This is a genomic window from Micromonospora sp. NPDC049891 (assembly GCF_040660295.1).
GTDB lineage: Bacteria > Actinomycetota > Actinomycetes > Mycobacteriales > Micromonosporaceae > Micromonospora.
On record NZ_JBFAML010000003.1, the window covers coordinates 224,369 to 282,039 of the forward strand.

Annotated in this window: 47 protein-coding genes and 2 tRNA genes (2 of these 49 running past the window's edge); 19 read left to right on the forward strand and 30 right to left on the reverse strand. The window is 70.5% G+C overall.

Annotated features, from left to right (window positions below):
* On the forward strand, positions 1 to 590 hold the 3' portion of the coding sequence (locus tag AB0I71_RS06440; protein WP_357582205.1) for a DsbA family oxidoreductase. Its footprint begins 46 nt before the window's first position; the window shows 590 of its 636 coding nt (coding positions 47-636); the start codon falls outside the window, past its left edge; the stop codon is at positions 588 to 590.
* Between the two features lie 59 nt (positions 591 to 649).
* Here AB0I71_RS06440 and AB0I71_RS06445 read toward each other — a convergent pair whose 3' ends face one another.
* From AB0I71_RS06445 to AB0I71_RS06470, 6 genes are all read right to left on the reverse strand, one after another.
* Positions 650 to 1,198: a YbaK/EbsC family protein gene (locus AB0I71_RS06445; protein ID WP_357582357.1), complete on the reverse strand. Its 549-nt coding sequence runs from the start codon at positions 1,196 to 1,198 to the stop codon at positions 650 to 652.
* An 81-nt stretch (positions 1,199 to 1,279) separates the two neighbouring features.
* A complete protein-coding gene (locus AB0I71_RS06450; protein ID WP_357582206.1) occupies positions 1,280 to 1,477 on the reverse strand; it encodes a hypothetical protein in 198 nt (65 codons plus the stop codon).
* A 37-nt stretch (positions 1,478 to 1,514) separates the two neighbouring features.
* Complete coding sequence (locus AB0I71_RS06455; protein WP_357582207.1) at positions 1,515 to 2,294, reverse strand: NAD(P)H-binding protein; 780 nt, start codon at positions 2,292 to 2,294, stop codon at positions 1,515 to 1,517.
* A gap of 66 nt (positions 2,295 to 2,360) precedes the next feature.
* Positions 2,361 to 3,035, reverse strand: a complete 675-nt coding sequence (locus AB0I71_RS06460; RefSeq protein WP_357582208.1) for a GAP family protein — start codon at positions 3,033 to 3,035, stop codon at positions 2,361 to 2,363.
* A gap of 49 nt (positions 3,036 to 3,084) precedes the next feature.
* Positions 3,085 to 4,464 carry an MFS transporter gene (locus AB0I71_RS06465; protein ID WP_357582209.1) on the reverse strand — a complete coding sequence of 460 codons (1,380 nt, stop codon included), beginning with the start codon at positions 4,462 to 4,464 and terminating at the stop codon, positions 3,085 to 3,087.
* 55 nt (positions 4,465 to 4,519) lie between these two features.
* Positions 4,520 to 4,780 (reverse strand): hypothetical protein, encoded by a 261-nt coding sequence (locus tag AB0I71_RS06470; RefSeq protein WP_204023033.1) that lies wholly within the window; start codon positions 4,778 to 4,780, stop codon positions 4,520 to 4,522.
* 153 nt (positions 4,781 to 4,933) lie between these two features.
* On the opposite strand from AB0I71_RS06470, the gene AB0I71_RS06475 reads away from it, so the two are divergent.
* Positions 4,934 to 9,454 (forward strand): cation-translocating P-type ATPase, encoded by a 4,521-nt coding sequence (locus tag AB0I71_RS06475; protein WP_357582210.1) that lies wholly within the window; start codon positions 4,934 to 4,936, stop codon positions 9,452 to 9,454.
* Between the two features lie 154 nt (positions 9,455 to 9,608).
* Here AB0I71_RS06475 and AB0I71_RS06480 read toward each other — a convergent pair whose 3' ends face one another.
* The gene (locus tag AB0I71_RS06480) at positions 9,609 to 10,571 is read right to left on the reverse strand and encodes an L-threonylcarbamoyladenylate synthase (protein ID WP_357582358.1); all 963 of its coding nucleotides are present in this window, start codon (positions 10,569 to 10,571) and stop codon (positions 9,609 to 9,611) included.
* 251 nt (positions 10,572 to 10,822) lie between these two features.
* Between AB0I71_RS06480 and AB0I71_RS06485 the strand changes: the two genes are divergently transcribed.
* Positions 10,823 to 11,137, forward strand: coding sequence for a hypothetical protein (locus AB0I71_RS06485; protein WP_357582211.1), 315 nt, complete (start codon positions 10,823 to 10,825; stop codon positions 11,135 to 11,137).
* A 193-nt stretch (positions 11,138 to 11,330) separates the two neighbouring features.
* On the opposite strand, the gene AB0I71_RS06490 is transcribed toward AB0I71_RS06485, so the two are convergent.
* The 6 genes from AB0I71_RS06490 to gyrB all read right to left on the reverse strand — a co-directional run bounded on the left by AB0I71_RS06490 (position 11,331) and on the right by gyrB (position 18,797).
* Positions 11,331 to 11,406: transfer RNA gene (locus AB0I71_RS06490), tRNA-Ala, on the reverse strand.
* A 37-nt stretch (positions 11,407 to 11,443) separates the two neighbouring features.
* Positions 11,444 to 11,572 carry a DLW-39 family protein gene (locus AB0I71_RS06495; RefSeq protein ID WP_210936323.1) on the reverse strand — a complete coding sequence of 43 codons (129 nt, stop codon included), beginning with the start codon at positions 11,570 to 11,572 and terminating at the stop codon, positions 11,444 to 11,446.
* Positions 11,573 to 11,616: 44 nt separating this feature from the next.
* Positions 11,617 to 11,690, reverse strand: a tRNA-Ile gene (locus tag AB0I71_RS06500).
* Positions 11,691 to 12,022: 332 nt separating this feature from the next.
* Positions 12,023 to 12,934 (reverse strand): DUF3566 domain-containing protein, encoded by a 912-nt coding sequence (locus AB0I71_RS06505; protein WP_357582212.1) that lies wholly within the window; start codon positions 12,932 to 12,934, stop codon positions 12,023 to 12,025.
* Positions 12,935 to 12,938: 4 nt separating this feature from the next.
* Positions 12,939 to 16,718 carry an intein-containing DNA gyrase subunit A gene (gene gyrA, locus AB0I71_RS06510; RefSeq protein WP_357582213.1) on the reverse strand — a complete coding sequence of 1,260 codons (3,780 nt, stop codon included), beginning with the start codon at positions 16,716 to 16,718 and terminating at the stop codon, positions 12,939 to 12,941.
* Positions 16,719 to 16,850: 132 nt separating this feature from the next.
* Complete coding sequence (gene gyrB / locus AB0I71_RS06515; RefSeq protein ID WP_357582214.1) at positions 16,851 to 18,797, reverse strand: DNA topoisomerase (ATP-hydrolyzing) subunit B; 1,947 nt, start codon at positions 18,795 to 18,797, stop codon at positions 16,851 to 16,853.
* Positions 18,798 to 19,335: 538 nt separating this feature from the next.
* On the opposite strand from gyrB, the gene AB0I71_RS06520 reads away from it, so the two are divergent.
* The gene (locus AB0I71_RS06520; protein ID WP_357582215.1) at positions 19,336 to 19,917 is read left to right on the forward strand and encodes a hypothetical protein; all 582 of its coding nucleotides are present in this window, start codon (positions 19,336 to 19,338) and stop codon (positions 19,915 to 19,917) included.
* Between the two features lie 32 nt (positions 19,918 to 19,949).
* Here AB0I71_RS06520 and AB0I71_RS06525 read toward each other — a convergent pair whose 3' ends face one another.
* From AB0I71_RS06525 to dnaA, 5 genes are all read right to left on the reverse strand, one after another.
* Positions 19,950 to 20,471, reverse strand: a complete 522-nt coding sequence (locus tag AB0I71_RS06525) for a DciA family protein (protein ID WP_357582359.1) — start codon at positions 20,469 to 20,471, stop codon at positions 19,950 to 19,952.
* A gap of 190 nt (positions 20,472 to 20,661) precedes the next feature.
* The gene (recF, locus tag AB0I71_RS06530) at positions 20,662 to 21,795 is read right to left on the reverse strand and encodes a DNA replication/repair protein RecF (RefSeq protein ID WP_357582216.1); all 1,134 of its coding nucleotides are present in this window, start codon (positions 21,793 to 21,795) and stop codon (positions 20,662 to 20,664) included.
* Between the two features lie 16 nt (positions 21,796 to 21,811).
* The gene (gene gnd / locus AB0I71_RS06535; protein ID WP_357582217.1) at positions 21,812 to 22,684 is read right to left on the reverse strand and encodes a phosphogluconate dehydrogenase (NAD(+)-dependent, decarboxylating); all 873 of its coding nucleotides are present in this window, start codon (positions 22,682 to 22,684) and stop codon (positions 21,812 to 21,814) included.
* A gap of 41 nt (positions 22,685 to 22,725) precedes the next feature.
* Positions 22,726 to 23,859, reverse strand: a complete 1,134-nt coding sequence (gene dnaN, locus AB0I71_RS06540) for a DNA polymerase III subunit beta (RefSeq protein WP_357582218.1) — start codon at positions 23,857 to 23,859, stop codon at positions 22,726 to 22,728.
* A 776-nt stretch (positions 23,860 to 24,635) separates the two neighbouring features.
* The gene (gene dnaA, locus AB0I71_RS06545; protein ID WP_357582219.1) at positions 24,636 to 26,462 is read right to left on the reverse strand and encodes a chromosomal replication initiator protein DnaA; all 1,827 of its coding nucleotides are present in this window, start codon (positions 26,460 to 26,462) and stop codon (positions 24,636 to 24,638) included.
* Positions 26,463 to 27,079: 617 nt separating this feature from the next.
* On the opposite strand from dnaA, the gene rpmH reads away from it, so the two are divergent.
* From rpmH to AB0I71_RS06590, 9 genes are all read left to right on the forward strand, one after another.
* The gene (rpmH, locus tag AB0I71_RS06550) at positions 27,080 to 27,217 is read left to right on the forward strand and encodes a 50S ribosomal protein L34 (RefSeq protein WP_013736606.1); all 138 of its coding nucleotides are present in this window, start codon (positions 27,080 to 27,082) and stop codon (positions 27,215 to 27,217) included.
* A 33-nt stretch (positions 27,218 to 27,250) separates the two neighbouring features.
* Entirely contained in the window at positions 27,251 to 27,664 is a 414-nt protein-coding gene (gene rnpA, locus AB0I71_RS06555) for a ribonuclease P protein component (RefSeq protein ID WP_357582220.1), read from the forward strand.
* Positions 27,665 to 27,708: 44 nt separating this feature from the next.
* Positions 27,709 to 27,948, forward strand: coding sequence for a membrane protein insertion efficiency factor YidD (gene yidD, locus AB0I71_RS06560; RefSeq protein WP_357582360.1), 240 nt, complete (start codon positions 27,709 to 27,711; stop codon positions 27,946 to 27,948).
* A gap of 3 nt (positions 27,949 to 27,951) precedes the next feature.
* Positions 27,952 to 28,941 (forward strand): membrane protein insertase YidC, encoded by a 990-nt coding sequence (gene yidC / locus AB0I71_RS06565; protein ID WP_357582221.1) that lies wholly within the window; start codon positions 27,952 to 27,954, stop codon positions 28,939 to 28,941.
* A 212-nt stretch (positions 28,942 to 29,153) separates the two neighbouring features.
* Positions 29,154 to 29,741 (forward strand): R3H domain-containing nucleic acid-binding protein, encoded by a 588-nt coding sequence (locus AB0I71_RS06570; RefSeq protein ID WP_357582222.1) that lies wholly within the window; start codon positions 29,154 to 29,156, stop codon positions 29,739 to 29,741.
* Positions 29,742 to 29,831: 90 nt separating this feature from the next.
* Positions 29,832 to 30,533 carry a 16S rRNA (guanine(527)-N(7))-methyltransferase RsmG gene (gene rsmG, locus AB0I71_RS06575; RefSeq protein WP_357582361.1) on the forward strand — a complete coding sequence of 234 codons (702 nt, stop codon included), beginning with the start codon at positions 29,832 to 29,834 and terminating at the stop codon, positions 30,531 to 30,533.
* A 346-nt stretch (positions 30,534 to 30,879) separates the two neighbouring features.
* Positions 30,880 to 32,172, forward strand: a complete 1,293-nt coding sequence (locus tag AB0I71_RS06580; RefSeq protein WP_357582223.1) for an AAA family ATPase — start codon at positions 30,880 to 30,882, stop codon at positions 32,170 to 32,172.
* A gap of 27 nt (positions 32,173 to 32,199) precedes the next feature.
* On the forward strand, positions 32,200 to 33,210 hold the full coding sequence (locus AB0I71_RS06585; RefSeq protein WP_357582224.1) for a ParB/RepB/Spo0J family partition protein: 1,011 nt from the start codon (positions 32,200 to 32,202) through the stop codon (positions 33,208 to 33,210).
* A 1,877-nt stretch (positions 33,211 to 35,087) separates the two neighbouring features.
* Complete coding sequence (locus AB0I71_RS06590; protein ID WP_357582362.1) at positions 35,088 to 36,191, forward strand: hypothetical protein; 1,104 nt, start codon at positions 35,088 to 35,090, stop codon at positions 36,189 to 36,191.
* A gap of 353 nt (positions 36,192 to 36,544) precedes the next feature.
* Here AB0I71_RS06590 and AB0I71_RS06595 read toward each other — a convergent pair whose 3' ends face one another.
* Positions 36,545 to 37,534, reverse strand: coding sequence for a D-alanine--D-alanine ligase (locus tag AB0I71_RS06595; RefSeq protein ID WP_357582225.1), 990 nt, complete (start codon positions 37,532 to 37,534; stop codon positions 36,545 to 36,547).
* An 8-nt stretch (positions 37,535 to 37,542) separates the two neighbouring features.
* Positions 37,543 to 38,856 carry a PLP-dependent aminotransferase family protein gene (locus AB0I71_RS06600; protein ID WP_357582226.1) on the reverse strand — a complete coding sequence of 438 codons (1,314 nt, stop codon included), beginning with the start codon at positions 38,854 to 38,856 and terminating at the stop codon, positions 37,543 to 37,545.
* 318 nt (positions 38,857 to 39,174) lie between these two features.
* Here AB0I71_RS06600 and AB0I71_RS06605 point away from each other — a divergent pair, with 318 nt between their 5' ends.
* The gene (locus AB0I71_RS06605; RefSeq protein WP_099848413.1) at positions 39,175 to 39,840 is read left to right on the forward strand and encodes a GNAT family N-acetyltransferase; all 666 of its coding nucleotides are present in this window, start codon (positions 39,175 to 39,177) and stop codon (positions 39,838 to 39,840) included.
* A 47-nt stretch (positions 39,841 to 39,887) separates the two neighbouring features.
* Here the strand turns inward: AB0I71_RS06605 and AB0I71_RS06610 are convergent, their stop codons facing one another.
* From AB0I71_RS06610 to murJ, 7 genes are all read right to left on the reverse strand, one after another.
* Positions 39,888 to 41,054, reverse strand: coding sequence for an N-acetylmuramoyl-L-alanine amidase (locus tag AB0I71_RS06610; RefSeq protein ID WP_357582227.1), 1,167 nt, complete (start codon positions 41,052 to 41,054; stop codon positions 39,888 to 39,890).
* A 208-nt stretch (positions 41,055 to 41,262) separates the two neighbouring features.
* Positions 41,263 to 41,586, reverse strand: a complete 324-nt coding sequence (gene trxA / locus AB0I71_RS06615; RefSeq protein ID WP_164448776.1) for a thioredoxin — start codon at positions 41,584 to 41,586, stop codon at positions 41,263 to 41,265.
* A 40-nt stretch (positions 41,587 to 41,626) separates the two neighbouring features.
* Positions 41,627 to 42,580 carry a thioredoxin-disulfide reductase gene (gene trxB, locus AB0I71_RS06620; protein ID WP_357582228.1) on the reverse strand — a complete coding sequence of 318 codons (954 nt, stop codon included), beginning with the start codon at positions 42,578 to 42,580 and terminating at the stop codon, positions 41,627 to 41,629.
* Positions 42,581 to 42,754: 174 nt separating this feature from the next.
* A complete protein-coding gene (locus AB0I71_RS06625; RefSeq protein WP_357582229.1) occupies positions 42,755 to 43,876 on the reverse strand; it encodes a hypothetical protein in 1,122 nt (373 codons plus the stop codon).
* Positions 43,873 to 44,613: an RNA polymerase sigma factor SigM gene (sigM, locus tag AB0I71_RS06630; RefSeq protein WP_357582230.1), complete on the reverse strand. Its 741-nt coding sequence runs from the start codon at positions 44,611 to 44,613 to the stop codon at positions 43,873 to 43,875. The genes AB0I71_RS06625 and sigM overlap by 4 nt, the downstream gene beginning before the upstream one ends.
* Before the next feature lie 34 nt (positions 44,614 to 44,647).
* Complete coding sequence (locus tag AB0I71_RS06635; protein WP_357582231.1) at positions 44,648 to 46,246, reverse strand: protein kinase family protein; 1,599 nt, start codon at positions 46,244 to 46,246, stop codon at positions 44,648 to 44,650.
* 441 nt (positions 46,247 to 46,687) lie between these two features.
* Positions 46,688 to 48,439: a murein biosynthesis integral membrane protein MurJ gene (gene murJ / locus AB0I71_RS06640; RefSeq protein WP_357582232.1), complete on the reverse strand. Its 1,752-nt coding sequence runs from the start codon at positions 48,437 to 48,439 to the stop codon at positions 46,688 to 46,690.
* A 126-nt stretch (positions 48,440 to 48,565) separates the two neighbouring features.
* Between murJ and AB0I71_RS06645 the strand changes: the two genes are divergently transcribed.
* The 3 genes from AB0I71_RS06645 (at position 48,566) to AB0I71_RS06655 (ending at position 53,122) form a co-directional block, all read left to right on the forward strand.
* Complete coding sequence (locus AB0I71_RS06645) at positions 48,566 to 50,026, forward strand: CCA tRNA nucleotidyltransferase (protein ID WP_357582233.1); 1,461 nt, start codon at positions 48,566 to 48,568, stop codon at positions 50,024 to 50,026.
* Between the two features lie 225 nt (positions 50,027 to 50,251).
* A complete protein-coding gene (locus AB0I71_RS06650) occupies positions 50,252 to 52,516 on the forward strand; it encodes a S8 family serine peptidase (protein ID WP_357582234.1) in 2,265 nt (754 codons plus the stop codon).
* Between the two features lie 126 nt (positions 52,517 to 52,642).
* Positions 52,643 to 53,122 (forward strand): methylated-DNA--[protein]-cysteine S-methyltransferase, encoded by a 480-nt coding sequence (locus AB0I71_RS06655; protein WP_357582235.1) that lies wholly within the window; start codon positions 52,643 to 52,645, stop codon positions 53,120 to 53,122.
* On the opposite strand, the gene AB0I71_RS06660 is transcribed toward AB0I71_RS06655, so the two are convergent.
* The 3 genes from AB0I71_RS06660 to AB0I71_RS06670 all read right to left on the reverse strand — a co-directional run bounded on the left by AB0I71_RS06660 (position 53,123) and on the right by AB0I71_RS06670 (position 55,769).
* Positions 53,123 to 53,788, reverse strand: coding sequence for a hypothetical protein (locus AB0I71_RS06660; RefSeq protein ID WP_357582236.1), 666 nt, complete (start codon positions 53,786 to 53,788; stop codon positions 53,123 to 53,125).
* A 239-nt stretch (positions 53,789 to 54,027) separates the two neighbouring features.
* Positions 54,028 to 55,107, reverse strand: a complete 1,080-nt coding sequence (locus AB0I71_RS06665; protein ID WP_099848429.1) for an inositol-3-phosphate synthase — start codon at positions 55,105 to 55,107, stop codon at positions 54,028 to 54,030.
* A 23-nt stretch (positions 55,108 to 55,130) separates the two neighbouring features.
* Positions 55,131 to 55,769 (reverse strand): PadR family transcriptional regulator, encoded by a 639-nt coding sequence (locus AB0I71_RS06670; RefSeq protein WP_204004315.1) that lies wholly within the window; start codon positions 55,767 to 55,769, stop codon positions 55,131 to 55,133.
* Positions 55,770 to 55,943: 174 nt separating this feature from the next.
* On the opposite strand from AB0I71_RS06670, the gene AB0I71_RS06675 reads away from it, so the two are divergent.
* Together AB0I71_RS06675 and AB0I71_RS06680 are read left to right on the forward strand one after the other, a co-directional pair.
* Positions 55,944 to 56,405, forward strand: coding sequence for a DUF5318 domain-containing protein (locus AB0I71_RS06675; RefSeq protein WP_357582237.1), 462 nt, complete (start codon positions 55,944 to 55,946; stop codon positions 56,403 to 56,405).
* A 196-nt stretch (positions 56,406 to 56,601) separates the two neighbouring features.
* Positions 56,602 to 57,671, forward strand: partial view of a transglycosylase domain-containing protein gene (locus AB0I71_RS06680; protein WP_357582238.1) — the 5' end (the start) only. It continues 1,798 nt past the right edge of the window; 1,070 of the gene's 2,868 nt are visible here — the first part of the coding sequence; the start codon lies at positions 56,602 to 56,604; its stop codon lies beyond the right edge, outside the window.

The following is a 57,671-nucleotide window of genomic DNA, read 5'->3' on the forward strand; positions in this document are numbered from 1 at the left end:
TCGGCCGCAGGCGATTCGCGCAGGCGCTCGCGTCCTACGACGGCAAGGTGATCGTCCGGCACCGGCCCTTCCAGCTGGACCCGTCACCCGTTCCGTCGCCGCGCCCGACGCTCGACGTGCTGGCCGAGAAGTTCGGTGGCCAGGAGCAGGCCCGGCAGATGGTCGCCCGGGTCGTCGAGGTGGGCGCGAGCGTCGGTCTGGACCTGCGTTACGACCGGGCGATCGCCGCCAACACCTTCGACGCGCACCGGCTGACCAACTGGGCCGGCCGCCAGGACCGCGATGGTGAGCTGGTCGAGGCCCTGCACCGGGCGCACTTCACCGACGGCGTCGACATCGGCTCCCGGGAGGCGCTGGCCGGGGTGGCCGCCGCTGTCGGGCTGGACGGCGACGACGCCCGCCGCTTCCTCGACTCCGACGAAGGGGTGGCGGAGCTGACGGCCGAGCTGGCCGCCGCCCGACAGCTCGGGGTGACGAGCGTGCCCACCTTCGTACTCGCCGGCAGGTACGCGGTGACCGGGGCGCAGGAACCGGCCACCCTGCTCGCCGCCCTCACCGAGGTCGAGCAGCGCGAGGCCGCCGCACACTGACGCCCGGCCATCGACGTCGTTGATGTTTCACGTGCAACGACATCGATCACGGTCGACGGTCAGGCCGGCCGGGCCAGGTCTTCCACCACCCGCGCGCCGGGCAGTGCGGCAACCGCCGCGCCCGGCAGCGCGATCTTGCTGTGCCGTACGCCCGACCCGATCACCACGTACGGCATGGCCACCACCCGCGCGTCGACCAGGATCGGCCACTGCAACGGCAGCCCGATCGGTGTGATCCCGCCGTACTCCATGCCTGTCAACTCGACCGCGTCGGCCATCGGCGCGAAACTCGCCTTGCGTACGTCAAGCGCCCGGCGGGCCACCCCGTTCACGTCGGCCCGGGTGGTGGCCAGCACCAGGCAGGCCGCGTACCGGGTCACCCCCTCGCGCTTACCGGCCACGACCACACAGTTGGCCGACTCGTCCAACCCGACGTCGTACGCGGCGCAGAACGCCGCGGTGTCGGCGAGGTCGGCGTCGATCGGCGCGACAAGCACCGTGTCGACGTCCACCGGGGAGTCGGCCGGCCACTGGGCTAGCGCGGCGGCGACCGGCGGAGCCAACAGGTCGGTACGGGTGCGAGCGGGCTCGGTCTTCAGCGTTCCCATCACGCCTGTGATCGTCGCATCCGGCGTCGGCGACGCGGGCAGGGACCGGCATCAGGACCGGCTGACGCTCGTGACCGACCGTCAGCCTCCGTTTGTCAGGAAGCCGTGCCGCTCCAGCATCGCCCGGTCGCGGGAGGCGGCCATCTCCTCCGCCCGGGCGGCCTGGACGCGGCGCACCTCGATGTCCTCCAGGGCGTGCCGCACCGCGAGCCGGATCACCCCGTAGAGGAAGACGAACCCGCAGACGTACAGAAGGCTGGTGACGACGAACGTGAGCATGGCTCGACGGTAGGGCGAACGTGAACCCGAGCAGGTGTCATCGGACCGGCGTTCGCCCGTACGTGTCCGACAGGTAGTCGGCCCAGGTCCGCCGGCCCGCCGGTCGGGCGTCGGTGACCAGGCCACCGGATCGCAGTTCCCGGCCGAGTCGACCGGGGAACCGGATCGGGAGCAGTGGACGGCGGGAGCCGCGCGCCTGCCGCCAGGCCCGTACCGCCTCGTCGAAGCGCTGCGTCTCGGGGCCGCCGTACTCCACGATGCCGCCGCGTGCCCCGGCCTGGAGCAGCTCGATCAGCTTGTCGGCCACCTCGCCCGGGTCGACCGGCTGGGCCAGCACCGCCCGGTCACCGATCACCGGACCGAACCTGCTGGACATCTGCAGCAGATGGTCGATGAACGGGAAGAACTGGGTGGCCCGCAGCACCGTCCACGGCACTTCCCCGTTGGCGATGACCTGCTCGGCGGCGAGTTTGTGCCGGTAGTAGGAGTAGGGCACTCGGTCCACGCCGACGATCGAGACGTACACCAGGTGCTGCACCCCGGCGTCAGCCGCGGCGTTGACCAGGCGACGGGTGCCGAGCACGTCGATCTGGTGGGTTCGCCGGGTCGGCGAGGACGCCAGGTGCAGCACCGCGTCCACGCCGGCCACCGCCGAGGCGAGCCCTTCGCCGGTGGCCAGGTCCGCCACCACCCACCGGACCCCCGATCCGGTACGCGGCCGGCGGCTGGTGGCCCGCACCTCGAACCCCGCGTCGACCAGCCTGGGCAGCACTTCCCGGCCCAGCGTGCCGCCCGCTCCGGTGACAAGTACGCGCATGTCAACCTCCCTCGTCGCCCGCTCGACGGATCGGACCGTCCCCCGCGTGACCAGCTGTGAGCGGGCTCACTTGACCAGGTCGAGCACGGTGATCACCACGAAGAGCCCGATGACCGCCTCACTGACCAGCCAGGAGTTGCTGTTCGCCCAGTCCCGGATCCGCGGTAGCACCGCCGCCGCCCGGCGGCCGAGCAGCAGCAGGGCCAGCAACGGAAGGGCGAGCAGGGCCAGGGTGAGCAGCGTGAAGGGCAGCAGATGCCACCACGGCAGGTCGTGGCGTGCGGCGCTGGCCCCGACGGTGGCCATGGTCAGGTCGTCGGAGGGCATGGCCAGAAACAGCAGCAGGCCCACCTTCAGCGCGTACCCGGGGCTGGCGTGTTGGAGTTGGCCCATCCAACGCGGCGGTCCCGAGTGCCGGCGCAGGAACACGACCACCGCCAGCACCGCGAGCAGCGCCAGGACGAACCAGTCGAGCCACCGTTCGACGGTGCCCCGACCCGGACCCGTGAAATTGATCTTGAACAGGTGGACCGCCAGCCAGGCCAGGGTCGTACCACCGAACACGACAAGCGCCGCGCCCGCCAGGTAGCCCAGCGAGGCGGCCCGTGGCCGGTCGGACGAGGCGAAGAAGACCGCCGCCACCAGTTGGGTTCCGGCGACCATCACCACGGCCAGCGGCAACAGCGTCAGGAAGGTCATCGCCAGCTCATCCTGCCGGCTGCCCCGACCACGCACGGCCACTTCGGCAATCCCCCGCCACCCGACCCGGATCAGGAGGCGGCCGGCCCGGTCAGGCCGGCGCCGAACGCGGCACGGGCACGACCCGACCGGCGAGCAGGGCCCCGACCAGCGCCAGCCCAGCCGCCACGGCGAGGGTCACCCCGTAGTCGAACCGCCCGGGTGCCACCCCGGCGGCGAGTACCGCCCCGGTGAGTGCCAGCACCGTCGCCGCCGCGAGCGAGTCGCACAGTTGCAGGGACGAGCTGTTGCGCCCCTGTTCGCCTGGAGCCGACAGCTCCAGGGTGAGCGCCGACAGCGACGGATACAGCAGGCCCATGCCGAGGCCGGCGACCGCCCAGCCGAGAATCCCCACCCACACCGGCACCGCCGGGACCACCCAGCCACCCACCACAGCGGTACCGACCGTGATGCAGGTGAGGCCGGCCCTCGGCAGGGTGCCCCGGGACCGGGGTGCCCGGATCCGCCCCTGCAACCAGGAGCCGAGCGACCAGGAGAGCGCGCCGGTGGTCAACACCAGCCCCGCCGCCGTCGGCGAGAACCCCCGCTCACGGGACAGCATCAACGGGATCACCACCTCGGCACCCACGAACGCGGCCGAGGCCAACCCGCGCAGCCCGACCACGGTGGGCAGGCCGCGACCAGCCCGCAGGAACCCGGCCGGCAGCAGTCGCGGAACGCTGATCAGCAGGCCGACCAGGGCCAACCCGACCAGGGTCACGGCGGCGGCGCCGCGCTGCTGACCCCCGATGTGCAGCAGTGCGGCGCTCACCCCCGCCCCACCGGCCCAACCGATCCGCGCCAGCGCCCCGACGGAGCGGCGCGTCGGGTTGGTCGCGCCGATCGACCGCAAGCCCGGATGGATCAACAGGACCGCCGGCACCGCCACCACCGGCACCGCCAGGAAGACCCACCGCCAGCCGACGTGCTCCACGACCAACCCCGCCACCACCGGCCCGACCAGCGACGGGACCACCCACGCCGCAGCGAACGCGGCGAAGATCCGGCGATGCAGCCGCTCCGGGTACGCCTGGCCGACGATCACGTACAGCGCCACCGACAGCAGCCCCGAGCCGAAGCCCTGCACGATCCGACCGACCACGAGCGTCGACATGGCGGTGGCGGCACCGGCCAGCAGCAGCCCCGCGACGAACCCGACGAGACCGGACCACATCGGCGCACGTGGGCCCCGGGCGTCACACCAGATGCCGGAGAGCACCATCGCCACCACGCCGGCCGCGAACGGGCCACCGAAAGCGATCCCGTACAACGCCAGACCGTCAAGTGCCCGGGCGACCGTGGGCATGGCGGTACCCACCGCCAGCGCCTCGAAGGCCAGCAACGAGACGAGCGCCACGCTGCCCACCGTCATCGCCCGCAGCCGAGGGGAGAAGAGCGACTCGGCGCGTACCGGAGACGGGGCGATCAGCATGGGGCAAGCCTCGGACCTCAACCCATCTTCAAGTCAAGGGTGACGCCGCTTACCCTCAGGCGGATTCCAGTGCCTCACCTAGTCCTTTTGCCAGCCCGGACAGGTGCTGGTCGGCCAGCAGGTGCCCGGCCGTGATCACCAGCGCCAAGGGCCACTCGATCACCTGGAGCGCGGTCAGTACCCCGATGCCGGCGTAGTACGTGAGCTTGTCCGGCGGCGGCACGGCCACCTCCCCCAGCCAGGGCACATTCACCCGGCGGGTGAACATCTGCAACGACTCCCGGGTTCCACTGAGCTGTCGTGTCAGCGCACTCATCTCGCCTCCCCCCGTACCGATGACGCCCACCCCGGATTCCTCCACCGCCGCCGTCCATGCCCGCCCGAGCAGGAAACTTTCCCCAGCTCCGACGGGCATAAGGGACGTCCGGCCGGGAAGCCAGGCCGCCGGGCACGAACGGTAGGAGGCGAAATGCGGTTTGGCGCCGTCGGAGTACCTCCGGTTGTGGGCGCCGCCTCCCGCAGCGTCGGTGCCGCCGCCACCCGGCTCGCCCGCGCGGCCGGGCTGACCAGCCGGCGGGTGTGGTCCCGCCCCGGCCGGCACCACATCGAGGTCCACGGCGTCTGCCAGGACGGCGGCGACACCCTCGCCCGCCAGGTCGAGACGGCCTTGGAAAGGATGCCGGGAGTGAACTGGGCGCGGGTCAACGCGCCCTCCGGACGGGTGGTCGTCGCCGTCGACACACCGGGACCCAAGGTACGCGAACTGGTCGCCACCATCGCCCGGGTGGAACGCACCTGCCCGCACGAACCCGATCCGGAGATCCCGCCGCCGCACCCACCCGAGGAAGGACCACGCACCCCACGTACCCTCGGCGCCCTCGCCTCCGACGCGCTCGGCCTGACCATCTCCGCGGCCACCCGGATCCTGCCCGTCACGCCGGTCCCCGGTGAGGTCTCCGGACTGCTCAGCGCCATCGACCTGCACCCGAAGCTGCACGCCCTCGCCGGTCTCGGACTACGCCGCGACCCCCGCGCCGACCTGCTCTTCCCGCTCGCCGAGGCGGTGGTGCAGGGCCTCACCGGCGGATGGACGGGGATAGTGCTCGACGGCGCACAGCGGATCGTCCAGTGGGGAGAAGGGCTGGCCCAGTTGCGAGCCTGGGAGAAGGCCGAACCCCGGCTCACCGGCGAACCCGATCGCGCCGTCGCCCGGACACCCGCGAACGAACGACCCTGCCCGAAACCCGACGGCTCCGTCGAGCGGTACATCAACCGGATGCTCACCGGCGGCGCGGCCGCCTTCGCCGCCGCGACGCCAGTGGTCGGCCCGAAACGGGCCGCCGCCCTCGGCCTGTCCGCGCTACCCAAGGCACCGGGCAGCGGACGAGAGGGGTACGCGGCCCAGCTCGGCCGAATTCTCGCCCGACGCGGCGTCATCGCGATGGACCGCAGCGTGCTCCGCGAACTCGACCGCATCGACACGCTGGTGCTGGACGCCCGGGTCCTCGGCTCCGACCGGGGTGTCCTGGCCGACCTGGCCCCGCTGCCCGGCGTCGACACCTCCCAGGTGGCCGCCCAGGCGTTCACCCTCTTCGAACCGACCGCGCCGAACGACGTACGTCACCTCGACGGCTGGCGGCTCGGCCCGCTGGACCGCCTCGACGCGCGGGACCCCGGCGACACCGACGACAGCCGGCGGCTACGCGAACGCGGCGGCACCCTGCTCGGCCTGGCCCAGGCCGACGCCCTCTCCGCCGTGCTGCGGGTCGAACCGGAGCCGGCACCCGGCGTCGAAGCCCTGCCGACCGTCGCCCGGCAGGCCGGCCTACGACTCGTCGTGGCCGGCGGCGACCCGGAACGGCACGCCACCGCCGACGCGCTGGTACCCGGCGACGACCACCTCACCGAGTCGGTACGTACCCTGCAACGTGAGGGCGCGGTGGTGATGCTCGTCTCCGGCGACCGGTCCGCGCTCGCCGCGGCGGACTGCGGACTGGGCCTCGCCGACCCGGACGACCCCCCACCATGGGGGGCACACCTGCTGGTCGGCACCGACCTGCGGGTCGTCGCCCTGATCATCGAAGCGGCCGGGGTGGCCCGACGGATGACCGCGCAGAACCTGCGCATCGGACTCGCCGGCACCGGCCTCGGCGCACTCGGTGCCTTCACCGCCGACCCGGCCCTGCTGCCCGGCCGTACGCTCGCCTCGGTGAACGGTGCCGCCGCGCTGGCCTTCGCCCACGGCGTGTGGCGGGCCGGTCGGCTCACCGAAGGGACCACCGCACCCACACCCGCGATCACCGCCTGGCACCTGATGCCGGTGACCACTGTCATCGACCAGCTCGGCACGGACCACGACGGGTTGACCGAGGCCGAAGCCCAGCGACGACAGGCCAACCGCCCAGGTGAGACGGCTGGCCCGGGCGGCCTGCTCCGCGCCTTCGTCGACGAACTCGCCAACCCGCTCACCCCGGTGCTCGCCGCCGGGGCGGTGCTCTCCGCCAGCTTCGGCTCGCTCGTCGACGCCGCCCTGGTCGGCGGGGTCGTCGGAGCGTCCGCGCTGGTCGGAGCGGTACACCAGCGCAACACCGAGAAGTCGCTCGCAGAGTTGCTGTCCCGCTCGGCGGTGACCGCCCGGGTCCGCCGCGACGGGGTCGAACGGGTGGTACCCGCCGACGACCTCGTCCCCGGCGACGTGATCGTGCTCGAATCCGGCGACGCCGTACCGGCCGACTGCCGGGTGTTGAAATCCGTCGGACTGGAGGCCGACGAGTCCTCCCTCACCGGTGAGTCGCTGCCGGTCACCAAGACCGACCAGCCGGTGGTCGCCGCCGCCGTGGCCGAACGCTCCTCCATGGTCTACGAGGGGACAAGCATCGCCGCCGGCCGTGGCGACGCCGTGGTCGTGGCCACCGGCACCGACACCGAGGCCGGCCGCAGTCTCGCCCTGGCCGGGCAGGCACCACCGGTCAGCGGAGTCGAAGCCCGCCTGGGCAAACTGACCCGCACCGCGATCCCGCTGGCCGTCGGGTCGGCGGTCGCGGTGGCCGGCGCCGGGCTGCTGCGTGGCGTACCCCTGGCCCAGACGGCCGCGACCGCCGCGAACCTGGCCGTCGCCTCGGTGCCCGAGGGACTGCCGTTCCTGGTCAGTGCCGCCCAGCTGGCTGCCGCCCGGCGGCTCGCCGAACACGGCGCACTGGTCCGCAACCCGCGCACCATCGAGGCTCTGGGCCGCGTCGACGTGCTCTGCTTCGACAAGACCGGCACCCTCACCGAGGGCCATCTGATGCTGACCGGAGTGGGCGACGCCGACTCGTACGCCCCGCTTGAGCAACTCGACGGCCGGCTGCGACGCACCCTGGCGGCGGCGTTGCGCGCCACCCCGGCGGCCGACGACCCCGAGGAACTTTCCATGCAGACCGACCGGGCGGTGCTGCGGGGCGCCCGCGCCGCCGGTGTCACCGAACAGGACGGGGCGCCCGGTTGGCGGGCCGCCGGTGGTCTGCCGTTCGAACCGTCGCGCGGGTACCACGCCACCGTCGGCGAGACCGACGGTGGGTTGCTGCTGAGTGTCAAGGGCGCACCGGAGGCGGTACTGCCCCGCTGCGCCGCGAACCGCGTCGCCGGACGCGACGAGCCGCTCGACGACGCGGGGCGGGCCGAACTGCACCGGCTGCTCGGCGAACGGGCCGGCGCCGGCCACCGGATCCTCGCCGTCGCCGAATGCACAGTCGCCGACCCGGACATCACCGACGAGGGCGTACGCGGTCTGGTCTTCACCGGCTTCCTGGCGATCGCCGACGGGGTACGCGCCAGCGCCGCGCCAGCCGTCCGCCGGATCCGTCAGGCAGGCGTGCACACCATCATGATCACCGGGGACCACCCGGCAACCGCCGAAGCGATCGCCGCCACCATCAGCGACGGAGACGCACAACGGGTGGTCACCGCCACCGAACTCGACCAACTCGACGACACCGCCCTCGCCGAGCGGCTGGCCGGCACCGACGTGGTGGCCCGCTGCACTCCCGCGCACAAGGTCCGCATCATCCAGGCGCTGCAGAAGTGCGGGCGTACCGTGGCGATGACCGGCGACGGCGCCAACGACGCACCCGCCATCCGGCTGGCCGACGTCGGCATCGCCCTCGGCCAACGGGGCACCCCGGCGGCCCGCGCCGCAGCCGACCTGGTGGTCACCGACGACCGGCTGGAAACCATAATCGCCACCCTCGTCGAAGGCCGAGCGATGTGGTCCTCGGTACGCCACGCGCTCAGCATCCTCGTCGGCGGCAACCTCGGTGAGATCGCGTTCAGCGTGCTGACCGCCGCCGCCACCGGCCGGGCCGCGCTCAACGGACGCCAACTGCTGCTGGTCAACCTGCTCACCGACCTGGCACCCGCGCTGGCCATCGCCGTACGGCCACCCGGCGGCGACCACGCCGACGGACTGCTCCGCGAGGGCCCGGACAGCTCCCTCGGCCAGACCATGACCAAGGAGATCGGCCTGCGCGCCGCCGCCACCACCCTCGGTGCGACCACCGGCTGGACGCTGGCCCGCTACACCGGCACCCGGCGACGCGCCGGCACCGTCGCGCTCGTCTCCCTGGTCGGTACGCAACTCGGCCAGACCGTGCTGGCCGGCGGCACCAGCCCGACCGTGCTCGCCTCCACCGCCGCGTCCTTCGGCGTGCTCGCCGCGGTGGTGCAGACCCCCGGGCTGAGTCAGTTCTTCGGCTGCACCCCACTGGGACCTGTCGGCTGGACCGTCGCCACCGGATCCGCACTCGGGGCCACCCTCGCCAACGGCGCCCTCACCCGGATCGTCGCGCGGCTCCCGCAGGCCGCCGGCGAACCGGTCGAAGGCGAACACACCGGCGGGGAGCAGGCCGGCGGTGAGCAGGCCGGACGTGGCCGGGCCGACGACGAGCGGGCCGGCGCGGGCTCGGCCGGCCCAAGCCCAGACCGACCACGCGACCCTGCACACCATGGCTAACCGTTGCCCGGGCTGTTACTCGCGGCACCGGTATGTCACACCCCGCCCAGCCGGCCGCCGTACCTGACCCACGCCGGCGACCCGTTGCAGAGGCGTCCCCCGCACCTGATCGGCCGGCGCCGTCATCGGCACCGCCGCAGCGGCCCGTCCGGCATCAGGCGGCGGGATCCCAGGTGGCGGCGGCGCGGCGCAGCCGGTCGTTCACGGCCCGGCCCACACCCGTGTCCGGTACCGGCTCCGCGACGATCTCGGCCACCCCGACGGCGTCCAGTCGATGCAGCGCGTCGAAGAGGCGGGCCGCCGCCTCGGTCAGATCACCGGAAGCGGAGAGCACCTCCACCGCCGCCCAGCCTCCCGCCGGCCGGTCCCGGAACGCCAGATACCCACGATCCGCACCGCCGGCACCCGCCAGCTCCGCACCGGACACCAACCGCAGCGGCGTACGCGGCGCGTAGTGCGCGGCCAACGCGCCCGGCGCGACCGGCTGCCCCGAGCTACCCGGCCGCACCGTCGCCGGGCCGGTCACCTTCTCCAGTTCCTCGACCGGCAACGCACCGAGTCGCAACACCACCGGATGGTCGCCCCGGGCGTCCACGATCGTCGACTCGATCCCACACCGGCTCGGCCCACCGTCGAGCACCACGTCCACTGCCGCACCCAGCCCGCGCACCACGTGCTCGGCACGGGTGGGACTGAGCTGACCGAACCGGTTCGCGCTCGGCGCCGCCACCGGAACACCGGCAGCGGCGATCAACCGCCGAGCGTGCTCGTGGTCCGGCACCCGCACCGCCATGCTGTCCAGCCCGGAGGTGACAATCGGCGGGATCTCGTCGGGTCGGTCCACGATGAGGGTCAGCGGCCCCGGCCAGAACCGGGCCGCCAGCGCCGCCACGGCCGGCGACACCGGACCCACAAGCGGTTCCAGGTCCGCCGCGTCGGCGAGATGGGTGATCAGCGGATCGAAGCTGGGCCGTTGCTTGGCCTCGAAGATCCGGGCCGCCGCCCGCGCGTCCAACGCGTTCGCGCCAAGCCCGTAGACGGTCTCCGTCGGAAAGGCCACCAACCCACCCGTACGCAGCACGGCGGCCGCCTCGCCGAGGTCACCGTCGGCAGGCAGGACGCGGGGAGTTCCGATGCTCACGCTCCGACGCTAACCTGCCGCTGGTCGGCCGGACCACGCTCCCCCGGCGGCGCGGTGCCCGAGGACCGGCGCCAAATGCCAGAATCCGGCAGTGCAGACGGTTCAATTCCTGGAATCGTGCCGCGGCTGCGGTACGGACGCGAGCTGACCGGCTCTACAACGTCTTCGAGAATTACAACAGGCTCTCCCGTGGCGCGTAGCGGGCATCGATGACGAAAGTCGGGCACATGCGAAGACTCCTTGTAGCGGTCAGTGTGAATCTTCTCCTGGGGGTCCTGGCCGTCGTGCCGTTGTTCCTGATCTGGTACGCGCTGTCCAACGGGCCCCTGGCCGCCCTCGGATGGACGCGGCCGGAACCGACCGAGAACGATGGGATGCTGATCTGGTGGCTCTTGGCCGCCGTGACGTTCGGCGGCTTCGCCTCGATCTGGGGCCTGGTAAACGTGTGGGCACGCAGCCGGGTGGCCGTCTCGGGATCCCGCTACTGGCCTGCCTGCATGGCTGCGTCCCTGGTGCCGTTCTGCGTCATTCTGCTTCGATGACGCGGAAGGTAAGATCATGAATTGCCGGTTGACTCGGCGAACCGTTCTCCGAACCGCCGCCGTCACGGGCGCGACCACCAAGTGCCGCTGACCTGCTCGACGTGCCGCCCGCCGCCGATCTCGGACCGCCTTCGTCAGTTGGCTTGGCGGTACGGACGGCTGTACTCGGACGAAGATCGTCCAAGGAAAGTGCTGGTGGAGCCCAGGGGACTCGAACCCCTAACCCCTGCCTTGCAAAGGCAGTGCTCTGCCAGTTGAGCTAGGGCCCCGTCGCGGCGCTACCGCCACCGGTCGGAGCGAACGCTGTCAGCGCAGGTCCGGCGAGGTGGTCGCCTCGTGCCAGAGAGCGCGCTCGTCGTTGGCTTCCTTGACCTTCTTGGCCACCACCGCGGCCACGCCGACGACACCGACCAGGATCAACAGCTTCTTGAACATCGGGGCTGCCCCTTACGCTCGACGTGCCGTCGGACCATGTGCGGTGGGGCTAGCTGGAATCGAACCAGCGACCTCAGAGTTATCAGCTCTGCGCTCTAACCGACTGAGCTATAGCCCCGCGTAGCGACGAGCAAGGTTAACCCATCCGCCCAGCGCCCCCCAAATCGGGGCCAGGCCCGCCAGTCACCCCGCGTCGCCCCCTGAACCTACCCGAGTACCGGGGGCGGGTACACCGGGTTAACGCGCCCGCCACCACCCCCGACGGCCCCCTCACCCCGGGTGCGGCATCTCGTGCGAACCCAGCCGCCGAAGAGGCCCGCTCGCGGCATCCCGCGCGAACCGAGCCGCCGGTATGCGGCATCCCCGCTCAGGCACCGCCGGTACCACGGGTACGGAAACGCCGGCCCGCACCACCGGAAAGGCTGGCGCGGGCCGGCGTCGGAGATCTTGTCAGTCCCGCTCGGCGAGGGTCAGTTCGATGCCGCCCACCAGGTCGGCGCAGACGTTGTAGACGAACGCCCCGAGGGTGGCGAGTGCGGTGAACAGCACGACGTTGACCAGGCCGATCAACGCCGAACTGAAGATCACACCGCGGGCCGTGATCTGGAAGCCCTCGGTGCTCTGTCCACCACCCGCGTTGACCAGGTCAGCGAGGCTGTCGTTCACGCTGGTGAACACGCCCATCGCGTCCAACGCCAGGTACAGCACCGAAGTCGCCACGACGATGACGATGAACAGCACCACCGACACCGCGAAGGCGAACTTCATCACCGACCACGGGTCGATCCGCTTCAGGTTCAGCCGGGCCCGGCGCGGTCCGCGCGAGGCGGCCGAGCTGACCGAGGTACGCGCGGCGCGTACCGCCTCACCGACCCGCGCGGCACCCACCGCCGTGCTGACCCCCGGAGGCAGCCCACCACCGTTGGCCGGACGACCGAACCCGAGCGGCCGGGTGGCGTCCGGCTTCGGACCGGCCCCGGTCACCCGGGGCTGGGTGCCGGTCGTGCCGGTGCTGGCCGCCGGAAGGACCCCGGTGGTACCCGGGGAAGGCTTGCCCGCAGGTGCAGCCGTCGACTGGGGAGGCGACGGCTTGCCGACGGAGGTCGTGGTGACGTCCGTGGTGCTGCCGCCTTCGGTCACCTTCTCCTCGGCGGCGTCACCCTCCGGCTCGTCTGTCGCCTTGTCGGGTGGTGGGGCCATACCGGGAGCCCGGGTGAATTTCGGGGCAGGCGCATCGGCGGGGACGGTGGCCCGACCCACGGCCGCGCGGCCGGTCGTTGGCGTGCCGCTCTTCGCGGCTTCCTCGTCGACCGGGTTGGCCGAGGTCCCCGCGTTCCCCGACTTCGCCTGTGTCTCCGTCATTCAACTAGTCCTGTTCGTCAGGCTCGTCGGCATTGCGAGCAATCGCCACGATAGTCACGCCGTCCGGAAGGTCCATCAGCTTGACCCCCATTGTGTTCCGGTCACGCGTACGGCGTACAGGCTTCACCGGAGTCCGGATGACGCCACCGTTGCTGGTGATAGCGAACAGCTCATCGTCCGGGTCGATCACGACAGCGCCGACCAGACCACCGCGTCGTTCGGTGATCTTCGCAGTCAGCACACCCTTACCTCCCCGGCCCTGCACCGGGTATTCCTCGATCGGAGTACGTTTCGCGTATCCGCCGTTCGTGGCCACCAGAACGTCCAAACCCTCGCGGACGACCTCCATGGCCAACAGCTCATCTTCCTCACTGAAGCGCATGCCGATCACTCCGGAGGTCGCCCGACCCATCGGGCGCAGTGCCTCGTCCGTGGCGTTGAACCGGATCGCCTGGGCGTTCTTGGAGACCAGCAGCAGGTCGTCGGTGGGGCCGGCGAGCGCAGCACCGACCAGCTCGTCCTCATCGCGCAGGTTGATCGCGATGATGCCGCCGGATCGGTTGGAGTCGAACTCCTCAAGCCGCGTCTTCTTCACCAGGCCGTTCTTCGTCGCCAGGACCAGGTAGGGAGCCACCTGGTAATTCGGGATCTCGATGATCTGTGCGATCTGCTCGTCCGGTTGGAAGGCGAGCAGGTTGGCCACGTGCTGACCCTTGGCCACCCTACTGGCCTCCGGGAGCTCGTACGCCTTGGCCCGGTACACCCGTCCCTTGTTCGTGAAGAACAGCATCCAGTCGTGCGTCGAGCAGACGAAGAAGTGGCTGACGATATCGTCCTGCCGCAACGTGGCGCCACTGACGCCCTTGCCGCCCCGCCGCTGGGAACGGTAGAGATCAACCTTGGTCCGCTTGGCGTACCCGGTCCGGGTGATCGTGACGACCACGTCCTCCCGCGCGATGAGGTCCTCCATCGAGACCTCGCCGTCGAACGGGATGATCTTGGTGCGTCGCTCGTCGCCCCACTTGGCGACGATCTCCCCCAGTTCCTCCGAGACGATCCGACGCTGCCGCTCCGGCTTGGCCAGGATGTCCTTGAGGTCGGCGATCTCCACTTCCAGCTTCGCCAGGTCGTCCAGGATCCGCTGCCGCTCCAGCGCGGCGAGCCGGCGAAGCTGCATGTCCAGGATCGCGGTTGCCTGGATCTCGTCGATCTCCAGCAGCCGGATCAGACCCTGCCGGGCGTCCTCCACCGTGGGCGAGCGCCGGATCAGGGCGATCACCTCGTCCAGCGCGTCCAGCGCCTTGGCCAGACCGCGCAGAATGTGCGCCCGCTCCTCCGCCTTACGCAGCCGGAACGCCGTCCGCCGCCGGATCACCTCGATCTGGTGCTCGACGTAGTAGCGGATGAACTGCGCCAGGTTCAGCGTGCGCGGCACCCCGTCGACGAGCGCCAGCATGTTCGCGCCGAAGGTCTCCTGAAGCTGGGTGTGCTTGTAGAGGTTGTTCAGCACCACCTTCGCGACCGCGTCGCGCTTGAGCACCAGCACGATCCGCATGCCGGTACGCCCGGAGGACTCGTCGCGGATGTCGGCGATCCCGCCGAGCTTGCCCTCCTTGATCAGCTCCGCGATCCGCTCAGCCAGGTTGTCCGGGTTCACCTGGTACGGCAGCTCGCTGACCACGAGCGCCGGGCGACCCCGCTTGTCCTCCTCCACCTCGACCACGGCGCGCATCCGGATCGAGCCACGGCCCGTGCGGTACGCGTCCTGGATGGCGGACTGGCCGACGATCAGGCCGTGGGTGGGGAAGTCCGGGCCCTTGACGATCTCCAGCAGCGCTTCGAGGGTGTCGGCCTCGTCGGCCTCCGGGTGCTCCAGGCACCACTGCACCGCCGCGCCGATCTCCCGCAGGTTGTGCGGCGGGATCTTGGTGGCCATGCCGACCGCGATGCCCTCGGAACCGTTGATCAGCAGGTTCGGGATCCGCGACGGCAGGATGGTGGGTTCCTTGGCCCGGCCGTCGTAGTTGTCCTGCAGATCGACGGTGTCCTCGTCGATGTCCCGCAGCATCTCCATCGCCAGCGGGTCGAGCTTGCACTCGGTGTTGTGGCTGACGAATCCGTCGGAGACGAACGAGTGGTCGTCGGTGTCGACCCGGATGCTGTAGACCGGCTGCACACCCGCGTCCGCGACCTCGGCCACCTCGGCGTAGTAGAAACGCCCGTCGACGAGCGGCTCGACCACGTCGAGCACCTCGGTGTTGGTGATCCGGGCGGCGATCTCGTCGCGGTCCCGCTCCCACCGCTCGACCCGGTCCACGTTGTGCCGGCGCAGCCAGTCGCGCTCGGTCCACCGGCTCGCGCCGTGTTCGCGGATGAAGTCACCGACCAGCGGCACGTGATCGCTGGAGAGCGCGGTGCTGCTCGCCGGCACCGAAGCCAGCTCCGCCTCCAGCTTGGCCTGCTTACGGCCGAGGAAGCCGACCTGGGCGGCGAAGATCCGCGCGTCGCGGCGGTTGGTGATGACGACCTTGATCTCGCCGTTGTCGTAGCGGCACTGCTTGCTGACGACGCCGAACTCCAGCAGCAACTGCTGGACCTCGCGGGCCAGTCGCTCGCTGCGGGTGGAGTAGCTGATCTGGATGGAGTTCCGCGGCAGCAGCGAGGACGAGCCGTCGCCCTCGAAGATCGCCTGGAGGAAGGCCCGCTTGATGGCCGCCGGCCCCTGCCAGACGAACTCCGGCACGAACTTGCCAGCGCTACGCGCACCGACCATCTCGCCGAGGACGCTGGCCCGCAGCGCGGTGAGGTCCTGGACGTCCAACTCGTGCAGCCTGCTGCCGGAAGCGATCGTCCGCTCGCTGATGTAGCGGGGGCCGCCGACCGCGAGGTCGTAGGCAGCGAGCACCCGGACAAAGAACTCGCGATCGATGTTGTTGAACCCAGCGCGGCTCTCGGAGACCCACCCCTCGCTGACGAAGGCACCGGCGAGGACTGCGGCCTCGACGTGCTCCAGCATCGGGTAGCCGATCTCGTCCGGCACGCTGCGCTGGAGCACCACCCGGTCACCGGGGGAGATCTCGGCGAGCAGCTTCCAGAGCAGGGTCGGCACGCCGGCCACGTCCACCAGGCAGAGCACCGGGTGGTTGTGGGTACCGGTCAGCTCGTACCCCTCGCGGGTGCGCAGCCGCAGCGTCGGGTGCTCACCGGAGTGGAAGAACTTCGAGGCGTGGACCGGGTCGCCGTTGCGGTCGCGGACCTTGAGGTCGATGTCGGTCTCGCTGCTCGCCGCCGCGCCCGGCACCACATCGCCGATCCGCATACTGCCGTCGAGAGTCCGAATACGGACATTTCCGATCAGACAATACCTCATCGCCGCGGCCGGATCATTACCGGGCGAGCCGAAGTTGCCGTTGCCGTCGACCAGGGGGTAGCGCAGCGACCAGGGCTGGGCCATCCGGACCAGAGCGTCGTAGATGGCCGAGTCGCCGTGCGGGTGGAACTGGCCCATCACGTCGCCGACGACCCGGGAGCACTTCACGTAGCCGCGGTCCGGGCGGTAGCCGGAGTCGAACATGGCGTACAGGATCTTGCGGTGGACCGGCTTGAGCCCGTCCCGGACGTCCGGCAGCGCCCGCCCGACGATGACGCTCATCGCGTAGTCGAGGTAGGAGCGCTGCATCTCCACCTCGAGCCCGACGGGCTCGATCCGGTCGTGCGAGACGACGGCGGCCAGCGCCTCGGGGACCTCGGGCTCGTTAGGTGTGGACTCGGGGGAATCGGTCACTGTTAACCCTTATCAGACTGAGAGTCGCTTTTGTGCTGTGGATAACGGCTGTGGATACCGGCCAAGTTGTGGATAACTCTGTGGACCGGCAGCCGGGCCGGCAGTGGAGATCCGGCCCGGCTGCCAGGTCCGTCAGATGTCGAGGAACCTGACGTCCTTGGCGTTGCGCTGGATGAACGAGCGACGCGCCTCCACGTCCTCACCCATCAACACACTGAACAGCTCGTCGGCGGTTGCCGCGTCGTCCAGGGTCACCTGGCGCAACGTACGGGTGGCCGGGTTCATCGTGGTCTCCCACAACTCCGGGTAGTTCATCTCGCCGAGACCCTTGAACCGCTGGATGTCGTCGGGCTTGGCGTTCGCCTTCTTCTGCTGGCGCAGCGCGATCAGCCCGTCGCGCTCCCGGTCGGAGTACGCGTACTGCGCGTCGTCGCCCTTCCGGTTCCACTTGATCTTGTAGAGCGGCGGGGCCGCCAGGTAGACGTGGCCCAGTTCCACGAGCGGGCGCATGAAGCGGAACAGCAGGGTGAGCAGCAGCGTCTGGATGTGCTGGCCGTCGACGTCGGCGTCGGCCATCAGCACGATCTTGTGGTACCGCAGCTTCTCGATGTCGAAGTCGTCGTGGATGCCGGTGCCCAGCGCGGTGATCAGCGCCTGCACCTCGTTGTTCTTCAGCACCCGGTCGATCCGGGCCTTCTCCACGTTGAGGATCTTGCCGCGGATCGGCAGGATCGCCTGGGTACGCGGGTCGCGGCCCTGCTTGGCCGAGCCACCCGCCGAGTCGCCCTCGACGATGAACACCTCGGACTCGCGCGGGTCGGTGGACTGGCAGTCGGCCAGCTTGCCCGGCATCGACCCGGATTCCAGCAGCGACTTGCGCCGGGCCAGCTTGCGGGCCTGCTGAGCGGCGATCCGGGCACGAGCCGCCTGGGAGGCCTTGGTGATAATGATCTTCGCCTCGGCCGGGTTGCGGTCCAGCCAGTCGACAAGTCGGTCGTTGCAGACCCGCTGCACGAAGCTCTTCACCGGCGTGTTGCCCAGCTTGGTCTTGGTCTGACCCTCGAACTGCGGGTTGGTCAGCTTGACCGAGATGATCGCGGCCAGGCCCTCGCGGATGTCCTCACCGGAGAGCTTCTCGTCGCCCTTCAGCAGCTTCTTGTCCGTGCCGTAGCGGTTGACGACGCTCGTCAGCGCGGCTCGGAAGCCCTCCTCGTGGGTGCCGCCCTCGTGGGTGTTGATGTTGTTGGCGAAGGTGTAGACCGACTCGCCGTACGACTCGTTCCACTGCATGGCGATCTCGAGCGACATGCCCTCTTCCTCGGCACCGAACTCGATCACCGTCTTGTGCATCGGGCTCTTCGAGGCGTTGAGATGCCGGACGAAGTCGGCGATTCCGCCGTCGTACTTGAAGGTGACCTCGCGGAGCTTGCCTTCCTCGCCCTCCGCGACCCGCTCGTCCAGCAGGTGGATGGTGAGGCCACGGGTGAGGAACGCCATCTCCTGGAGCCGGCGGTAGATCGTCTGGAAGTCGAAGTCGACGGTCTCGAAGACGTCCGGGTCGGGCCAGAAGGAGACCGCCGAGCCGGTCCGGTCGGTGGTCTCGCCCTTGAGTAGCTCGGTCGGCTTGGAGTGGTGGTACTCCTGCCGCCAGACGAAGCCGGTCTTGTGGATCTCCACGGCCATCTTCGTGGAGAGGGCGTTCACCACGCTGACGCCGACGCCGTGCAGGCCGCCGGAGACCGCGTACGCCTTGCCGTCGAACTTGCCGCCCGCGTGCAGGACGGTAAGCGCCACCTCGACGCCCGGCTTCTTGAGCTTGGGATGCAGGTCGACCGGGAAGCCCCGGCCGTTGTCGGTGACCCGGACGCCGCCGTCGGCGAGCAGCACCACGTCGATGGTGTCGCAGTGGCCGGCCAGCGCCTCGTCCACCGCGTTGTCGACGACCTCCCACACGAGGTGGTGCAGGCCGCGCTCGCCGGTGGACCCGATGTACATGCCGGGCCGCTTGCGGACCGCCTCCAGCCCTTCGAGAACGGTGATCGACTCGGCGCCGTACTGCTGATTGTCCTGCGCTGCCACCCTCGGCCACTTTCTCGCGCCCGGCGCGCCCGTAGGGCACGTCGAACGCGGGTTCGGCGGACAGACGCGACGTCGGCACGCGGACCGGCACCGGGGACAATTCCGGGGTACGGGTCGAACGCGCCGGCCGCCGCGGTTGCCCGCGGATCGCGATCGGCTCGACCCGAGTCGGACGGATGATCGCGGGTCCGCACCGGACCCGTGACCCGTCACTCCGCACCGGGTCTTCGTCTCACGCCAATCTTACTGTGCGCGGGCGATAGAACCACCACTCGGCACCCCTTCGCAGCGGCTGAGATCTCCGTAGCGGGCCGAACCGCGCTGTCCGCGACTCCCCCTACACGCCAGGGCATGATCAACGGATCTGTCGCGTGACGGCGCTGCCGGGCCCGGCGGTGAGAGGTGGGCGGTACCGGTCGGTACGACCCGGGACGGGCGATCCGTGACCCTCGGGTTGCCGGAGCGGCCTTGATCTTTCAACGTTGGAACCGGACGATCGACCCGATCCACTCGCCCGTGCCTTGAGAGGTGACACCAGATGGGGCTGGACAATGTCGCGGTTCAGTGGCCGCGGACCGGCCGCTTCTACGACCCGGTCGCACCGGCCGAGTTCGTCGATTTCGGCGATATCGTCGAGGTGCCGGGGATCTCGGCGCCGACCGCCGCGCTCGCCGAGCTGATCGCGAAGACAGGCTCGGTCCGGGCCACCGCGTACACGGAAGTGGTGGATCTGATCCTCGGACTCGATGGTGTGCTCTACGCCACAGACGCCGCCGCCGAGGACGAGGATCCGGTGATCGACCCGGACGGGTGCGGTTGGATCGCGGGCGGCATCGAGCGCTTCGTCGCCGCGCACCGTCCGCACGGTGAGGCGGTCACCTTCGAGTCGGTGGGTACGGTGCTGCGGTCGCTGCTGGCCGACGGTCGCCTGGCCGAGCAGCAGCTGCGTTGGCTGGACAGCCGACTGGACGCGCTGCTCGACGACAGTGGCGCCGCCCCGCAGTGGACCTTCACCTGCGCGGAGCTGAGCGTGCTTGCCGCTTTCTACCGGCGCTGCGCCGACAACGGCTTCGCCATCTACGCCGAGTCGGCGGCACCTCGCCGGGCAGCCCAGACGTAGCCGGCGACGGCACCAGGGGTCGCCTCGGCCGGTCAGCCGTAGGTGTCGCGGGGGCCCCGGCCGCGTACCCGGCGTGGGCCGCGTGACCAGGACGGAGCGGCCGGGCCGTGGATGTGCAGTTTGCGGACCACGTTGTGGCCGACCTCGCGGGCGATCTGCTGCAACAGCGACCCGGCGAGCAGGCGTAGCTGTGTCGCCCAGGCAGTGGAGCGGGCCTCGACCGTCAGTTCCCCGTTCTCCAGCTTGACCGGGCGGCTGTGCTGGGCGACCTCCGAGCCGACCACCCGCTCCCAGGCACCGAAGACGGTGGCCTCGGCGGCCGGCTGTTGCCAACCACGGGCCTTCACCAGCCGGTTGAGCACCGCGCCGAGCGGCTGTGGGTCGCGGGGATCCGGGCCGGGACCGGAGTAGCCGCGCAGCCGGCGCTCGCCGTCGCCGCCCCCGGTCGCGGTGCGGCGGCGGGGACGGCCGGCGGCCTCCCGCCGAGCCTTCGCCGCGTCCAGCACCGCGCGGGCCAGCTGTGGGCCGGAGGCGCCCTCCCCGTCGCCGGTCACCGTCGCGTCGTCGCCGGCCGGTGGCGGTCCGGCTGCCGGCTCCGCCGGGCGGCCGGTGGGTGGGTCGGTGGGTGGGTCGGTGCGGCCGCCGTCTCCGGTGCCACCCTTCCCGGCGGTACGCGCACCGCGTCGTTGAGGAGTGCCACGCGGCTGTCCCGAGGGCGCGCTGTCCGGGCCCGGCTGTGGTGGTTCAGTCGGCACGACGCACCGTCCCCTCCGTCACCTCGTACCGGGTGCCGCGCAGGGCGGCTGGCACATCGTCGGGGACCGCGCAGGTCACCAGGAGTTGACTGGCCCCGCCGACCAGCTCGGCGAGCCGCTCCCGTCGGCCGGCGTCCAGTTCGGCGAAGACGTCGTCGAGGATCAGGACCGGTTCGATGCCGTCGTTGCGCAGCAGGTCGTAGCCGGCCAGCCGGAGGGCGAGCGCGTAGGACCAGGATTCGCCGTGGCTGGCGTAGCCCTTGGCCGGCAGAGGGCCGAGGGTGAGGGTGAGTTCGTCGCGGTGCGGGCCGACCAGGGTGGTGCCTCGTTCGATCTCGGCGGAACGGGACTCCTCAAGCGCGGTGGTGAGCACCGCCGCGAGGGCTTCGCGGTCGGTGGTGGGTTCGGCCAGGTCCACCGAGGGCCGGTACGCGATCCCCGCCGCGCCACGGCCGGCGGCCACCGCGTCGTACGCCTTGGTCACGTGCGGAGCCAGGGCGGCGACCAGTTCGAGCCGTCCGGCGAGCAGTTCGGCGCCGTGCCGGGCCAGGTGGGTGTCCCAGACGGCGAGGGTGGACAGGTCCCCGCCCCGCGATCCGCCGGTTTTGCGGGCGAGGTAGGCGGTGCGCAGCAGCGCGTTGCGTTGCTTGACCACCCGCTCGTAGTCGGCGCGCACCCCGGCGTAGCGGGGTTGGCGCAGCACCAGCAGGTCGTCGAGGTAGCGGCGGCGTTCGGACGGGTCACCCCGGACCAGTTCGAGATCCTCCGGGGCGAAGAGCACCAGCCGCAGCGCACCCAGCACGTCCCGGGCCCGGCGGGCCGGAGAGCGGCCGAGGCGCGCCCGGTTGGCCTTGCCCGGGACGATCTCCAGCTCGACCAGGAGTTCACGGCCGTCGTGCACCACCGCGCAGCGGATCACCGCGGCGGTGGCGCCCATCCGCACCAGCGGGGCGTCGGTGGCGACCCGGTGGGAGTCGAGGGTCGCGACGTAGCCCAGCGCTTCGACCAGGTTGGTCTTGCCGACGCCGTTCGCGCCGATCAGGACGTTCGGGCCCGGTTCGAGGTCGACGCCGATCCGCTCGTAGGAGCGGAAGTCGACAAGTTCGAGCCGGCGGACGAACACGGGGCCGCGGTGCCGGTCAGGGCTTGCGTACGGCGTGTCCGCCGAACTGCTGTCGCAGTGCGGAGACGGCCTTGAGTGCCGGGGAGTCGTCCTGCCGGGAGGAGAACCGGGCGAACAGCGAGGCGGTGATGACGTTCAGCGGCACGGCGAGGCGGACCGCCTCGTCCACCGTCCAGCGCCCCTCGCCGGTGTCCTCGGTGTAGTCGCTGAGCTGGGTCAACTCGGGATCCTCGTCGAGGGCCCGGTCGAGCAGGTCCAGCAGCCAGGAACGGACCACGGTGCCCTCGCGCCAGGACTTGATCACGCCGGGCACGTTCGTCACCAGTTCGGAGGCGGCCATCAGCTCGTAGCCCTCGGCGTAGGCGTGCATCAGGCCGTACTCGATGCCGTTGTGCACCATCTTGGCGTAGTGGCCGGCGCCGACCGGCCCGGCGTGCACGAAGCCGTACTCGCCTTCGGGCTTGAGCGCGTCGAAGATCGGCATGAGTCGGTCGACGTGTTCCTGGGCGCCACCGACCATCAGGCCGTAGCCGTTCTGCCGGCCCCACACCCCGCCGGAGACACCCACGTCGACGTAGCCGATGCCGCGTTCGTGCAGCCGCTCCGCCCGGGGGGCGTCCTCGCTGAACCGCGAGTTGCCGCCGTCGATGATGAGGTCGCCTTCGCTGAGCACGGCGGCCACCTCGTCGATGGTGGCGTCGGTGACGGCGGCGGGCACCATCACCCACACCGCCCGAGGCGCGTCCAGCTTCTCGGCCAGTTCAGCCATGCTGGCGACGTCGCTGCGCTCCAGGTTGTGGTCCAGACCGACCACCTCGTGACCGGCGGTGCGCAACCGTTCGCGCATGTTGCCGCCCATCCGGCCGAGTCCTACCAGGCCGAGCTGCATCTCTGGTGACCTTTCGTGGGTGCGGTACGTGCTCTGCCGGGTCAGCGGGACACGCGAATCGGCATGATGAGGTACCGGTACCCACCGATGAGCTCGCCATCCTCGCCGGCGGGGGAAATCACCGCAGGCTTGAAGGCGTCGACGAAGTGCAGCACGGCGAACTGGGTTCCGAGGTTGGACAACCCGTCGATGAGGTACTGCGGGTTGAACCCGATGGTCAGCGGCTCGCCGGTGAAGTTGGCCTCCATGGCCTCGCTGGCGCGGGCCTCCTCGGTGCCACCGGCCTCCACCACCAGCCCGTCGGCGCTGAAGCTGAGCAGCACGGGGGTGGCGCGCTCGGCGACCAGGGCGACCCGCTTGACCACCTCGATGAGGGTGCTGACCGGTACCCGGGCCTCGGCGTTGTGACTGGCCGGGAAGAGCGAGCGGACCGGCGGGTAGTTGGCGCCGTCGAGCAGCCGGCTGGTGGTGCGTCGGGTGCCACCGGAGAAACCGATCATGCCTTCGCCGGCGGCCCCCTGGGACAGGGCCAGAACGACCTGGCCGCCGAGGGGTCCGAGGGTCTTGGCGGTGTCGTTGAGCGTCCGGGCGGGGACCAGCGCGTTGAGGCTGATCTCGGGGTCGTCCGGGTTCCACTCCATCTCGCGCAGGGCCAGCCGGTACCGGTCGGTGGCGAGCATGGCCAGGTTGCCGCCGGAGAGTTCGACGCGTACGCCGGTCATCATCGGCAGCGTCTCGTCCCGGCTGGCGGCGACCGCCACCTGTGCCACCGCGGCGGCGAACGCGGCCGCGTCGACAGTGCCCGCGCTGGCCGGCATCTCGGGCAGGGTCGGGTAGTCCTCCACCGGCATGGTGGGCAGGGTGAACCGGGCGCTGCCACAGACCAGTTCGAGATGCGCCCCGACGGCGGCGATGTCGACAGGCTTGGCGGGCAACGCCTTGGTGATCTCGGCGAGCAGCCGCCCGGAGACCAGCGCGGCGCCGTCGGCGTCGCCCTGCACCTCCACGGTGACCTGGCTGCTGACCTCGTAGTCGAAGCCGGAAACCTGCAGGCTGCCGTCGGTGACGCGCAGCAGCACGCCGGCCAGCACCGGTACGGACGGCCGGTTGGGCAGGCTCTTCGCGGTCCAGGCCACGGCCTCGGCGAGCGCGTCGCGCTCCACTCGGAACTTCATCAATGCCTCCGCGTCGACGTCGACGTCGTCAACTCTCTCATGCCGGACGCTGCCCACCGACCCGCCTTCGTGCGGGTACCCCTCGCACCTTAGGGCGCGAGCGTATCGGCTGTGTGCCCGACCCCGTGGATCGTGTCGCTGCTGACGGGTCTGTCCCGGCTGCTGTCGACCGATCCACAGGAAGTCCAACGGTGATGATTGGTTTTTGTTCTTTCAGAAGAGATAACTCATCGTCTTCATCGCACCTGTGCAAACTGTGGAGAACCCGAGTATGGGCAGGTCAGACAGGTTATCTACAGGTGGGTTCGCTGTGGATGAGCGGGGGTAAAACCCGGCCTTCGATCCACAGGCGGTCCTCGTGCACATGGTTGTCCACCGTCGTCCACCGGTTGTCCACCGGTAATCCACCGACTTTCTCCCCAGACCTGTGGATCGTCGATGGCGGCTCGTGGGCGGTTGTCCCCAGAACCTTCAACAGCTTCCCCACAGGCGGGCGGCCGTCGGTGGACAACGCCTCTGGTCGTCCCCAGGCGTCCACAGGGGTCCACAGGGTTGTCCCCAGGGTTTCTCCACAGGCTGTGGGTAACCGGGTGTTGACGGGACGTGTTCATCCACCGCCGGTGGACAACAAGCTGTGGACAACGAATTGCAGGCGGTGTGGACACGCCTTCAACGGTGTGGCCTATACCTCGTTGAGGGTCAACCAGTGGGCGCGAAAAAGGGTCCGACCGTGATCGGCCGGACCCTCGCCGTGCACGGGCGGTGGCGCGTACCCGTCAGCTGTTCTGCTTGATCCGGTTGGTCAGCTCGGCGATCTGGTTGTAGAGCGAACGCCGTTCTGCCATCTGCTGGCGGATCTTGCGGTCGGCGTGCATCACCGTGGTGTGGTCGCGTCCGCCGAATGCCTGGCCGATTCGGGGCAGCGATAGCTCCGTCAGCTCCCGGCACAGGTACATGGCCACCTGACGGGCGTTGACCAGGACCCGGGAGCGGGACTGGCCACGCAGGTCCTCCAGGCTCACCCCGAAGTAATCGGCGGTGGAGACCATGATCTGGTCCGCGGTGATCTCCGGCCCGGAGCCGTCCGGGATGAAGTCCCGCAGCACCTCCTCGGCCAGCGACAGCTCCACGTTCGACCGGGTCAGGCTGGCGAACGCGGTGACCCGGATCAGCGCCCCCTCCAGTTCGCGGATCGAGTTCGACACCCGGGAGGCGATGAACTCCAGCACGTCCGGCGGGGCGTAGAGGCGCTCCTGCGCGGCCTTCTTCTGCAGAATCGCGATCCGGGTCTCCAGGTCCGGTGGCTGGATGTCGGCGAGCAGCCCCCACTCGAAGCGGGTCCGCAGCCGGTCCTCCAGGGTCGCCAGCTGTTTCGGCGAGCGGTCGGAGGTGATCACGATCTGCTTGTTGGCGTTGTGCAGCGTGTTGAAGGTGTGGAAGAACTCCTCCTGGGTCCGCTCGCGGTTCTCCAGGAACTGGATGTCGTCGATCAGCAGGATGTCGACGTCGCGGTAGCGGCGCTGGAAGGCGCTGGTCTTGTCGTCCCGTAGCGAGTTGATGAAGTCGTTCGTGAACTCCTCGGTCGAGACGTAGCGGACCGAGCGGGCGTTGCCCAACGTGGTGGCGTAGTGGCCGATGGCGTGCAGCAGGTGGGTCTTGCCCAGCCCGGAACTGCCGTAGATGAACAGCGGGTTGTACGCCTTCGCCGGAGACTCGGCCACGGCCACCGACGCGGCGTGCGCGAAACGGTTGGACGAGCCGATGACGAACGTCTCGAACATGTACTTCGGGTTGAGCCGGTTGCCGCCGCTGTCCGCGCCGGTCGGCAGCCGCCGGTCGTCCCGGCCGACCGGTCGCTGATCCGGGCCGCTGCGGCCGGGCCCACTGTCGGTGCCCCCGTCGGCGGGTATCGCTCGGATCACATGCTGGTCGCGGGGCGAGACGCCCGGCTCGTCGCCGTAGCGGGACGCGAAGCCGCGCGGGCCGGTGGCCGGCCGGTCGAGGTGCCCGTCCTGGTCGGTGAAGCCCAACCGGTCCTGCGCCCGCCGTCCGGTGCTCTCCGTCGGCCGGACGGGCTCGCCGAACCCGGCGCCGAAGAGGGTGTCCTGACCGTCGGAGGTTTCGGGCCCGGTACGGGCACCGTCCTCGACGGGCGGCGCGTCCGGCGGTGGCGGTCGGTCGAAGCGGCCGGGGTGCGGCTGTTCGGGGATTAGCGGGAGCTGCCGCCCACCTTCGGATCCGGACGCGGGACCTGTCGAACGACCGTCGACCTCGCCGGAACCGTGGTCCACGGAGTCCGATTCGGGGGTGCTGCGGTAGACGGTGCCGGTGGTCCGCCCGTCCTCGGGTACCCGGACGGTGACGGCGACCTGGATCGGTCGGCCCAGCCGGCGGGTGAGCGCCTCGGTGATGGCCGGGCGCAGTCGGGATTCGATCACGTCCCGGGTGAAGGCGTCCGGCACGGAGAGCAGGACGGTGTCCTCGACGATCGCCCGCAGCCGGGTCAGCCGCAGGTACGCCCGCTGCTGCGCGGAAATGATCTCATCGGCGAGTTCGTCGGTCGTCGCCGTCCACACCGCGGCAAGGTCGGTCGTACCGGCCACCGTCGTGCCACCCCCTCGCCTCTGCTCCCGGACGCTGCCGTCTTCCGGTGGCCCGTACCGGCGGGCGAGATGACGCCACCCACCCGATCGCCGTACCCGGTCGTTCTCCACAAGTTATCCACAGCCTGTGTACCGACCGATTGTGGCCGCCCGCCGGGCGCGGGTCGGACCTGCCCCCTGCCGTGGCCGGGCACTGAAGCGGGGTTCACCGTGCCGAACGATTCACTACCGTGTCCGGTCTTGCCTGCCGGCGACATCGGCGCAACTCCGACGCTGACCGCAATCGGGCACGGTAACAGCGTTGTCGCCGCGTCTTCAACCGCCGACGCACCTCGCTCCTGTCGGCATCCGTGAAAACCGCCGCTTCGGTCGCCCTCCGCCGCAGCTCACCGCCGGAGTGGTCGGGTTTGACGCTGATTGCCCCCCGACCTAGGCTGGAGGGGCTGCTCTCACGCCCTCTGCTAGGGTGATGGGTGCTCGCTGCCCACGGTCGCGCACCGCACAACTGAGGTAACGCACCGCCGGGCAGCACCGATCGGGGCCACCACAGCGGCGGCCCGGACCACCACGACCCGGCGATCCACTCGTCCGGGGCGTCCGACAACGGAGAGCCTGACGTGAGCAAGCGCACCTACCAGCCGAACAACCGCCGGCGCGCGAAGACCCACGGCTTCCGGCTGCGCATGCGCACCCGGGCCGGTCGCGCCATCATCTCGACCCGTCGCGCCAAGGGCCGCGCCCGCCTGTCGGCCTGAGGCCGGTCAGGTCCGCTCCGGAGGACGTGGCTCGTGCTCGCGGCCGCCCACCGACTGCGGCGCAGCAGCGACTTCGCCGCAGCGGTTCGCGGTGGCCGACGAGCCGGCCGCGGCGCACTGGTCGTCCATCTGACCGTGCCGGGCACACCCGGATCCGACAACGCAGCGCCGAAGCCGGCGCGGGACAGCGCGGAGGCAGACTCCCCGCCGGTGTCCCGCGCCGGCTTCGTGGTTTCCAAGGCGGTCGGGCCGGCGGTGGTGCGCAACCGGGTCCGCCGCCGGTTGCGGCACCTGACCCGGGAACGCCTCGTCGACCTGCCGGCCGGAAGCACCCTCGTCGTACGCGCCCTGCCGGCTGCGGCCGACGCCACGTACCAGCGACTCGGCACCGACCTGGACGCGGCCCTCGCTGCCGCCCGGTCCGGCCGGGGGCGGCGGCCCCGGTGAGCGCCGAGCAGCCGCCGTCCCGCCCGGCTACCCCCGGTGCCCGGGTGCTGACCCTGCCCATCATCGCGTACCGTCGGTGGATAAGTCCGGCGTTGCCGGCCCGCTGTCGGTTCTACCCGTCGTGCAGTGCCTACGCCCTGGAGGCGGTGGCCCGGCACGGCGCGCTCCGGGGAGCCGGTCTGACGGTCCGGCGACTGTCGCGCTGCCACCCATTCCATCCTGGTGGATACGACCCGGTTCCGGAGCCGGGCGGCCGCCGACCTGCCGACGTGACTGGAGCCTGAGAATTGAGTCTCGACTGGATCTACTACGCGATCTCGTGGATCCTGCTGGCCTGGCATTCGGCCTGGGAGGCCATCGGCATTCCGGACGCTGCGGTCCTCGGCACCAACTGGGCGTGGATCCTGGCCATCGTCTTCCTGGTGGTCACGGTCCGGGTGATCCTGTTCCCGGTCTTCGTCAAGCAGATCAAGTCGCAGCGGGCGATGCAGGCGCTCCAGCCGCAGGTGAAGGCCCTACAGGAGAAGCACAAGGGTGACCGGGAGACGCTCCAGAAGGAGATGATGGAGCTCTACCGGAAGGAAAAGGCCAACCCGCTCATGGGCTGCCTTCCGATGTTCCTCCAGATCCCGGTCTTCCTCGGTCTCTTCCACGTGCTGCGCCGCCTCAACCCGGACCCGGCGAAGAACAACAAGGACATCTACGGCTGGACCGTCGACCAGTTCAACAGCGCCTCTGACGCGACGCTGTTCACCGCTCCGATCGCCAGCAAGTTCGGCTCGACCGCGGCGGAGCTGGCGCAGCTCGGCGCCAACGGCACGGTCGTGAAGATCATGGCCGGTGTCCTGGTGCTGGTGATGATGGGCACCACGTACCTCACCAGCCGCCAGATGATCCTCAAGACGGGCTGGGCGGAAGACCCGCAGCAGCGCATGATCCAGCGCCTGATGCTCTACGGCATCCCGCTGTCCCTGCTGATCTCCGGCGCCATCTTCCCGATCGGTGTGATCATCTACTGGGTCACCAACAACCTGTTCACCCTCGGGCAGCAGCAGTGGGTGCTGCGCAAGTTCCCGCCGCCGGTGACCGCGACCAGCGGAAAGCCGGGCACCTCCGCGCGTAACGGGGCACAGCCGGCAAAGACCGGTGGGCTCTTCGGCCGGAGCAAGCCGGCGGCCGCACCGCCGCCTCCGGCCGCGCCGAAGATCGCTGGCCCGAAGCCGGGTGCCAAGCCGGTCAACCCCAAGAAGGGCCGCCCCGCCAAGCGGCAGGGCTGAATCGTCCGGGCCGCCGCCGGGAGACCGGCGGCGGCCCGTTGCGCGCCGTGCGGCCGCCAGCAGGCCGGCGCCGGAGCGCGAAGCGCCACGCGTGCGGTGGCGAACGGGCGAGACTGCCCCTACAGACGTGCCCGTGGGCACCGGCGACGTCCAGCCGGCCGCGGGAAACCAGCGGACCCGAGGTCCGGCCGAGCGAGTACGGAGATGACACCGTGACCGACACCAGCATCCCCCGCGCCGAACAGCCCCTGGACGACGAGGAGCCGACCGCGGCGGCTCCGGTCGTGGGCGAGGCGGAGGAGACCGACGCCGAAGCAGCACCGACCAAGGCTGCCGGCGAGAGCGATCTGTTCCGGCAGAGCGAGATCGCGGCCGACTACGTGGAGGGGCTGCTCGACATCCTCGACTACGACGGCGACATCGACGAACTGGTGTCGGGTGGCCGGCCGGTGGTCGAGGTCGTCGGCGGACGCCTGCAGAACCTGGTCGGCCAGCGCGGTGCCACCCTCGAAGCACTTCAGGAACTGGCTCGGCTCGCGGTGTTCCGGCAGACCGGTTCGCCGAGCCGGCTGCTGCTCGACGTCGGCGGGTACCGGGCCAACCGGCGTAAGGAACTGGCGGCGGTCGCCCGCAACGCCGTCGAGAAGGTCAAGGAGCACGGCGAGCCGGTGCGGCTGGAACCGATGTCCGCCTTCGAGCGCAAGTGCGTCCACGACGTCGTCAACGCGATCGACGGGGTGGAGAGCGAGTCCGAGGGTGTCGAGCCCAGCCGGCGCATCGTCGTCCGTCCTGCGGACTGACGGGTGACTCAAGACGACGCCAGAGGCGTTGCCGCGTCCGGCCCGGGTGGTACGCCGCCCGGGCCGCCGGCTGTCGCGCCTCAGCCCACCGTGGCGGTGCTGCCGCCCGAACTGGCCGACGCGGCTAGCCGGCTCTTCGGCGAGCGCCTCGATGTCGCGGCTGCCTACGCCGAGCTGCTCGCCACCGACGGGGTGGTGCGAGGGCTGATCGGTCCACGCGAGGCACCCCGGATCTGGGATCGTCACCTGCTGAACTGCGCGGCGGTGGCCGAGCTGATTCCGTCGGGCGCCTCCGTACTGGACGTGGGATCGGGTGCCGGGCTCCCCGGTCTGGTGCTCGCCATCGCCCGGCCCGACCTGGCGGTGACGCTCATCGAGCCATTGGCTCGGCGCACCGTTTTCCTCGAGGAGGCGGTGGAGGAACTCGGCCTGGCCGACTCCGTACGAGTGTTCCGTGGCAGGGCCGAGGAGGCGGCTGCGGCATCGGACGCCGTGCCCGGCGACGTGGTCACCGCCCGGGCGGTGGCGCCGCTGGATCGGCTGGCGGGCTGGTGCCTGCCCCTGACCGGGACCGGCGGCCGACTGCTCGCGCTGAAGGGTGCCTCGGCGGCGGAGGAGATCGCCGAGCACGCCGAGGCGGTGCACCGCCTCGGTGGTGGTCGACCGGTGCTGCACCGGTGTGGTGCAGGGGTCGTGGATCCGCCGACCACGGTGGTCGAGATCGTGCGGGAACGGGCGGTCGGTTCGGCGCCCCGGACAGCGTCGAAGAAGTCACGGTCGCGCCGGCGGTGAGCCGGTGCGGGCGCGAGGCTCCTCGGCGCTACAACTGCCCGGCGGCCTCCGCTCGTCACCCGCGCTGACCTGGGTCGCTACGCCGGCTTTGGCGGTGAAGACCGGTACTCCAAGGCCGTGTCGGTCCGTTCGCTTCGTACACCGCGACCGGCGGGTTGCGAACCCGACGTGGACCGGCCGCGCCCGTGCGCCGTAGGCTGGCCGCGCGTCGATAGTGTGGAGCGGGCGGCGATGGATCTCCCTCCGGGGCCCGACCGCTCCCGCCGGGCGGTACCTCTGCGGAGAGCGCGCAAGTGGCCCGGTTGACGGGTGCGGACCGACCATCCGAAGCGGGCAGGGATGACAGGTGCATGACGACGGCAGGTACGACGATCCGCGCGTGACCGGGTCAGCTGGTGACCCTGTTTCACGTGAAACCGAATATCCGAACTGGCGCCCCTCCGAGGTGTCGCAGAGTCCACCGGAACCCGGTCGCAACGCGCCGACGTCGGGTGTCCCGTGGTCGGCGACCGGAGAGGGGCGTGACGGCACGGACGCGAGTGGTCGTCCGGCCAACGCTTCACCCGACGCGCGAGTGATTCCGATCCGCCGGAACCCCTCCGCCTCCGCTCGCTTCGAGGCGGCGGCGACGCACCCCCCGACCTCCGGCATGGTGCCGGATCCTCGACCGGCTTCCGACACGCCCGCACCTGCGGCCGAGTCCTACGCGTCAGCCGCAACCGAGGCCGCGTACGTTTCACGTGAAACCCCGACGCGCGAAGAGGATGACCCACCGTTGGCTATGGAGGCGATGCGCGCCGTGCAGATCCTGAATCCCAGTGGCGAGGTGACCATGCCTCGGCCCGACCGGACCCGGGTCATGTGCGTCGCGAACCAGAAGGGCGGCGTGGGTAAGACCACGACCACTGTCAACCTCGCGGTGGCGCTGGCCCTGCACGGCAACCGGGTGCTCGTGGTCGACCTCGATCCGCAGGGCAACGCCTCGACCGGACTGAACGTGCCACACCACACCGGTGTGCCGGACGTCTACGACTGCCTGATCAACAGCGTTCCGCTGGAGGACGTGACCCAGGCGGTCGAGGGCATCCCGAACCTCTGGTGTGTGCCGGCCACGATCGATCTCGCTGGTGCCGAGATCGAGCTGGTGTCCGTGGTGGCCCGCGAGTCGCGCCTGGACCGGGCCATCACCGCCTACCCGGGGCACTTCGACTACGTGTTCATCGACTGCCCGCCCTCGCTCGGCCTGTTGACCGTCAACGCGCTGGTGGCCGCGCAGGAGGTGCTCATTCCCATTCAGTGCGAGTACTACGCGCTCGAAGGGCTCAACCAGCTCATCAACAACATCAATCTGGTTCGTCAGCACCTCAACCCGCGGCTTGAGGTCTCCACGATCCTGCTCACCATGTACGACCGCCGTACCCGGCTCGCCGATGCGGTTGAGCAGGACGTCCGGAACCACTTCGGGGACAAGGTGCTCCAGGCGGTGATTCCGCGTAACGTGCGGGTCTCCGAGGCGCCCAGCTACGGCCAGTCGGTGATGACCTACGATCCCGGTTCGCGGGGCGCGACGAGCTACTTCGAGGCCGCGCAGGAGATCGCCGAGCGGGGCGTCAAGGAGCCGGTGAGCCGGAATGCGTAGTGCGGACAAGGCGCTGGGAGGCGTGGCATGAAGAACCGTCCACGGGGCGGTCTGGGACGGGGCCTGGGGGCGCTCATTCCGACCGGTCCAGCGCCGGACGCTGGCGCTGGCGTCGGCGCACCGGCGACGGGAGCGAGTGGATCGCCGACCGTTGCGGCGCCGGCTGCGACGCCGGTGTCGACCCTGACGATCGAGCCTGAGTCGACACTCAGCCCGGTGCCCGGTGCGCGCTTCGCGGAGATCCCGGTCGACTCGATCGTGCCCAACCCGAAGCAGCCTCGCCAGGTCTTCGACGAGGAGGCCCTGGAGGAACTGAAGACCTCCATCCAGGAGGTCGGCTTTCTCCAGCCGATCGTGGTGCGACAACTCGATGGCGAGAAGTTCGAACTCGTCATGGGCGAGCGGCGCTGGCGAGCCGCGCAGGCGGTCGGCCGGGAAAACATCCCCGCGATCGTGCGGGACACCCGTGACGACGCCATGCTGCGGGACGCGCTGCTGGAGAACATCCACCGGGCGAACCTCAACCCGCTGGAAGAGGCGGCCGCCTACCAGCAGCTGCTGGAGGAGTTCGGCGCCACCCACGAGGAACTCGCCCGGCGCATCGGTCGGAGCCGGCCGCAGATCTCGAACACCATCCGGCTGATGAACCTGCCGGCACCGGTGCAGCGGCGCGTCGCGGCCGGTGTGCTCTCCGCCGGACATGCGCGGGCGCTGCTGAGCCTGGAGGATCCGGAGACGCAGGAGCAGTTGGCGTTGCGGATCGTCGCCGAAGGTCTGTCGGTCCGTGCGACCGAGGAGATCGTCGCGCTCACGCTCAACGACGGACCGGGCAAGAAGGAGTCGACGAAGCGCCGACCGAGGCCGCACGCGCCGGCGCTCACCGACCTCGCAGACCGCCTCTCCGACCGGTTCGACACCCGGGTGAAGGTGGACATCGGGCGGAGCAAGGGCAAGATCACGATCGAGTTCGCGACCGTCGACGACCTGGAGCGGATCGTCGGCATCATCGGAGTGGAGCGCGAAGAGTCGGAAGACTGATCTGCGCAACCGACTGGGCCGCCTCGCCGCACTGCGACGAGGCGGCCCAGTCGTCTGGTCAACCGCATCAGGCGCGCGCGGCCCGGGCGGATCTGAGGTCCTCTGCCCGCGGGCGCGGCTGGGGCGGATCTGAGGTCCTCTGCCCGCGGGCGCGGCTGGGGCGGATCTGAGGTCCTCTGCCCGCGGGCGCGGCTGGGGCGGATCTGAGGTCCTCGGCGGCTGCCTTCGGCCGGCCCGGGCGAACCTGAGGTCCTCGGGGCCGTCTGCGCGGCTGGGGCAGATCTGAGGTCCTCGGCGGCTGCCCCTGCGGGCGGGCTGGGCGAACCTGAGGTCCTCGGGCCGCCTGCGCGCGGCCCGGGGCGGTCTCCCGCCTTGCGGCATGTCGGGCCCTCAGGCCAGGCCTATGGCACGACATCCGGCATGGCGTGACCGACCGTGGGGGCCGATCCCGGCATCGCCTTGCCGATCCCGGCATCGCCTTGCCGATCCCGGCAACTCCCTCCCGGGTCTGGGCCTCCCGGGTCTGGCTTGATCGACTCCGGTTGCGGCATCTTGCGGTCATCAGCAGCCCGGGTGGCCCGAGATGCCGCAACGCGAGTCGATCAACCTACGGCCACGCGGCGAGTAGGGGTACTCGCGGAGGGTCGGTCGGCACCGGTCTGCTGTGGAGCACTGGCGGCGGGTCAGCATCTCCCGGGGCGAAGTGAATCGCGGAATCGAACGCGGCACCGGACAGCTGCGGGCCGAGGCTTGGGCCGGGCGCGGTCCTGAGAGCCGGACCAACCAAACAGTGGGGCGTCGAATGGAACGGGCTAGCTCTGCGCCCCCCATCCACCCAGGCCCACAGCCCCATCCCCGGCAAGTCGAGTGCCGACCTGTTCCACCGCCGGTCAGGGGTGAATGATGCTGGTGTCTTCGTTCGGGTGCCGTTGCGGGAGTTGGGCTCTGGGATCGGCCTTGCTGTGCCGACAGTCCGTGCGGGCCACGGCGCGTGGCGGGGAGCCGCCGAGCGCCGGGCCCACCCAAGCCCTGTCGTCCGGATCGAGGGGCCGGGTGGGTTGCGGGCCAGGGTGTCGCACCCGCACCCGCCGTGCAATCGCAAAGCCGGCCGGCAGTGTTTCACGTGAAACGCTGCCCGCCGCCGGGAACTCAGGTCATGTGTTCCCGGCTCGACAGACTGTCGCCGGTCTCGCAGGGGGCACCCGCCAGCGGGCTACGACAAACGCCGGCCCGTTTCGTCAGCGGCGGGCGAACCGGAGTTGGCCGTGCCGGAACGTCGGTCGATCAAGGGAGAAGGTCCAACTGCGGTCTCGCGGGTGGTGCCTGCTTCGAACAGCGAGCGCGGAGGTTGCATCCGCTTCGACGCTCTCGAACCCGGCTTGGCGAGGGACATCGGGTGGCTGCGCCACAGAGTTTGGCGGCGAGCCCTCCGGGGACCGCGTACCTAGGGGTTGAAGTAGCGCTCGTGCGGACTGCGTCGATCGGCGGCGCGTCGAGGGGGAGCCGAGCTGATCGATGGCAGCGCCGGATGCTCACTTCCACGTCCGCCGTTTCACGTGAAACGGCGCAGTCGGTGCGGGCGGGTGAAGGGGGCCTGCGAGCGGTGCGTCGAGGGTTCACCCGGCCGCCGACGTTATCCACACCAGTTGTCCACAGGCTCGCCGTGTTTCACGTGAAACACGGGCCGAAACCCCTTGTCGAGCCTTGATCGCGGTACGGATCCGGCGACCCGTAAGCCTGTGGATAACTCTGGGGACAACTCCTCGGCGCTCCTCGTCCCGTCATTCGAGCCGCCCGGAGAGTCGAAGGCGATTCGGGTAGGGACAGTGGTCCCGGACTCGGTTAGGGTCAGCGTCGTGCAAGACACCCCTCCCTCAATTCCGGACTTCACCCAGTGGCCGTCCTTCCCCTTCGAGGGCGACCTCCGGGTCAAGCCACTCGCCGATCCGGTCCCTGTCGAGCCGCCCCGCAAGGGCGAGGCTCACCGAGAATGCACCGCCTGCCTAGCGCCCGACGAGGCCTACATCTGGGTCGGTGAACGATGGCGCGTGCGGGCCATGGACCGGCCGACCGGCCTGCCCATGGTCCTCATCCTGGAGTCGCGGTCACACCTCGATCTCGGCGATCTGCCAAACCTGCTCGCCGCCGAGCTGGGCGTGATGACGGTACGACTCGAACGGGCCATCCGATCGCTGGACGGGGTGGCCCGGGTACACGTCAACCGTTGGGGCGACGGCTCCGCCCATCTCCACATGTGGTTCCTGGCCCGGCCGTACGGTCGACTCCAGCTGCGTGGGACCTTCCTGTCGCTCTGGGACTCGATCCTGCCGCCGATCTCCGAGGAGAAATGGCGGGAGAACCTCGCCCTCGTTGCGGCCTGGCTGGCCGAGTTCGGCGGGCGGCCGCTCGCCGAACCACCCCGTATTCAGTGGCAGGCGCCGTCCAGCCTGGCCGCGCAGGCGGCCTCACCGGCCGAGGCGAAGCCGGCAGAAGGCGGATCCCTCCTGGACGCCATCGGCGAGACGGCGGAACCACCTGACGTCCCAGGCGCTGGTCTGGGTTCGGAAGCGTCCGACGTGGTGACCTCGGAGTCGGCGGGTGGCCCAGAGCCGGAGCAGACGACCGCCGCAGTGCCACAGCGACAGACGGCATCGGACGCGGCCGAGGCTCGCTCTGAGCCGACAAAGCAGCCGGCTTCCGGCGCAACTGGCCTGCGGGCCGAGACCGTCGGCAGCAACTCGCAAACAGACCCCACCGGAACCGTCGAGACCACTGGAGCCGCCGGAACGGCTGGAACCGCCGAGACCACTGGAGGGGCCGCAGGGACCGGCGGAACCACAGGAACCGGCGGGACCGGCGGGAGCGCCGGGAGCGTGCGGGAGGTGGGAGCGGCAGAGACGGAACAGGCGCGAGCGGAAACCCCGGATTCGGGCCCGCCGGCACCGTCCGGTGAACCGGGCACTAGAAGCGGGCCGCGATAGGAGCGGCAGGGCCACGGCCTGCCCTGGCACGTCGACTGACGGCTTTTCGCCGGCCGTGCGGCAACTCCATTGGGCATGACCCCCGCACCGCCCCAGCTTCGGCCTGGACGCGCCTGGCGCGTACCGCACAGCCTGTTGTCGGTCGTCGCGGGAGCGCAGGGCTCAGTATGCCCACCGATCATCCTGGTCGGGGATCGGTGGGCCGGCGTACGAGCGTGAACCAGCTCCGCCACGGCGCTGGTGGGCAGTCGGCGATCGGGCCGATCCTCGTGAGCGGTCCCGCCCCGAATTCTGCGCCTGAAGGCGTTAGCCGAGGTAGCGGGTGACGACCGGCGTCGTGCCGGGTGGGGAGGTCAGCGGGCTGCGGCGCGAGCGACCAGGTTGCCGATCATGCGTCCGAAGTCGAGACCGGCGGCCTGTACCGCGAGCGGCAGCAGCGACGTCTCGGTCATGCCCGGCGAGACGTTCACCTCAAGCACGTGCGGCTGACCAGCCGAGTCGACGATCAGATCGACCCGGCTGAGGTCGCGCAGGCCGAGGGCGGTGTGGGCGGCCAGAGCCACCTGGGCCACCGATTCGGCGACCGTGGGCTCCAGCCGGGCGGGGGTGTGCCAGGTGGTCCGGCCGGCGGTGTAGCGGGCCGCGTAGTCGTACACCCCGTTGCGGGGCACGATCTCGACGGCCGGGAGCGCCTGCGGGCCGTCGCCCAGGTCGACGACGGAGACCGCCACGTCCATGCCGGGCACGTACCGTTCGACGAGGGCCGTCGAGTCGTACGCGAAACAACCAACCATGGCGGCCGGCAGCGACGCCGCGTCCCGGACCACGGCGGCGCCCAGGCCGGAACCGCCCTGGGCGGGCTTCACCATGAGCGGCAGCCCCAACCGCTCGACGATGCGGTCCAGCACGGCCACCGCGCCGAGTTCGCTGAACCGGTCGTGTGGCAGGGCCACCCAGTCCGGGGTGGCGATGCCGGCCTCACGCAGCACGGCCTTCGCCGACGGTTTGTCCCAGGCGAGGCGGGAAGCCCGAGCGTCGCATCCGACGTACGGAACGCCGCACAGGTCCAGGACGCCGCGCAGTGACCCGTCCTCGCCCGTGGCACCGTGCAGAGCGATCACCACGGCGTCAGGTGGGTCCGCGGTCAGGGCCGGCAGCAGAGCGACATCGGCGTCGCGCAGTTCGGCCTGCATTCCGACGGCTCGCAGCGCGTCGAGTACCCGGCGGCCCGAGCGCAGCGACACGTCACGCTCGTACGACAGGCCACCGGCGAGCACGAGCACGTGAAGATCGGTGGTCTCGGGGCCCGACACGGCGGGTTCTTCGGCAGCGGTGACACCCATGCCGGGCATCATGCCAAGTCTGGTCCTGGCGTGTCCCAGCCGGCCCGGCCGCGCCGGCCACCGGATCCGCCGACCGCGCCGAACACCCGCCGCATGGCGATGTCCTGCTCCATCACGCTGGCCAACCGGCGGACGCCCTCCCGGATCCGCTCCGGCGGCGGGAACGAGAAGTTGAGCCGCATGTGCCCGTTGCCGCTGCCGTCGGCGTAGAAGCCGGTACCGGGCACGTACGCCACCCGCGCGGCGATGGCCCGGGGCATCATCGCCTTCGAGTCGAGCCCGTCGGGCAGCGTGGCCCAGACGAACAGCCCGCCGCCCGGCACGGTCCAGCGGGTGCCGGCCGGCATCAGGTCCTCAAGCGCGGTGAGCATCGCGTCCCGCCGCTCCCGGTAGACCTCCCGGTAGACCTTCAGCTGCTCACGCCAGGGCATGGTGCCGAGGTACGTGCTGACGGCGGCCTGCGCGTACGCGCTGGGGCAGAGGATCTGGGCCTCGCTGGCGATCACCAGCTTGTCGCGTACCGCGTGCGGCGCGAGGATCCAGCCGACCCGCAGCCCTGGGGCGAACGTCTTGGAGAACGTGCTGAGGTAGAAGACGCCGTCCCGCCGCCGCGCGCGCAGCGGCGCGGGCGCCTCGCTTTCGAAGCCCAGCTGGCCGTACGGGTCGTCCTCGACCACCAGCAGCCCGGCGCGCTCGCAGATGTCGAGGACCTGTTCCCGCCGCTGCTCGGTGAGCGTCACGCCGGTCGGATTCTGGAAGGTGGGGATGGTGTAGAGGAACTTGACCCGGCGTCCGGCCCGGGCCTGCTCCGCGATGGCGAGCTCCAGCGCCGCCGGGATCAGGCCCTCGTCGTCCATCGGCACGTGTACGACCTGCGCCTGGGCGGCCTGGAACACCCCGAGTGCACCGACGTAGGTCGGCCCCTCGGCGAGCACCACGTCACCCGGGTCCAGGAAGAGGCGGGCCACCAGGTCGAGCGCCTGCTGCCCACCGACGGTCACCACCACGTCCTCGGGCGAGGCACCGCAGGCGGCGTCGATGCCGGAGAGGGCCATCACCTCGCAGATCCGCTCGCGCAGCTCCAGGGTGCCCTGACCGATGCCGTACTGCAGGGTGGTGCTGCCGTGCTCGGCCCCGAGCCGGCCGAGCATCTCACCGACGGCGTCCAACGGCAGCGCGGCGATGTACGGCGCGCCACCGGCGAGTGAGACGACCTCCGGTCGGCTGGCCACCGCGAACAGGGCCCTGATCTCCGACGCGGTCATGCCCCGGACCCGGCGGGCGTACCTGTCGGTGTAGTCGTCGAGTGTCGTGCCGGTCATCACATCACCCCGATGGCTGCTCGGACGGCTCCGGTCCCGGATACCCCGGACAACGGCGACCATGGCGGTACGGCGCGCCGATTGTCGATCCTAGCCGCCGTACACCGCCCGACGCGCCTCCGATTATTCGCGCGTCCACATGCCGGACCGCCGGCCGACGCCCCTGAGGTGGACGTTCACCCTTACTCTCCCCTGGCGCCGATCGGCGGCGTACGATCGCTCGTCGGGGGCAGGAACACGGCGGTGCCGTCCGGGCCGCTGCGGCGGCGGTGCCGTCCGGGCCGGTCCCACCTCCGAGCCTAGTGTGGGGAAGCGCCAATGTCGCGACGTCTGGTCAGCCTGACCCTGGACACCCTGGAGGACCTGCCCCGTCCCTGCCGGCAGTGCGTCTACTGGGAGCTTGATCCGGTTTCGGCGGACCGGGCCTGCGCCGCTGGCGACCCTGGGCTGGAGAAGGAGGCGTGGGTCTCGCAGACCCTGCTCGAATGGGGTTCCTGCGGCAAGCTGATCTACGTCGACGGCATGCCGGCCGGCTTCGTCATGTACGCCCCGCCGGCCTACGTCCCCCGCTCGATGGCCTTCCCGACCTCTCCGGTCTCCGCCGACGCCGCGCTGCTGATGACCGCGAACGTGGTGCCCGCGTTCTCCGGCGGGGGCCTCGGCCGGATGCTGGTGCAGGGGGTGGCCCGCGATCTGACCAAGCGCGGGATCAAGGCGATCGAGGCGTTCGGCGACGCGAAGTTCGGTGACTCCGCCGATCCGGGCGGAGCGTGCGTGGCACCTGCCGACTTCTTCCTCTCGGTGGGCTTCAAGACGGTTCGTCCGCATCCGCGGTTTCCCCGGCTGCGGCTGGAACTGCGGACGGCGTTGAGCTGGAAGTCCGACGTCGAGTACGCGCTGGAGAAGCTGCTCGGCTCGATGAGCCCGGAGTCGTTGCTGCGCCCGGTCCGGCCGACGCCCGCCACGCGTTCCACGGCCGGCTGACCACCACCTGACGTCGCGACCTGTTGACCGCCACCCGGGTGGGTCGCTCAGTCCACCACGTTGCCGGCGGCGACCGCTGCCCGTAGTTCGCTGACGTCGATCGAGCCGGTCGGCACGTCGCGTTCGATCGGCAGGTACATCCGCTGCACCGCGGCCACCATCGCCTCGACCAACTTGTCGCGGAACCGGGGAGCGATGAGCCGCTCCCGGTCGGTCGGCGAGGTGAGGTAGCCGACCTCGACGCGTACCGCCGGCATCCGGGTGATCCGGAGCAGATCCCACGCCTTCGCGTGGGTGCGGCAGTCCCGCAGCCCGGTGCGCGCGACGATCTCCCGCTGGACCAGCCCGGCCAGCCGTTCACCGGTCGCCGAGGTCACCCCGTTGTCGGTGCCGTAGTGGTACGTGGCGACGCCCTCGGCCATCGGGTTGGCGTGGCCGTCGGTGTGCAGGGAGATGAACACGTCGGCGCCGAGCGAGTTGGCCAGTTGCGCTCGGTCGATGTCGGGCAGGCAGGTCTCCGGCGACGGTCCCCGGGTGAGCTGCACCCGCACGCCGGACGCGGCGAGGCGCCCCTCCAGCCGGCTGGCCAGATCGTGCATCAGATCCGCCTCGGTCCAGCGCAGCGGACCGTCCGCCACCACCACGCCCGGATCGGTCCCGCCGTGGCCCGGGTCGATCACCACGGTCCGGCCGACCAGGGTCGGCCCGGACTGTCGGATGGCGTCGGACTCGCGCAACCACTGCGGTCGGCCGCCGACCACCTTGCGGCCCAGCCGGCGCAGGGCGCCCATGGTGTGTGGGCCGCAGGTGCCGTCGGGAACAAGTCCCACCTCACGCTGGAACTGGGCCACCGCTCGGGACGTGCGGATGCCGTAGATGGCGTCGGCCCGGCCGGTGTCGTATCCCATCTCCAGCAGCCGCTCCTGTAGCGACCGGACATCCTCGCCGGTGAGTGGGACCGGCACCGCGTGGTAGAGGGTGCGGGCGCCCAGCCGCCAGCGGGCGGCGTCGAGCGCCCGCCAGGTCTCGGCGCCGACCCGGCCGTCGACGCTGAGGCCCCGCGACTGCTGGAACGCCCGGACCGCCCGTTCGGTCGCCGGATCGAACTCGTCACTGTGCGGGCCGGTCGCCTTCGACAGCAGGTCGAGGCCGGTCAACACCGCACGGATCTCGGTCACTGCGGGTCCCCGATCACCGGGACGGATCGGACGCACGCACGACCCCCTCTGCACGGTGGTGGCTGCCAGGCCTCGCCGACGACGGGTGGGTGCCGTTGGCGGGGACCAGGTGCTCACCGGCGTCCGGCGGCCCCGGTTCGAGGTTATGCGCTGGGCGATCCGCAGGGGTGGTGGGCGGCGAAAAACGCGTCGACCCCGTGCCGGTGGGCCCGGCTCGGGGTCGACGTCGAGGTCGTTGCTGGGGTCAGAGCGCAGATTCGATCAGCTTGACCAGTTCGCCCTTGGGCTTGGCGCCGGCGATCGACTGCACCGGCTCACCGTTCTTGAACACGGTGAGGGTCGGCACCGACATCACGCGGTACGTCCGGGCGGTTTCCGGGTTCTCGTCGATGTTGAGCTTGACGATGCTGACCTGGTCGCCCATCTCGCCGGCGATCTCCTCCAGCAGCGGCGACACCTTGCGGCACGGCCCGCACCATTCGGCCCAGAAATCCACCAGGACCGGCTTGTCGGACTTCAGCACGTCTGCGGCGAAGCTCGCGTCGGTGACCGACTTGGTTGCTCCCACTGTTGACCCCTCCTCCTCCGATGTATCTGGTTAAGCCTTGTCAGTCGCTCTTGGGCAACGTTGCGATGAAACGTTCCGCGTCCAGGGCGGCCGCGCAGCCGGTCCCGGCCGCGGTGATCGCCTGCCGGTACGTGTGGTCGACCAGGTCACCGGCGGCGAAGACACCGGGGATGCTGGTCCGGGTGCTGGGGGCCTGCACCTTCACGTACCCCTCGTCGTCCATCTCCACCTGCCCGCGGAACAGTTCGCTGCGCGGGTCGTGGCCGATCGCCACGAACACACCGGTGACGTCGAGCACCTTGGCCTCGCCCGTGTGGACGTTGCGCACCCGTACGCCGGAGACCTTGCCGTCCGCGCCGAGCACCTCCTCCACCACGGTGTTCCACTCGACCTTGATCTTGTCGTTGCTCAGCGCCCGCTCGGCCATGATCTTGCTTGCCCGGAACGAGTCGCGGCGGTGCAGGATCGTCACCGAGTCGGCGAAGCGGGTCAGGAAGCTGGCCTCCTCCATCGCCGAGTCACCGCCACCGACCACCACGATGTGCTGGTTGCGGAAGAAGAAGCCGTCACAGGTGGCGCAGGAGGAGACGCCGTGACCGAGGTACTCCTGCTCACCGGGAACGCCGAGCGGACGCCAGGCGGAACCGGTAGCGAGGATCACGGCCCGGGCGCGGTACGCGGTTTCTCCGACCCAGACGGTGCTGACCGTGCCGGGGTGACCGGTGTCGGCCAGCTCGACCCGGGTGACGTCGTCGGTCAGGAACTCGGCGCCGAACCGCTCCGCCTGCTTACGCATGTTGTCCATCAGCTCGGGGCCGAGGATGCCGTCCGCGAAACCGGGGAAATTCTCCACCTCGGTGGTGGTCATCAGTGCGCCGCCGGACTGCACGCCCTCGATCACCAGAGGCTTGAGGTTGGCACGCGCCGCGTAGACCGCCGCCGTGTAGCCGGCCGGCCCGGAGCCGATGATGACCAGGTTGCGGACCTCGTCCACTGCCGTCTCCCAATCGTGTTGACTGTCGTCACCGGCGTACGGGCCGATGCCGATCCGAGTGCCGACGCGGCGGCAACTGATGTGCAGAACGTCATCGTACGAAGCGGGAATTCCCGAGCCGGTCACTCGGTGGGTCAGGTCACGTGGACGGTCAAACGTCCGGCGACCGCGGAATCACCCTACCCGCGTACGGTAGCGGGCGTCCGAGCCGGACCCGGGTACACCACACTCCGGGCCACTGACCCAGGCCCAGTTCGCGCCGGAGGCGTCGGTGAACTGGAGGACCAGCGCCGGCAGCCCCTGGAAGCGGGCGTAGTCGATGACGTCGAAGACCAGCTGTCCTCCGCCGTGCTCCGCGCCGATCTCCGCGAGGCAGGCGCTCAACGCCGTCTGGTCACCGAGCCGGGCCAGATCTCCGGGGGCGGGCAGCCGCTCGTGGTTCTGCGCCCCGAGCCCCGGCTCACCGCTGCTGGAGAACTGCCTGATGCTCGGCGTCATGCGGGCCAGCGCTTCCGCCGTGTAGTCGGTGCCGCTGCGTTGCGGGGGGCCGACGACCCGGTACGGTGCGCCGGCCGCCGCGGTGGCGCGTTCGGGCGCCGACTTGGTGGCGGCCTGCCCTGCGGAGTCCTGCGGGTAAGCGTGCGGCACCGCGGGACTGGCGGCCCGATCGTTGAGGGCGGTGTCGGTGGCGACGTCGTCCCCCTGGCCCGGCTGGAACAGCTGGAGCGCGCCCAACCCGACCACAGCGGCGGCGGCGAGCGCGACCGGCCCGGCAACGCGGGCCCAACGGCGACGTCGCCGACCGGGCCGCGACGAGGCGGTCCGATCCTGTCCCGGCCGTAGCGGCCCGCCGGGCCGCCGAGGACCGCCGAGCGGCTGAGCCGGTACGAGCGCCACCTTCCCGCCGGGCGATTCCGACCCGGGGCCGTCCATGGCCGAATCACCGGCGATCTCCGGGCCCTCGGGGTCCGCAGCCGCGATCTCCGGGTCCTCGGATGCCGCCACGGCAGACGCGTCCTCGGCGATGGGTGCGGCGAGCGGAGCCGCGTCGGCGAGGGCGGCGCTGATCCGGTCCGCGATCTCCGGTGGGAGTTCGGGTGTCGGCTCGCCCCACCCGGCCAGCTCGGCCCGGACGCTGTCGACGGCCGTGGCCAGCAGCGCGTGGGCGTCGGCCCAGGCCGGGTCCTGCGTGACCAGTCGGGTGATCTCAGCGTGCTCGGTGGTGCCGTCCAGCGCGCCGCCGAGGTAGTCGGCGAGCAGGTCGTGGTCGACCTCGCTGAACTCCCCGGTACTCACGCTTCCTCCTGCTGGTTGGCGGCCGGCCGGGACCGCCCCGACCCCGATCGGACGCCCGACGGCGCTTTCGGGTTCCCGCCGGTGACCTCCGGCACGTTCGGTCTGGAAACAGCCGTCGGCCCGTCACCGGGTCGCAGGTGGCCGAGCATGACCGCGAGCCGGGCCCGACCCCGGGCGCAGCGACTCTTGACCGTCCCCTCGGCGACTCCGAGGATCCGCGCGACCTCGGCGACCGGGTAGCCCTGCACGTCCACCAGGACGAGTGCGGCCCGCTGCTCCAGCGGCAACGCGGCCAGGGCATCCCGGATGACCATCGCCGTGTCGTGGTCGCGTACCGGCGCGGCCAGCTCGACGCCGCCGGTGGCGGGACCGTCCTCCGGACCGTGGAGCCCGTCGGGCAACGGCACAGTGGGGTGGGCCTTGCGGCGGCGGATCCGGTCGAGACAGGCGTTGACCACGATCCGGTGCAGCCAGGTGGTGACTGCCGAGTCGCCTCGGAACCGGTCGGCCGCGCGATGGGCGGACAACAGCGCGTCCTGGAGGGCGTCCGCGGCCTCCTCACGGTCGCCGAGCGTACGCAGGGCGACCGCCCAGAGCCGGTCGCGGTGCCGGCGGAACAGCTCGCCGAAGGCGTCCCGGTCACCGGCGACGTGGGCGCGCAGCAGATCGAGGTCGCTGACCGTGTCGTCCACGGAGGCGGTGCCCATCTGGTTGCGCCCGGCGTCGCGTACTCCCATCACCCGACCCGGTGGCTGCCGCCGTGCTGGATTCTCATGACCCCTGGACCGTGATCTCCTGGACACCGACCTTGAAGCCGCCGCCGTTCGGAGGCAGCTCGGTGATCCAGAACAGCAGGTAGCGGTACTTCTTGTCGGCGTCGAAGCCGTCGAAGGTCATCGTGGTGCCGTCGTGTGCCTCGAAGGGCTGCCCGATCTTGTTCTTCAGGTACGCCGTGAGGACCTGATCGTCGCCCGCACTGGACGACGGGGCGTCGATCGTGCCGGTGAGCAGCTCCGCTGAGGCACCCCTGTCGGAGAGGTTCACCTGTACCGACTTCACGGTCCGCTCGGCTCCGAGGTCGATCCAGACGCCCATGCCCCGCTTGAGGTTGCCGAAGTTGCTGCGGTTGTAGGTCTCCGTGGACCAGCCCTCGTCCTGGTCGCCGTCGAAGACCTTCTCAGCGTCGCGTACCTCGCTCCGGTTGTTGCTGTCCGGGTCGATGATCCGAGCATTGCTGATCTTGAGATTCCGAACCGCGGGCGCTGCCGGCTCCTCGCTCACCGGCGCGCTCGATGTCGGCGCCGCGACCGGGTTCGTCTGCGGGTCCCCGTCGTCGTCGCCGAGGGTGCTGATCCCGATGAGGAGCCCGATCAGGGCCACCGTCAGCAGCCCGGCGATCCCCAGGGCGACCTTGCGCCCGCCGGCCGCGGCCAACGGTGAGGGCTCCTCGCCGGTCTCGCCGGCGAACCGCAGCGGGCCGCTGTTGTCGAGGTAGTCGTCGTCGGGCACGTCGAGCCGGGCCAGCTCCGCCGTCAGGACGTCCGACGGGGGCGGGGCGATCTCGGCGTCGAGCAGATCCATGGTCAGGTCGTCCAGGTAGGCCGGCACACCGGCCCGGACCTGACGCGGGGCCGCGACGGCCCCGTTGGCGTCGCGTACGGCGTCGGGAATGGCCGCCCTACCATGCCCGGCGGTGGCACCGCGCAGCGGCGCCTCGGCGTGCGGCCAGTAGCCGGTCATCGCGAAGTAGAGGATGCCGCCGACGGCCCGGACGTCGCTCTCCTGGCTGTCGTCGCCGTCGGTGCGGGCGTCCGCGAGCACCACCCGGCCGTCATCGCTGATCATCACCGTGCCGGGGTGCACGTTGCCGTGCACCATGCCGGTGGCGTGCACGGCGGCCAGGGCGCTGGCGACGGAGTTACCGACGGCGGTCGCGCGAGCGGCGTCCAACGCCCCGCCCGCGACCAGGTCCCGCAGGGACTGACCGTCGACCCATTCGCGTACCACGTAGGCCCGCTCGGCCTCGTCGATGGCGTCGTACACGCCGACCAGGTTGGGGTGTACGACCCGGCTGGCGGCGACCGCGGCCTGAAGCATCTCGGTGGCGGACTCGCCGCCCGGGTAGCGCATGACGACCGCGACCGGCCGGCGCAGCACGACGTCGACCCCACGCCAGACCAGACGGCCCGCGCTGTCGTTGTTGATGTGCTCGACCAGTTCGTAACGTTCGGCGAGGATCTCACCGGCCGTCGGAGCACCGAAGGTCATGACCGGCGGAGTGGTCTCGTCCGCGTCCTGACCCTCGCCGACCTGGGTCACCCGTCCTCCCTCGGTGATCGTGTCGATCGATGGACCCGCGCTGCTGGGCATCTGCTTCCCGCTCCGCCTTCGTCTGGTACCGGCCGGCCGGTCGCAGCACGGTGCCGCGCGCCGGTGTCTGCCGTACCCGTCGAGTGCGACCTTACCCGGGATGACCCGATCCCCGACATGTCATCTTCCCGCCGTACGGTGACGGTGGAGTCAGCAGTCGGTGGACTCGTCCCGTTACCACCGTTGTCGGCCCCGTTGCTGGTACATGTACCAGCCAATCTAGAGGTTGACCACAACCGGCTCCGGCTGGGGCGGAACCGGTCGCGTCGGCGGGTTCGGCAGCGCCCGATTCCCCGTCAATCGGCCGGGCATGCTCGGCCGTCCGGCTGGTTATCCACAGGACGATCCGCCAGTTGAGCGGCGGCGCGCGGAGTTATCCACAGGCGCATCCCCAGCCTGGTGATCCGCGGTCACTCTGGGTGTACGGCAGGGCGGGCAGGTTCAGCGGCCGAGTCGGCGACGGACCATGCCGACCACCTCGGTGATCTCGGAGATCCGCAGCAGAGTCGCCAGACCCAGGTAGGTACCGCCGATCACCGCACCGCCGACGAGCAACTGCACGATCGCCTCCAGCCGCGTCGGCGTGTCGTCGCCGGGCAGCAGGGCCACCACCAACAGGCCGGCCACGGCGGCGCCCAGCGCCGCGACGACCACCCGGCCGAGGGTACGCAGAATCGCGCCCAGCCCGATCCGGCCGACCCGGGGGCGCAGCAGCCAGGCGGAGGCGATCGCCGCAGCCAGATACGAGACGGCGTTGCCGATCATCATTCCCGCACCGACGAAGCTCGCCGAGAAGATCGCGAACAGGGCGATCTGCACCCCGATCCGGAGTGCCACCACCGGAATGTTGATCAGCGCCGGCATCCGGGTGTCCGGCAACGCGTAGAAGGCGAAAGTGAACAGCTGGCTGATCGCGAAGGGCACCAGCGCGAGCGCGGCGGCCAACAGCACCAGGGAGGTCGCGGTGGCGTTGTCGTCGGTGAACGCGCCCCAGCGGAACAACGTGAACGCGATGGGGGTGGCCAGCACGGCGTAACAGACAGCGATCGGGGCGAGTACCGCCGACACGGTCCGGGTGCCCCGGGACAGGTCGGCGGCGAGGTCGGCGTACCGGCCGTCGGCGGCGGCGGCGCTCATCCGGGGCATCAGCGCGGTGATGATCGACACCGCGATGATGCCGTGCGCCGTCATCAGCAGCAGGAAGACGTTGTTGTAGATCAGTGGGCCGGCGGCGTTCTCCTTGCCGGCACGGTTCAGCAGGTTGAACAGCACGATGAGGCCGAGCTGGCTGACCGCGACGTAGCAGATCATCCAGGCGCCGAGTCGTCCCAGCTCGGCCAGACCGAGCTTGCGGAAGTCGAAGCGGAGCTTCCACCGGAAGCCGACCTTGCGCAGCGCCGGCAACAGACCGGCGACCTGGATGGCCACGCCGATCAGCGTGCCACCGCCGATGAGCAGGATCCGCCCGGTCGTCATGTCGTCGGGACCGACGATCTCGGCACCGAAGATCGCGATGTAGAGCCCGGCCGTACCGATGACGACCAGGTTGTTCAGGATCGGTGCCCACATCGGCGCGGCGAAGTGGCCTCGGGTGTTGAGCACCGCGCTGATCAGCGCGCTCAGGCCGGAGAAGAAGATCATCGGCAGCATGAGCCGGGCCAGGGCGGTGACCAGTCCGGAGTAGCCGGCAGCGGACTCGTCCGCGCCGTAAAGCCAGGTCAGCGGCGCGGCGAGAGCGACAGCGAGCACGGCGGCAGCGCCCAGAGCGAGCACGGCCAGGGTCAGCAAGCGCTGTGCGTACGCCTGGCCACCGTCAGCGTCCGCCTTGCGCCGACGCACCAGCACCGGGATCAGCACGCTGGTGAGGATGCCGCCGAGCAGGAACTCGTAGACCATCCCCGGCAGGATCTGGGCGGTGGTGTAGGCGTCGCCCACGAGCGCACCACCGAGGGCGGCGCCGATGACCAGATTGCGCAGGAAGCCGGTACCCCGACTGACCAGGCTGCCCAGCGCCATGATCGCGCTGTTGGCGGCGGCGCTGCCCTCCGCCACCTGTTCCTGCGGGGGCGCGACCGACTCCATCGCGGGCTGGTTCAACGGCTCGGCGGAGATGAACGTGGCACCGTCACCGGGCCGGCCGCCGGTCGCGCCGCCCTGCTGGGCGTTCGCGCTGCGGTAGAGCCCGCCGCTCATCTGTTGCCTCCAAGGGGTAAGCCGGAGCCGGCACCGGCCCACACGCCACAGACCTTAGTCAACCCCCGCCGGTTACCCGCGCCCGGCGGAGGAGATGCCGCTCAGGACCGATAGGCTGCGGATCCGATGTCCGAAGCCGCCGCATCCCACGCCACCGACCGCCGCGATCTCACCGCCGCGCAGCGCAACGCCGTCGCCGAACTGCTCCGGGTCTCCCCGGTGGCCGACGAGTTGGGCCGCCGGTTCGCCGCCGCCGGTCACGAACTGCACCTCGTGGGCGGTTCGGTACGCGACGCCCTGCTCGGCCGGCTCGGTGAGGACCTCGACTTCTGCACCGACGCACACCCCGACCAGACGCTTGACGTCGTGCGGGGCTGGGCCGAGGCGATCTGGGAGACCGGCCGCGAGTTCGGCACCATCGGCTGCCAGCGTGACGGCCTACGCCTGGAGATCACCACGTTCCGCGCCGAATCGTACGACCAGGTCAGCCGTAACCCGGTGGTCGCCTACGGCACCAGCCTCGTCGAGGATCTGCGACGGCGCGACTTTACCGTCAACGCGATGGCGGTAAGCGTTCCCGAGCACCGGTTCACCGACCCGTACGGCGGCCTGGCCGACCTGGCCGCGAAGATCGTGCGTACCCCGGGCACGCCCGCCGAGTCGTTCGGCGACGACCCACTGCGGATGCTGCGGGCCGCCCGCTTCGCCGCGCAGTTGCGCTTCGCGGTCCACCCGGACGTGCGGGCGGCGATGACGAGCATGGCTACCGATCTGGACCGGATCACCGCCGAACGGATCCGCGACGAGTTCACCAAGCTGCTCTGCGGCGCAGACCCGATCTCCGGCCTGCGGTTGCTTGTCGACACCGGGCTGGCCGAGCGCTTCCTGCCCGAGTTGACCGGGCTCAAGCTGGAGATCGACGAGCACGCCCAGCACAAGGACGTCTACGAGCACACCCTCACGGTGGTCCGCAACGCCGTCTCGTACGAGGAGGACGGACCGGACTTCATCCTCCGGATGGCCGCGCTGATGCACGACGTGGGCAAGCCGGCGACGAAGGCGATCGGCCCGGACGGGCGGGTCAGCTTCCACCACCACGAGGTGGTCGGCGCCCGGCTCACCAAGGTGCGGATGAAGGCGCTGCGCTACCCGAAGGACGTCACCGCGAAGGTGACCGCGCTTGTCGCGCTGCACCTACGCTTCTACGGGTACGGCCGGGGCGAATGGACCGATTCGGCGGTGCGTCGGTACGTCACCGACGCCGGCGACCTGCTGCCCCGGCTGCACAAGCTGACCCGGTCGGACTGCACCACCCGCAACCGCCGGAAGGCGGCCCAGCTGGCGGCGGACTACGACGCGTTGGAGGAGCGGATCGCCCGGATCGCCGCCGAGGAGGACCTCGCCCGGGTCCGGCCCGACCTCGACGGAAACGCGATCATGGAGCTGCTGGGTGTGCCACCGGGACCGGTGGTGGGACGGGCCTGGAAGTACCTGAAGGACCTGCGGCTGGAGCACGGCCCGTTGGATCGCGACACGGCCGAGGCGGAGTTGCTGCGCTGGGCTCGCGACGAGGGCATCGTCAGCTGACCGAGGCCTGATCGGCGACGGCCCTCCACTGCGGATGACGCAGGCCGTGACGGTCGATACGACGAGACGCTTACGTTTCGACCGAAAGGTTGACGCGGCTCTCTCGATGCTCATTCATGATGTTGGAACGTTCGCAGTCCGCTGCTCGGCAGCCGGAGCCGGACGATCCAATGTTTGTCCGACCGTCCATGGGACACGGTCGACGACCGACGGGGGTAACACCTAGTGAAACGCCGTGGCGTACTGCGCCGCTCGGCGGTGGCGGGGCTCGCCCTCGCCACCGCCTCGTCCATCATCGGCGTCGTCTCCGGCGGCGCCGTCAGCGCCGCACCGCCGGACCAGCCGCGAGCCGAGGTGCTCGGCACCGGGGCCGGCGGTGTCGTGCCGGACCGCTACATCGTCGTGCTCAAGGACCGAGGGGCCACCTACAGCTCCGTCCGGGCCACCGCGTCGGCGTTGGCCGGGGCCAACGGTGGCACCGTCCGGACGGTGTTCAGCAACGCCCTCAGCGGCTACTCGGCCACGATGAACCAGCAGCAGGCGAGGAAGCTGGCCGCCCACCCGGCGGTGGCGTATGTCGAGCAGGTCCGCCGCCTGTCGGCCAACGGAACCCAGAGCAGTCCGCCGTCGTGGGGCCTGGACCGTCTCGACCAGGCTTCGGCCAAGCTGAACAAGTCCTACAAGTACCCGAACACCGGCAGCAAGGTCACCGCGTACATCCTGGACACCGGCATCAACGTCAAGCACCAGGACTTCGGCGGTCGGGCCACCATGGGGTACGACGCGATCAACCCGCCGCCGCCACCGCCGCCGCCGACGCCCAAGCCGACTCCCACCCCCACGCCTACCCGTACGGCGACTCCGACTCCGACGCCGACCGCGACCCCCACCGTCACGCCCAGCACGACCCCGACGGTGGACCCCACCTCGACGGTCGACCCCACCCCGACGGTCGACCCCACCCCGACGGTGGACCCCACCCCGACGGTGGACCCTGAGCCGACCGAGCCGGGTGCCGTCCAGGCCCAGGCGAACGGGGACTGCAACGGCCACGGCACGCACGTCGCCGGCACCGTCGGTGGCGCCAAGTACGGTGTGGCCAAGAGCGTCAAGCTGGTCGGCGTACGGGTGCTCGACTGCGACGGCTACGGCACCACCGAGCAGGTCCTCGCCGGCATCAACTGGGTGACGGCGAACGCGAAGAAGCCGGCCGTGGCCAACATGAGCCTCGGCGACGTGACGGCGATCCCGTCGATCGACGAGGCCGTGAAGCGGTCCATCAACTCCGGCATCACGTACGCGATCGCCGCCGGTAACTCGTGGATGGACGCCTGCAAGGCGTCCCCGGCGCGGGTGACCGACGCGATCACCGTTGGCGCGACCGACCGGGTCGACATGCGCGCCTGGTTCTCGAACTACGGCAAGTGCATCGACGTGTTCGCGCCGGGCGTCAGCATCGTGTCGGCACGGCACGACAGCAACACCGGCAGCGTCGGATACAGCGGCACCTCGATGGCGGCTCCGCACGTGGCGGGCGCGGCAGCGCTGCTGCTGCACACCAACCCGTCGTGGAAGCCGAAGCAGGTGCGCGACCGGATCGTCACCACCGGCATCGCCGGCACCGTGTACGACACCAAGGGCTCGATGGACCGTCTGCTGACGGTGGGCTCGGTGACCCCGACCCGCAGCGCGTACGGCTTGAAGGCCAGCTCCAACGGCAAGTACATCACCGCGGCCAGCACCAAGAAGGCTCTGCTCAACAACGGCAAGAGCATGGGTACCGCGCAACGGTTCGACATCGTCAACGCCGGTAGTGGCCTGGTCGCGCTGCGCTCGAAGCAGACCGGCCGGTACGTGGTGGCCCCGAGCAAGGGCACCAAGCCCCTGATCGCCAGCCACAAGACGATCGTCACCGCGGCGAAGTTCACGATCGTGAACCACACCGACGGTCGGGTCAGCCTCAAGGCCAAGGTCAACGGCAAGTACGTGACGGCGTCGAAGACCGGTACCGCAGCGCTCCGGGCGAACCGGACCAGCATCGGCACCAACGAGAAGTTCACCTTCGAGGCGCCGGCACCAGTGATCAGCATCAGGTCCAAGGCCAGCAACAAGTACGTGGTGGCTGCCAGCAGCACCAAGCCGCTGGTCGCCAGCAGCAAGACCGTGACCAAGTCGGCGAAGTTCCAGATCGTCAACCGGGGCGACGGCTTCTTCGGCCTCAAGGCGCTGTCCAACGGCCGGTACGTGACCGCGGCGAGCAAGGGCACCAAGCCGCTGATCGCCAGCAGCAAGACGCTCGGACTCTGGCAGACCTTCGACTTCGCCGACTACAACGGCGACGGAACCGTCTTCTTCCGGGCCAGTGACAACCAGGCGGTCTCCGCCGGGGCGTCCGGCACCAGCAAGCTCATCTCGAACAAGACGATCAGGTGGACCGCCTTCGAACTGGGGCTGGGCAAGGGCGAGAAGTTCACCGTCTCCGCCGCCTGATCAGCACGTGATCCGATCCGGCGCCCGCCGGAGCCCCCGACATCTCGGGACGCTCCGGCGGGCTTCGGCCTTTCCGGGACCGCGCCACCCTGACCACCCTCCTGCCACCAGGTGGACAATGGCGGGATGCGTTGGACCGTGCTCGACTCGCCGATCGGGGAGTTCTCCGTGGCCACCGACGGGGAGAGCGTCTGTGGGACGCACTTCGGCCCGGTCGGTGACGGGACCACCGAGCCGGCCGACGAGACCTCCCGGCGGGCGGTGGCGGAACTGCGGGCGTACTTCGCCGGGGAACTCACCGACTTCGGCGTGCCGGTGACCGTGCCGCGCGGCTCCGACTTCGAGCGGGCGGTGTGGCGGGAGATGACCCTCATCCCGTACGGAGAGACACTCACCTACGGTGAGGTCGCCCGGCGGGTCGGTGATCCAGGAGCGGCCCGGGCGGTCGGCGTGGCCTGCAACCGCAACCCGATCCCGGTGATCGTGCCGTGCCACCGCATCATCGGGGCCGGTGGGAAGCTTGTCGGCTTCGGTGGCGGCCTGGACCGCAAGGTGAAACTTCTGGAGCTGGAGGCCCGGGTGGCCCTGCAACGCGCCTGGTCCTGATCAGTCCGGAGCGGGCAGGCAACCTCCGTCGGCGATCCGGGTGCCGATCTCCACAGTGACGTCGTCCTGACGGACGCTGCCGAAGACGCACGCCCGGCCGGTCCACCCCGCGAAGATCAGACCGTCGCCGGGTCCGAGATCGAGCCGCCCGGGCGGCCGCACGATCACGTCGGTGAGGCCGGTGGCGGTGACCGCCCGCTCCACGGCCTCCTCGTCGGGTACCTCCCGGCCGCCGTCGGTGAGCAGATTCAGCCCCTTGAGCACCTCGGTGGCGCAGGCGCTGGCACCGCTGGCCACCTCAGGTGCGAGCGTGCCGCGCTGCCGGAAGGCGTCGTTGGCCGCCTGCTGACGCCGGAACATCTCCTCGCGTACCTGCTCGTCGGTCATCGGATTGCCGGTGCCCAGCGGTGCGGGTTCAGTCGGCGTACCGGAGGGGTCGGCGGGTTTCGTCGCGACCTCCGGCGGTGCGACCCCGGCGGCGACGCAGCGGGCCTCGACCACGGACGGCAATGGGTCGGGCGGCATGACCTCCTGGTCTGCCTCAGCCGTCGGCCGGCTGCCCGGGAGGGCGCAGGCGAACAGGCTGGTGGTCAGCAGCGCGCCCGCGAGTGCGGTGGCGATCCGGCGTCCCGACCTGGCAGCCTGCGTAGCGTCGGCGAACGGCACGGCGATCAGCGTAACGTTCCGCCGTCGACGGCGTGGCCCGTGCGGGTGACGGCTCGGGCCGCCCGCCGCGAAGCGGTCACGATGTGCGGCGGGTCGGGCGGTCAGGCCGCCGGTTGAACGCGACATGCCGCACGTCGTGACATCCAGTCCGTACCTGAAGACGCGGGCCTGTGCAGAGACGGCGGGTGCCGGGTCCGCACGGACCCGGCACCCGCCGTCAACTGCTGGTGGTCAGCGCCTCAGCGCTCGATCTCGCCGGCGATGAACGCCTCCACGGCGGCGTGCGCGTCGTGGTCGGCGTACTGCACCGGCGGGGACTTCATGAAGTACGACGAGGCCGACAGGATCGGGCCACCGATCTTCCGGTCCAGGGCGATCTTCGCGGCCCGGACAGCGTCGATGATGACACCTGCCGAGTTCGGCGAGTCCCACACCTCGAGCTTCAGCTCGGCGTTGAGGGGCGTGTCACCGAACGAGCGGCCCTCCAGGCGGATGTACGCCCACTTGCGGTCGTCAAGCCACGGCACGTGGTCGGACGGGCCGATGTGCACGTCGCTCTTGGCCATCTCGTGCGGCACCTGGGAGGTCACCGACTGGGTCTTCGAGATCTTCTTCGAGACCAGGCGGTTGCGCTCCAGCATGTTCATGAAGTCCATGTTGCCGCCGAAGTTGAGCTGGTACGTACGCAGCAGCTCGACGCCCCGGTCCTCGAAGAGCTTCGCGAGGGCGCGGTGCACGATGGTGGCACCGACCTGGCTCTTGATGTCGTCACCGACGATCGGCAGACCCGCGTCGGTGAACTTCTGCGCCCACTCGGGGTCGGAGGCGATGAAGACCGGCAGGGCGTTGACGAACGCGCAGCCGGCGTCGATCGCGGCCTGGGCGTAGAACTTGTCGGCCTGCTCCGAGCCCACCGGCAGGTACGAGACGACCACGTCGACCTGCGCGTCGCGCAGCGCCTTGGCCACGTCGACAGGCGTGGCGTCCGACTCCTCGACGATCTCGCGGTAGTACTGACCGAGGCCGTCGAAGGTCGGGCCGCGCTGCACGGTGACGCCGGTCGGCGGCACGTCGCAGAGCTTGATGGTGTTGTTCTCGCTGGCGACGATCGCCTCCGCGAGGTCCATGCCCACCTTCTTGGCGTCGACATCGAACGCCGCGACGAACTGCACGTCAGAGACGTGGTAGTCGCCGAAGGTGACGTGCATGAGACCCGGGACGCGGTCGTTGGGGTCGGCATTCCGGTAGTACTCGACGCCCTGTACCAGGGACGAGGCGCAGTTACCCACACCGACGATGGCGACGCGGACGGAGCCCATCGCGTGTGCCTCCTTCTTCTCTGTCACGGCCGCTCTGTCCTGGTCTCGCCAGGCGGAGGCGGGCTGTTGTCTTCTCGTGGGCCGCCGGCCGTCCCGTCGTTCGGGACCGTCGGGGCACGGCCGGAGCGCTCGTTGGCGATGAGCTCCTCCAGCCAGCGGACCTCACGCTCACAGGCCTCCAGGCCGTGGCGCTGCAGCTCCAGGGTGTACGCGTCGAGGCGCTCGGCTGCCCGGCCCAGCATGTCGCGAAGCCCTTCGCGACGTTCCTCGATCGTGCGGCGGCGACCTTCCAGGATTCGAAGTCGGGTCGCCCGGTCGGTTCGGGAAAAGAAGGCGAAGTGCACACCGAAGCCGGTGTCGCCGTATGTCTCCGGCCCGGTCTGTGCGATGAGCTGGGCGAAGCGTTCTTTTCCTTCCGCGGTGATTTCGTAGACCACCCGACCTCGTCGGCTGGTCAGCGCGGGAACCTCCTCGGCGGTGGCGGGTGTCTCGTCGGCCTCGGTGATCCATCCCGCCGCCTGCAGCCGGCGCAGGGTCGGATAGAGCGAGCCGTAACTGATGGCGGCGCGGATCGCACCGAGCTTGGCGGTGAGCTCCTTGCGCAGCTCATAGCCGTGCATCGGGGCCTCCTGCAACAGGCCGAGGATGGCGAGTTCGAGCACCGGCCACCCTCCCTTTACCCTGTGCGTGGAGCGCTAACCGCCACGATGTATCGGACCGATACATCGCACCGTAGCGTCTCGTTCCAGTCTGGGCAAACTCCCGTTCTGATGTCCTGTGGTCACGGATCGTCACGGTGGTCGCCTCGTCAAAGGAGACCGCGTACCCTTTCCCGCATGCGTACGCAGCGCCAGGTCGTCGACTACTCGCTCCGAAAGCGAGCGGCGCTGCGTGAGCTCCTCGCCGGGCGCGTCGGCACCTATGACCTGTGCGATGCGTCGCCCTACCTGAAGAACGCGGCTCGGTTCCACGGCGAGCCCACCGACGAGCGGTGCCCGATCTGCCGCAGCGAGAACCTGACCCTCGTCCACTACATTTACGGGGACGAACTCAAGCAGTCGGCCGGCCAGGCCCGTAATGTGGCTGAGCTGACCGTGCTGGCGATGACGCTGCGTGAGTTCCAGGTCTTCGTGGTGGAGGTGTGCCTCGGCTGTGACTGGAACCATCTCGTCGAGCAGTACCTGCTCGGGCGGGACGGTCTCACCGGCGTCGCCGACGGCGACCCGGAGCATGGTGAGGCGAGCGGCATGACCGCCGACGGAACGGGTGTGCGGCGAAGGCGAGAGGCGCAACGGTGATACGAGCTCGATCGGCCGGCCCCGGTCGCGTGCGACGCGGCTGGGGTGACCGACGGCTTGTAGGTCTGAATGGTCCGATTGATGCGGATCTGATGCCAGGAGTGCGGCACCCCCGTGCCGTGCCCGCAGGTGTCACAACTCACGGCAAACCGGTGGCGGTGCGACCGCGCCCCACCGCGACGGCAGGGTGTGAGGAATGAACTCGTACGGCGATCCCAGCTCCTCGCGCGGCCGGGCCTGGATTCCGGGCCAGGACGACCCGGGGCAGGCGGACGACGCGTACCGCCGCCCGGGTGGTGAACCGCGCGGAGTCAACTGGTCCACCGGCCCGGAGGCTTCCGGCCCGTCGGCCCGTGCCTCGGTCGGCGGACGGGCATCGGTCGGTGGCTCGGCGAGCGTTCCGCCACGTGGCGGAACCACCGGCGCGGCGCCGGTCGGCCGGGCCGGCCCCGGCCGTGCCTCCGTGCCGGTCTCACCGGCTGCCCCCGGCCGTGCTTCGGTGCCGGTCTCGCCCGCCCCGGGCCGCGCCGGCCGTGCTTCGGTGCCGGTGTCGCCCGCCGGCCCCGGTCGCGCCTCGGTCGGTGCTGCCGCCGTCGGCGCGGCGTCGGCCGGTCGGGCCAGCGTCGGATCGGCGTCCGTGGGTGGCGTCGGCGGTCGGGCCGCGGTGGCCCGGGCAAGCGTCGGTGGTCCTGGCGGGCCCGGTGGACCGGGTGGTCCCGGCGGACCGACCGGCCCCGGCCGCGGTGGCCGTGACCCGGGTGCGGTGGCCCGCGCCCGCAAGCGCAAGCGGATGAACATGCTGATCGCCGGCTTCGCGGTGTTCATCATGCTGGCCGGCATCGGCGTGGTCGGGTTCACCTACTACTCGACGAACGTGGTGCTGCCCAAGGAGATCCCGCTGCCGCTCTCCACCACCGTCTACGCCAAGGACGGCAAGACGCTTGTGGCGAAGCTCGGCAACGAGAACCGCACCTTCGTCACCATCGACAACATCCCCGAGTACGTGCGGGACGCCGTCGCCGCCGCCGAGGACCGCAACTTCTACCGGCACTCGGGCGTCGACTACAAGGGCATCGCCCGGGCCGCCTGGAACAATCTCTCCGGTGGCGACAAGCAGGGTGCCTCGACCATCACCCAGCAGTACGCGCGCAACGCCTACGAGAACCTCCAGGACGACAGCTACGCGCGGAAGGTGAAGGAGGCGATCCTCGCCTCGAAGCTGAACGACAACTTCACCAAAGACCAGATCATGGAGAACTACCTCAA

Coding starts and splice junctions, on each gene's coding strand:
- AB0I71_RS06485 (WP_357582211.1), top strand. CDS start 10,823: ATGCGAAGACTCCTTGTAGCGGTCAGTGTGAATCTTCTCCTGGGGGTC.
- AB0I71_RS06585 (WP_357582224.1), top strand. CDS start 32,200: ATGAAGAACCGTCCACGGGGCGGTCTGGGACGGGGCCTGGGGGCGCTC.
- AB0I71_RS06455 (WP_357582207.1), bottom strand. CDS start 2,294: ATGCGCGTACTTGTCACCGGAGCGGGCGGCACGCTGGGCCGGGAAGTG.
- AB0I71_RS06445 (WP_357582357.1), bottom strand. CDS start 1,198: ATGGGAACGCTGAAGACCGAGCCCGCTCGCACCCGTACCGACCTGTTG.
- AB0I71_RS06470 (WP_204023033.1), bottom strand. CDS start 4,780: ATGAGTGCGCTGACACGACAGCTCAGTGGAACCCGGGAGTCGTTGCAG.
- AB0I71_RS06665 (WP_099848429.1), bottom strand. CDS start 55,107: ATGGGCTCCGTCCGCGTCGCCATCGTCGGTGTGGGTAACTGCGCCTCG.
- AB0I71_RS06475 (WP_357582210.1), top strand. CDS start 4,934: ATGCGGTTTGGCGCCGTCGGAGTACCTCCGGTTGTGGGCGCCGCCTCC.
- murJ (WP_357582232.1), bottom strand. CDS start 48,439: ATGAGCGGCGGGCTCTACCGCAGCGCGAACGCCCAGCAGGGCGGCGCG.
- dnaN (WP_357582218.1), bottom strand. CDS start 23,859: ATGAAGTTCCGAGTGGAGCGCGACGCGCTCGCCGAGGCCGTGGCCTGG.
- AB0I71_RS06675 (WP_357582237.1), top strand. CDS start 55,944: ATGCGTACGCAGCGCCAGGTCGTCGACTACTCGCTCCGAAAGCGAGCG.
- AB0I71_RS06495 (WP_210936323.1), bottom strand. CDS start 11,572: ATGTTCAAGAAGCTGTTGATCCTGGTCGGTGTCGTCGGCGTGGCCGCG.
- AB0I71_RS06505 (WP_357582212.1), bottom strand. CDS start 12,934: ATGACGGAGACACAGGCGAAGTCGGGGAACGCGGGGACCTCGGCCAAC.
- sigM (WP_357582230.1), bottom strand. CDS start 44,613: ATGGGAGTACGCGACGCCGGGCGCAACCAGATGGGCACCGCCTCCGTG.
- AB0I71_RS06450 (WP_357582206.1), bottom strand. CDS start 1,477: ATGCTCACGTTCGTCGTCACCAGCCTTCTGTACGTCTGCGGGTTCGTC.
- AB0I71_RS06655 (WP_357582235.1), top strand. CDS start 52,643: ATGCGTTGGACCGTGCTCGACTCGCCGATCGGGGAGTTCTCCGTGGCC.
- AB0I71_RS06605 (WP_099848413.1), top strand. CDS start 39,175: ATGTCGCGACGTCTGGTCAGCCTGACCCTGGACACCCTGGAGGACCTG.
- AB0I71_RS06520 (WP_357582215.1), top strand. CDS start 19,336: ATGGGGCTGGACAATGTCGCGGTTCAGTGGCCGCGGACCGGCCGCTTC.
- AB0I71_RS06465 (WP_357582209.1), bottom strand. CDS start 4,464: ATGCTGATCGCCCCGTCTCCGGTACGCGCCGAGTCGCTCTTCTCCCCT.
- AB0I71_RS06595 (WP_357582225.1), bottom strand. CDS start 37,534: ATGGGTGTCACCGCTGCCGAAGAACCCGCCGTGTCGGGCCCCGAGACC.
- gnd (WP_357582217.1), bottom strand. CDS start 22,684: ATGCAGCTCGGCCTGGTAGGACTCGGCCGGATGGGCGGCAACATGCGC.
- AB0I71_RS06635 (WP_357582231.1), bottom strand. CDS start 46,246: ATGCCCAGCAGCGCGGGTCCATCGATCGACACGATCACCGAGGGAGGA.
- AB0I71_RS06600 (WP_357582226.1), bottom strand. CDS start 38,856: ATGACCGGCACGACACTCGACGACTACACCGACAGGTACGCCCGCCGG.
- AB0I71_RS06645 (WP_357582233.1), top strand. CDS start 48,566: ATGTCCGAAGCCGCCGCATCCCACGCCACCGACCGCCGCGATCTCACC.